The sequence below is a fragment of the Furfurilactobacillus milii genome (assembly GCF_021654115.1).
GTDB classification, from domain to species: domain Bacteria; phylum Bacillota; class Bacilli; order Lactobacillales; family Lactobacillaceae; genus Furfurilactobacillus; species Furfurilactobacillus milii.
In genome coordinates this window covers 230,686-288,356 of record NZ_JAIWJF010000003.1, presented here as the reverse complement: position 1 = coordinate 288,356, position 57,671 = coordinate 230,686, and the positions used below count along the sequence as shown (strand labels likewise).

Here is a 57,671-nt window from a genome sequence, read left to right as displayed (position 1 = left end):
CTGATATTGTTAGCCGTTGCTTTTGTGACTTGGTTAAAGCCGGTGATATAAGTATTTAGTTGATCCACGTTGGCAAAATAAACGTAAACCGGGTTGTAAATACTGAATAAAAAGATTGGCGCGTTTGTATTTAAGTTACGAACTGCCGTCAGAAGACTCAATAGCTTTGTGGCATATTTCTGTTGAGTTGCTGCGACAACGGCATCCATCTGGGTCACCGTGGATTTGCCAGACAGAGTAGCCGTTTGTAATCCTTGCATCAGGTCGTTACCACCGACTGTCATCGTAATGGCATCTGCATTAGCAACCTGTTTCTGCATCGCTGGCGACTGATTTAGTCGCTTTAAAATTTGATCAGAACGATCACCGGCTTTTCCGTAGTTATGGGTCGTTACGTTTAACTGATCTTTATCAGTTAATTTCGTTTTAATTTGACCAACATAGCCGCCATCCTTAGCTTGATCACCGACACCCTGCGTCAAAGAATCCCCGAGGGCCACAACGGTTACCTTTTTACGCTTGGCAGACGTCTTACTTTTTGATTTGTTAGTCGTTTGTTTATGTGAGTTAGCGGAACCCTTGCTACTCGAACTGTCTTTTGAAGATGCTTTTCTGGTAACGTTAGGCGCTAACTGACTTGGTTGTGTATGACGTTGCGGTTGCATTTCATGGCTGCTTTGATAAAGCCACCAGGTTGCCCCAAGTGCCACCACAATGGCAACAACTAGCAAAGCTCTAATCCACCATTTAAAAAATTTCATTGACCGCTCCTTTCTATCAGTCAATCTTATGATCAATTGATTTTTTTGACGTTTGCAAACTAATAAAAAAGTTGAGGGCTAATTTCCGAAACCACCGGGAATCAGGCTCAACCAACTCGTTTTACTGACAATTAGTTGACCAGAAGAAATAACTGGCCTGGATAAACAGTACTAATAATTTCGATGATGCTGTTTAATCTGTGTAATACATTAATGCAAAGGCACCTTGACCTGCATGCGTTGCAATGATCGGCACCGTTTGTCGAACAACGACTGGTACGTTAGGAAACAGCTCATGAACGTGACTAGCAATTTTTTCAGCTGTTTCTGGCGCACCCGCATGAGAAACACCGATACTAGCAATATGACCAGCCTTCTGCATCTCTCCATAGGCCATGTCCAAAAACTTGGTAATGGTCTTCATGCCGCGACCTTTTGTGGTAACTTCAATCTTGCCATCAATCACTTCTAAACCAATTTTGATGTTCAACAAATTAGATACCAACCCAGCAGCACGGCTAATACGACCACCTGCAACTAGATTATCCAGTTTAATCACACCCATGAACAGACGTGAGTGGTCACGAACTTCAATCGTTTTAGCCACAATTTCATCAGGGGTAGCTCCGTTTTCTGCAGCCTCAGCAGCAGCCAACACTTGGAAGGCCAAGCCACGGTCAGTCGTTTGCGAATCTACAACCTTAACGTGTGTCGACGTTAGTTGTGCCGCCTGACGCGCAGCATCAACAGTTCCCGAAATTGATTCCATCATCGTAATGCAAACAACTTCTGAGCCATCCTTACCTAGTTCGTCAAACAAGTCGACAAATTTTCCCAAAGGCGGTTGACTCGTCTTAGGCAACGTATCTGCATCAATCATTTTTTCCATAAATTGTTCATTGGTGATGGTTTCCCGTTCCACGTACACGGTACCATCAATCATAACTGACAGTGGGACGATGTTAATGTGATGCTCTTTAATTTCATCCTCGGTTAAACCAGCTGATGAGTCAGTTACAATTTTTACATTAGCCATAGCTCGAAATCCCACGCTTTCTAAAATCTACTCTGCACTGTTTTGAATGAGCATGCTACAATGTAGAGCATGAATGAATAAGTGTTACAAGTATAACAAACTTTGCCACTAATTTCATAAAACAGCGGGTTTCTTTGCCGATTTTATACTTTCGCAAACAACTACGGAAACCCACCGAACTGTTAGGAGTTTTAACATGCAACAACAGCATTCACGTACGTATACCATCGTCAACGAAGTTTTTAATGCGATCACTCACGGAATTGGCTTTGGACTGGCCATTGCCGGTCTGGTGATCTTAATTATTCGCGCCGTCCACACTGGTTCTTCTTTGCGAGTCGTGACGTTTTCGATCTATGGCAGTATTTTAATCTTATTCTATCTATCGTCGACCTTGTTTCACGCCCTCGTGTTTACAAAGGCGAAACACGTCTTTCAGGTGTTTGACCACAGTGCCATTTACTTGCTAATTGCAGGCACTTATACGCCGTATAGCCTGTTGGTTATTCAAGGCGTTCGCGGATGGGTCATTCTCAGCGTTATCTGGGTCATGGCGATTGCCGGCATCGTCTATAAATCTATTTGGTTAGGCCGGTTCAACATTGTCTCTACAGTTATTTACGTCGTCATGGGTTGGATGTGTCTATTCGCCTTTCCCCAGTTGTATCACGGCCTTGGGCTTACTGGGTTTTGGTTGCTCGTTGGCGGTGGTGTGGCATTCACAGTTGGTGCGATCATTTACAGTTTCAAACAAATTCCGTTTGGTCACGTCATTTGGCACCTATTTGTTATGTTTGGTTCAGCCCTCATGTATTTCTCAGTCTTGTTTTACGCTTAAGTACGCCGACAAAAAATGCTATGTAAGATTCACCATCAATTAGATGTGTGACGCTTACATAGCATTTTTATTTAGTTACGCATGTGGACGACGAACATACGTTAAAAACGCGTACGGCCACCGATTCTTATCGTCAGCTGCATGCTTCTCAGCGGATTGTAGTGTCCAATCATCTAAGTTGACCGCTGGCATATAAGTATCACCGTCAAACGTCGCGTCAATTTTTGTAACTAGCAACCGATCGGCCATTGGCATCAGCTCTTTATATAAACGAACACCGCCAATCACAAACAGCTGATCATCTGGATGATGCGTGATCCAATTAGCCAATTCAGCCAAAATGGGAAACAACAAAATTCCCGGCTGCTCAGATAAAGTTGACGACAACACAAGGTTCTTTCGGTTTGGCAACGGCTTGCTTAACGACTCAAACGTCCGTTTGCCCATAATTACCGCGTTGCCCGTCGTCTGTTGACGAAAGTAACGGACATCGGCCGGTAAATGCCACGGTAACTGGCCGTTTCGACCAATTAGATGATGCTGATCTTCAGCCCAAATTAATGTAAGCAAAACACAGTCACTTCCTGTCAAAAGTTAGTCATGCATCTAAACGGCAACGGGGGCCTTAATTGCTGGCAATGGATCGTAATCCTTAACCTTAATGTCATGCATGTCGTAATCAAAGATACTGTCTTTTTCATCATTGAGCCATAATGTTGGGGCTTTTCGCGGTGTCCGGGACAGCTGTTCCTTAACCTGGTCCAAATGATTGAGATAAATGTGCGCATCCCCAAGCGTATGAACGAACTCACCCACTTGTAAGTGACATTCTTTCGCGATCATCGAGGTTAACAAAGCGTAACTGGCAATGTTAAACGGCACGCCTAAAAAGATATCACCGGAACGTTGATACAACTGACAGGACAACTTGCCATCTGCAACATAGAATTGAAACAGTGTATGACACGGTGGTAAGGCCATGGTAGGCACATCTTCTGGATTCCATGCCGACACAATCAACCGCCGTGAATCTGGATGCTGTTTGATCATATTGATGACATTTCCTAGTTGGTCAATTGTTTCACCCGTGGATGTCTTCCACTTGCGCCATTGTGCACCGTACACCAGACCGAGCTCACCATATTGTTCAGCAAACGTATCATCATGCAAGATCTGATCGTCAAAATGCTTTTTTTCTGTTTGATAACGTTCATTAAATTCTGGATCGACTAAGCTGCGGCGACCAAAATCGGTCATGTCAGGTCCCTTGTAATCCGCACTGTCAATATAGCGTTGAAAGGCCCATTCGTCCCAAATATGATTCTTGTGTTCGAGCAAGAACCGAATGTTAGTATCGCCATGCAAGAACCAGAGTAGCTCACTTTTTATGAGTCCAAACGGCACCTTTTTAGTGGTCAATAACGGAAAACCCTCGCTTAAATCAAACCGCATTTGGTAACCGAACGTTGACTTGGTCCCAGTACCGGTCCGATCTGACTTAACGGTGCCGTGTTCATAAACGTATCGTTCCAACTGTAAATACGCGTCTTCCAGCATATCTTTGCTTCCTTTCACCTGATGCCTAAGCGTTAACGTCATGATAGTTCAAATAAAGCATTTTTATTCAGAAACAAACTGACTTAAATAATCCCAGCGTTCCATGGCTTTGGTCAGTTCCGAATCAGTCTCTTCAAACTGTTTTTGCAAATCGGCCAATTTACCATAGTCGGCGCCGTTCTCATTCATCTGAGTACTAATTGCTGATTTTTGTTGTTCAAGATCATCGATTTTACCTTCGATGCCATCCCATTCTTTTTGTTCCGCATACGTTAACTTATGTTTAGTCTTCGTTTGGGGTTCATCGGTCACGGCAGTTTCATCTTGTTTAGTAGATGACTCACTTATTGATGTCTTTTCTTCATGTTGACGTGCCTCAGACTGTGCCTGCTGTTGCAGGTAATCACTAAATTGACCAATAAAATGATCAATTTTGCCATGCCCATCAAACACAAGTAACTGGTCAGCAACCTTATCCAAGAAGTAACGATCATGTGAGACCGTGATAACGGTGCCAGCAAATTTGCTGAGGTAATCTTCAAGGACAGTCAACGTTCCAATATCCAGGTCATTGGTCGGTTCATCTAGGAAGAGTACGTTTGGCTGTTCCATTAGTAACTTCAACAGGTACAGTCGACGTTTTTCACCACCGGACAATTTACGGATTAACGTACCATGCATAAACCGTGGAAACAGGAACTGCTCCAACAGGTTAGTCGTGCTAATCTCATTACCATCTTTATCGGTCACAGTCTCCGCTACTTCGTTCAGGTAGCTGATGACTCGTTTATCACCTGGAATTGGCTCAGTTTGCTGTGTGTAGTAGGCAAGTTTGACGGTCTCGCCGATCGTAACCGTGCCACTATCAACCGGCAAACGTTGTGCCAACACGTTTAGCAAACTAGTCTTGCCGGCCCCATTAACCCCGGTAATCCCAATCCGATCACCTGCTTGAATCAATAAGTTGAAGTCATTCAATAGTTTATGATCGCCGAGTTGCAAATTAACGTGTTTGGCAATGATCACTTTCTTACCCAACCGTTGCTGACCTAGGCTAATGTCAACATCCTGGTCAACCTGCAAGGTATTGAGATTATCCTTCAAGTCATTGAAGTGATTCACCCGCGCCTGTTGTTTTGTACTACGGGCTTGCGGGGATGTGCGCATCCATGCGAGCTCTTTTTTATAGAGCTGCGACTGTTTGCGGTCGGCCTCCACTTCATGCTCAACGCGTTCCGCTTTCTGCCCAACAAACGCCTGATAATTACCTTGATATTCGTAAAGCTGTCCAAACGATAGTTCAAAAATCCGCGTTGCCACGGCATCTAAAAAGTAACGGTCATGTGTCACGACAAGAACAGCACCACGATAACTGGCCAAGTACTTTTCCAGCCAGTCAATGGAATCAAAATCCAAGTGGTTCGTAGGTTCATCCAGCAACAACAAATCCGGCGCTTGAATCAGCACCTGCGCTAAACCTACCCGTTTACGCTGACCACCAGACAATGTTTTAACCTGTTGATCCAGGTCGGTAATATGCAATTGCGTCAAAATGGTTTTGACGTTACTTTCGGCCAACCAAGCATCTTCCTGATTCATTTTCGCTTCAGCCCGAGTGTAACGAGCTAACGCCTTTTCATCTTCCGGGTGCAAACTGTATTTGGCCAACGCTTGCTCATATTCACGAATGGTGGCAAATACCGGCTGTGCACCGGCGAACACCGCTTCCATAACGGATAACGAATCATCCAAGTCAGGAATCTGCCGGAGATAACTGATCCGGTAATCATTTGGTGTTTCAATTGTGCCAGAGTCCTGCGGGTCAACACCAGCAATCGTATTTAAAAGAGATGTTTTGCCACTACCATTTGTGCCAATCAGGCCAATCCGGTCATTTTCACCAATCAAAAAGGAAATTTTATCAAAAAGTGTTTTTTCACCGTAGACACTCGTTAATGCCTCTGCTCGTAATGTCTGCATGATTTATTTTTTGTCCGTCCTATCTCTAACAGTTGTCACTGGCCACTTGCGCCAGATGCAATCTCATTTTTTCGTTGAGGTGTCATTTTTTGCCAGGATCTTATCCTGAACATATTTCAACAATTCTGCGGCCTCATTATTAAGTTCACCATCAATAACGGCATTTTGAACTTTTTGCAGCGTTTCACCAACTGCAGGACCAGGCGTTAAACCGGCTTTTTTGATTAAGTCAGCGCCACTCAGCGCAAGGTCATGCGAATCCTTGATTGGTAGCTCATTATAAACGCGCAGCCACTCGTTTGGATCATCTGGACCATAGCCACTCATACGGGCAACATTGGTGCCTGCAGCGATCGTGTCTGGCGTCATCGCAAATAGCAATTGTTTGGTAACACCATGATACTGCTGTGCATATGCCAAATGAAGCGCCTGATTGGCCGCCTTGATGATATGATTGGCTGTCTTCCATGCTTGCAAAAACTCCACCGTGTCTGGATATGACAGCCCTAAATGAAATGCCACCATCGCCCAAACTTCAACTTCATCTTTAGGTGCTAATGCCGGTACCGTCGCAATCGTGGACAAATCGATTGTATGCCCCACCAAACCAGGACAATAGTCTGCCAACGTCGTTTGAATCATCATAGACAGGCCACGATATGCTGCTTTCCCTAGCATCATCCGCACAAACTCATCATGAATCCGTTCAACCGCAATTTGACTCAATAAATGTGCGTGCGTGTGAATAGCTGCCAACGTTTTATCTTCAATCTTAAAGTTCAATTGACTAGCAAAACGAACGGCGCGCATCATGCGTAGTGCATCTTCACCAAAACGTGCTTCCGGATCACCAACAGCACGGATAATGCCAGCTTTCAGGTCACTTAATCCGTCGAACAAATCAATAACTTCACCATCTTGACGCAGAGCCAGCGCATTAATCGTGAAATCGCGGCGTTTAAGGTCATCTTCCAAGTGGCGAACAAATGTCACTTTATCTGGCCGACGATAATCTTGGTAACCAGATTCTGTCCGGAAGGTTGTTGTTTCATAGCCAGTCCCATGATCTAGAATCATGACGGTGCCGTGTTCGATACCGGTATCTACCGTCCGTTTGAATAACGCCTTTACTTCTTCTGGGTACGCACTAGTGGCAATGTCCACATCGTGAATTGGTTTGCCTAAAATTGTGTCTCTCACTGAGCCACCCACAAAGTAGGCTTCATAACCAGCGGCTTCGAGCGTTGTCAAAATGGGTTGTGCACCCACAAATTCTCGCGGCAATTGTGCTAAACGCATGTTAAGCCATCCCCTCATTAACTATTTATCACCCATTCTAGCAGAAATATGGCGTTGATACACTATGGCTAAACTTCAATTGGTCTGCTATCTTTAGTGATAGTAAAATATTCACGGATCATTGGGGGCCATAATGAGACAAGATGAAACGATGCGGTTACGCGACTTCATATTTATTGCACTGGGCGCAGCACTATACGCTTTTGGGTTAGTTTACGTTAACATTGTGAATAGGCTAGCTGACGGTGGTGTTGCCGGAATTTCATTAATATTACGGGCATTATTTAATTTGAATCCTGCTTACACTACGTTTGCCATCAACGTGCCATTGTTATTGATTGGCTGGCGTTTATTGGGTCGACGTTCGTTTGTATACACCGTTTTCGGCATTTCCATGCTATCTGTATGGCTGTGGGTGTGGCAACGAATGCCCATTGCCATCAATATTCACCATGACCTGTTCATAGCCGGTGCCTTGGCCGGTATTATGGGCGGCTTCGGCTGTGGTCTAGTTTATCGTTCCGGTGGCACACTGGGTGGTACCGACATCATTGCCCGCATTTTTGAAAAACAAAGTGGCGTGCCGATGGGACGCAGCCTTCTGATTCAGGATGTCGTGGTGTTATCAGCGTCATTGGTCTACATTGACGTTGTGCACATGATGTACACGTTATTGTGCTCGTTTGTGTTCACCCAAATTGTTAATTTCACCCAATCTGGCGCCTATGCAGCTCGCGCCATTATGATTATGAGCGACAAAAATGAGGAAATTGCAGCAGCCATCATCGCTGAACTCCAACGTGGTGTGACTTATCTGGATGCCGAGGGTGGCTTTACGAATACGCCACGAAAGATGCTCTATTGTGTCATCAGTCCGCGAGAGGTCCAGACAATGCGACGAATTGTAGAACGGATTGACGATCATGCCTTTATGTCAATCTTACCTGTGCAACAAAACATCGGTGAAGGCTTCTCATATAAAGTGGTCAAACGCCGTTCACTTTTCTAAATTTCAATTCTCATGTATTTAAAGGACATTTATGACTAATCAAGTGTATCCGTACCAAACAGAATTTGAAGCTCATTTAAAGCAAAGTGGTTTAGCATTAGCAACTATCAATCAGTATCACGGGGATTTACGAGCCCTTTTTGATTACTTGATGCAAAATAATCCTGGCTTTGCGACAGCACCGAAATTAACCAATATCTTCGAACACGATGTTCAAGATTATTTGAGCTATCGCCTAGCACACCACACCATTAATCCCAACACCTACAACAAGTTGCTGTCTCACCTAAATAATTACTTTAAATGGGCTTTTGGACATCACCTCATGCAAGAATTGCCAACTTTAACGATGCACGGCAAAACATTGGCAAAGCCTACCAAGGTGACGGTCAAGTGGCTGGATGAACTTGGCGAAATCGTCGAAGACGGTCAATTGAGCTTTTACACACGACTCAGTTTGTTACTCATTAATCAGGGATTTACAGCTGCTGAATTTTTACAACCAGGTTTTTACAAAACATTCGCCACATTACAATGGAAACCGTTTGAGCGGCAATTTATTCGTGCCTACCAGCGCTTTATTGCGCCATTGCAAACAAGGCAGCAATCACAGGATCTATTTTTAAAACAACGCCTCGACCTAGAACACCCCCAGCTGACTTTACCCGCGCTACATAAGTACTTGGACGCTGATGAAGAACGCCTGGGATTCTCACTTTCGCCGCGTGCGTTACACCAAGCCTTTATTATTGTATATCTGCAACGCCACCGTCATGACGACAATCAAACGCTCGCACAGGCGTTACGATTGACGCCACAAAGTTTGCGGTATTATCAAGAACTACAGCAACAGATTCAGGCATAAGAAAAGCGATTCATCAACATGAGGCCACCTATTGAGGTGTCATCATTCGATGAGTCGCTTTTTAAATTATTTTTTAGTAGCCTTGGTCTTCGTAATCTTCTAAGGCTGCAACCATTTCTTCATCCTCCGGCTGCAACTTCAGATAGTTCCGCAGCAAATTAACCGCAACTTCGGGTTGCCCCTGCTCACGGTAGAAGAAGAATGCCGGCTTTAAAAAATCAGGATTGTCTTCAAAGTAAGGCCGTGCTGCATCATAGTAAGTTTGCGCCTCTTCATTCTTTTCCAAACGAACGTAAGAAACCGCCAAATTCCAGTACACTTGTGGGTCAACTTGGTCACGCTGAACGTACTGAGTTGCCAAGTCCACATTTGCTACATCGTGATGCGCCTGAACATACAAGTTGCTCAACTGGATCATGAGCGTCTGATTATCAGGATCCAGCGCTAACCCACGTTTGAGGTAATCCTCTGCAGCTCCGTTCTCCTGCAATTTAAGCGCCAAATTCGCCGCTAATCCAAAGAGGTCCTGGTTATACTCATCAACACCTAAACCCTCTTGAGCGACCTTATAGGCTGCCTCAACCTGATTATCATCAGACAGTGCGCGGGCAAGATACGGATACAGTGACGAATACGAAGGATCCTCGTCATGCAACTGCTCAAATGTGTGAATCGCCTTTTGATTATCCTTGAGTTGCGTGTACACAAAGCCAAGTTGAAAACGGACGTCCGGTGTCATATCGGCTGTATGAATCTGCTCAAGGTAACCAACCGCCTGTTCAAATTTACCCGAATTAGCATAAGCAACCCCGATGCGGGAAACTAAATCTACGTCTTCCATCTTTGGAATGCCACGTTTGATCAAATCCAAATAGTAGTTAATTGATTTTTGATATTCACGCATCATGAAATAAAATTCACCAAGTGCAAACAACACCACCGGTTCATCTGGAGCAATTTTTTCTGCCGTTAACAATTTTTGTTCGCTAACTTCAAATAATTCCTCTGATTGATATAGGTCAGCCGCCACTAACAGGCTTTGTAGATACGCGTCAGAATCTGGCGAGACGGCGTCCAAATAATTAGTTGCAGCGTCCGTGTCACCCTCGTCAATCGCAATGTCGGCCAAACTCGTTCTCAGTTCGTCCTCATCCGGATACTCTTTTAATAATTTTTCATAGATTCGTTGCGCCTTTTTATTGAAACCTAGGCCATATAATTGTTCAGCCAAATTATACAAAGTGTCGTCATCATCTTTACGCAATGCCCACGCAAATAATTTATTTGATTTATCTACCTGACCGCTTTGCAAAGCATCGAGCATTTGAACCGAATAACTATTCGTCTCACTCATGTTTCGGCCTCCTCATAATTCTTAATATCGACATATTATTGTACCCTTATCCGGCATTTAACACCAGCAAACGCACTGATAGTGTTGCGTTAATCGTTGCGTCGACCAGAAACGCCGTTCCCTGGGACCGGTCTCAGGGCAGCATTCGATTTTGACAACCGCAAGCGCCGAAATAACCACTATCTCAAACAAACTATAACAATTAGTTTGGGAAAAAGAAAAAGGACCCAGATTTCTCCGAGTCCTTATCCATCAAGTAATAAATTACTTAACGGCATCCTTTAAAGCTTTACCTGGCTTGAATGCAGGTACCTTGCTTGCTGGGATTTCGATTTCTTGCCCAGTTTGTGGGTTACGGCCCTTACGAGCAGCGCGTGAACGTACTTCGAAGTTACCAAAGCCGATCAATTGCACCTTGTCGCCCTTAGCTAAGCTCTTTTGAACTGAGTCAAAAACTGCATCAACAGCCTCGGTTGCTGATTTCTTGGTTAAACCAGTTGCTGCTGCAACATCGTTAACTAATTGTGCCTTGTTTGCCATGTGAGATTTCACCTCCGGATTTGGGCTTAGACGTTTAATTATGTAAACATCTAGTAGCCATCTCTGAGTGGTCCAGAAACGGCGAAACAATAACGGTCAACCGCATCATTTCAACATTCAATTTACCACACAGACATCGTTTGAACAAGCAAAAAAGTGCATTTTTCCTTGTTAAATCAATGTTTCTAGCCATTTTTATAATGAAAGTGATTGAATCGTTCTAATTTGACTGATGCAACTACTTTCTTTGACGCGGAATTAGGTGAATTGGCGTCCCCGTAAAGTCGAACGCCTTACGAATTTGATTCTCCAAAAAACGCTGATATGAGAAATGCATCAGTTCCGGATCATTAACAAAGAAGACAAATGTCGGTGGCTGAATTGCAACTTGGGTGACGTAATAAACTCGTAATCGACGCCCATTTTGTGTCGGTGTTGGTGTTGTTGCAATTGCGTCAGTAATCACATCGTTTAATGTTGAAGACTTAATCCGTTTGCGATGGTTCTCGTTAACCTGCTTAATTAAGGCTGGCAACTTGTCCAAACGTTGATGCGTCTTTGCAGAAACGTACACGATCGGTGCATAGTCCAAATACTGGAACTGGTCACGAATCTCTGCTTCAAAGTTAGCCATTGTGTAATCATCTTTGGTTAACGTATCCCACTTGTTAACAACGATGATAATCGCCCGGCCAGCTTCGTGTGCGTACCCAGCAACGTGTTTATCCTGCTCGCGAATGCCTTCTTCGGCGTTCAAAACAACCAGCACAACATCACTCTTGTCGATGGCACTCATCGCGCGCATGACCGAATACCGTTCTGTGTTTTCATAAACCTTACCACGTTTACGAAGCCCAGCGGTATCAACCATGGTGAACTCATCGCCATCGGGATCTGTAAACTTCGTGTTAACGGCATCACGAGTAGTACCGGAAACATCCGAAACGATGACACGATCTTCACCCAGTAAAGCATTCACAATGGATGATTTGCCGACGTTAGGCCGACCAATCAAACTGAAACGGATGCTGTCATCCTCATCGTTAGCTGCATCGGTTGGAAATTCTTTAACCACTGCATCCAATAAATCGCCTAAACCGGTCCCATGAGCACCGGAAATTGGGTATGGATCGCCAAATCCAAGTGTATAAAAATCATAAATTTGTTGACGTTGTTCTGGATTATCGGCCTTGTTAACGGCTAATAAGACCGGCTTATCAGCTCTGTATAAAATCTTTGCGACCTGTTCGTCTTCGTCGGTGACACCTTCTACCGCACTCGCCAAAAAGACGATTACGTCAGCTTCATCAATCGCAATTTCTGCCTGTTCGGTGATTTGCACACTAAACGGTTGATCTGACAGATCAATCCCACCAGTATCAATCAAATTAAAGTGACGACCGAGCCACTCTGCAGATGAATAAATACGATCACGGGTAACTCCCGGCGTATCTTCCACAATGGAAATTCGGTCACCAACTAAACGGTTAAAAATAGTGGATTTCCCGACGTTTGGTCGGCCAACAATGGCCACTGTTGGATTAGCCATAGCTTTCCTCCTGTTCTTGTTCAATATCGTGTCCCAGTGTACGCAATTGTCACGTATTTCGCAACAATCCGCCCGCTGGGAGACATCGCATTACCATAAAAAAAGATTCCCCCAAAACGGAGGAATCCATGGTAGCTTAATTCAACCTACTTGTTTAAATCGTTACCAGTCAAATCACCAATTGTGAAACCACCATCGTCATCACTTGAGTAATTTTGAACATCATTACGAGAAGCGCCACGATCTTCGTGTTCTTCATGGTTATTTTCACTGGCTGGTTTTTCTTCCAGAGCCTTGATGGATAAACCAAGACGTTGTTGTTCAGGATCAACATTCAGAACCTTAACCTTAACATCTTGTCCAACCTTCAAAACATCATTTGGTGTAGCAATGTGTTCGTGAGAGATTTGTGAAATGTGAACTAAGCCTTCAACACCTGAGAACACTTCAACAAATGCACCAAAGTCAGTCAAACGACGAACAGTTCCGTCAAGAACGGCACCAACTGGAGCCTTTTCTTCGATGTCATCCCAAGGACCAGGTTGTGTCTGCTTCAAGGATAATGAAATTCGTTGACGATCTGGGTCAACATTCAATACCTTAACCTTGATTTGTTGACCAACCTTTAAGACATCACTTGGCTTGTTAACATGCTCGTATGAGATTTCGGAAACATGGACTAAACCATCCACACCACCAAGATCAACGAATGCACCAAAGTCAGTCATGCGTGCAACTGTACCTTCGACAACATCACCAGCAACAAGTGTTGCAAACAACTCTTCACGTTTAGCCTTGTTTTCTGCTTCAACAATGGCACGGTGGGACAAAATCAAACGGTTTTCGCTTGGTTCGATTTCCACAATCTTAAACGTCAATTTTTGACCCTTGAATTGGTTTAAATCTTCAACGTAGTGGTCAGAAACCATTGATGCAGGAACAAATCCACGCACACCAGCATCAACCACTAAGCCACCTTTAACAACTTGTGTAACAGTAGCATCCAAGTTGTCGCCGCTTTGGTATTCCTTTTCAATGTTGTCCCAAGCCTTGCGGGCTTCCAAACGACGTTGTGATAACAGGTAACTGCCGCCTTCTTTATCGTTGCCAATTCGTGAAATGACAACTAAATCCAGGACGTTACCGACTTTTAATGAATCTGAATCAGAAGTTAATTCCTTTACTGGTACGACACCTTCAACCCCAGTGTCGCCGATACCAACAATTGCTTGTCGGTCTTCGTCAATGGCCAATACTTCACCCTTAACGACATCGCCAATGTTTACTTGGCCCGCGTTGTTTAACGCATCTAATAATTCTTTGTTGTCTTCGCTTTCGCTCATCAAAAAATCCTCCTAGTGACAATATCTATTTAACATAATAATCGAATTACCGATGAAATACCAGTAATAAGCCTAACCTTGATGATTTAAATATTGATCGATGGTCTTTGAAATTTGTTCGACCACTTGCTTAACCGATAATGAAGTCGTATCTAAACGCTGGGCATCCTTGGCCTGAACCAATGGTGACGTCTCCCGGTGAGAATCTTTGTAATCGCGAGCTTGAATTTCATCTTCCAATGTCTCAAGTGAAACCTCAATGCCCTTACTCTGATTTTCCAAATAACGACGCTGGGCGCGTTCCTTAACACTGGCAACCAAGAAAATCTTGACCTGTGCATGCGGCAAGACCGTTGTACCAATATCACGACCGTCCATCACAATGCCACCTGCCGCAGCAATCTTTTGCATTTGCGCAGTTAAGGCAGCCCGCACTTGCGGTAAGGCAGCGACTGTTGAAACGTTATTAGTAACGTCCTCACTACGAATCGCCTTTGTAACATCCTGATCACCTGCAAAAACGAGTTGATCTGGTGAACCAGCTGCAAAATGAATCGGTGTCTGATCGACGACAGCCATCACTGCGGATTCATCGTCTAGTTGAACATTCTGTTGCAGTGCAACCCATGTAATCGCCCGATACATTGCACCCGTATCCAAGTAAACGTATCCATATTTGGCGGCCACGAGTTTAGCAACCGTACTTTTCCCAGCTGAAGCCGGGCCATCAATGGCAATTTGAATGCCATTTACAGCAGAATCATTCATGCTTGTCCTCTCCTATACACATTCTCGAACCTTATCATTATACCGAATGTTGAAACACAAAAAAATGTCTCAGTTTAGGTTATTACCAAAATGAGACATTTCTTAGCTTAATTTCATTGTTATTTAACGCGGAGCTTTTGCCCAGGTGCAACTTGGGATGAACTTGAGAGTCCGTTTAGTGTTAACAGTTGTTGCAAGGACAACCCATTATTAACAGCAACGCGGTACAAGCCTTGCCCGGCTTCAACCGTGACATATTTATTACCACTATCGGAGCTGCTAGAACTGCTTTGGCTTGAAGATGAACTAGTGTCATCTGAACTAACCGTATTGTCGCTGGACTGTGTCGTTGCTACAGAACTACTGTCATCTGTGACACTACTGACCGATGTTGTATCAGTCGAACTTGCACTGTCACTAACTGAGCTCACAGAAGATGACTTGCCGGAAGCTGTCTTTTTTTTTACAGACGAACTACTCGTTTTTTTCTTAGATGAGGAGACCGACACGGCCGCGCTCTGAGGATGATTAAACGTATTCATGTGAGCCAAGTAATACCAGGTTGGCACTGCGGCTAACGCAATGATAACTAGGACAAGCAATGCTGTAATTAATGAATTATGGCTATTACGCTTGCGGTTAGCAGTACGAGATACTTCACCATTATCCTCCGAAAACTTTTTGTCCCAAGGCTTTTGTCCTTGAGGATCGTTATTTTGACTCATGACGTTTCCTCCCTGTTTCCTATCACTGTCTAACATACTAGCATATTCAAACATTGGAATTAGTAAAGTTTTCGCTAAAAAGTGCCTTAAACTGCTGACGCCAGCCTGGAATTTGCATTGTCTTTTGCAGTTCATGCTGATCCTGTGCCAATCCCAATTCTGACAATGAGAATTCCGTTCCGATAGGCGCACAGCAGCTGTGGTCATGTGGCACCGAAGTTTCATTGAAACCATTCAGTAGCGTTTTTCGCAAGCAGTCAGGTGATCGCGTAAAGTTAATGAATTTGCGCAATGCAAGTTGTCGTTCTTGACGCAGTTCGCCAAATCGATCTATCAGTTGTTGTTCGCTAAAATGATGCTTTTTGTAATAGTCAAGCAACTGGTCCATATCAGTTTGTAACGCTGGTTGTTTGGTTTCATAAAATGTTTTGACTTGGCGATCATTCGGTAGTGGGAGCGTCGCCAAATCAGCCGGCAATTGTTCATCGCCTGGTGCAATGAGACAGATGGCAATACTTTGTTGCCCATCACGGCCTGCCCGTCCTATTTCTTGCACGTAATCATTTAAGTTGCCTGGTAAATGATAGTGAATGACAAAGCGAATGTTATCTTTATCAATGCCCATCCCAAACGCACTCGTTGCACAAACAACTTGCAATTGGTCGGCCATAAATTGTTGTTGGACCGTATATCGCGTTTGAGCATCTAAACCAGCATGGTAGCTGGCCGCGGGATACCCAGCGTCGCTTAGCCGTTGCGCCCATTCATCGGCTTGTGCCTTACTTGAAAAATAAATAATTCCAGGCTTAACAATCTTTGCCATCAGGCCCATAAGTTCGTTAGCCTTCTCCTTTCGCGAAGTAACGGAACGCATCGCCAGGAAAATATTGGGACGATTTACTGACTGCCTGATGACTTGAACGTTTTGTTGATCATCAGTAGCCATAGCCATCGACGCTTTTCTTGCAGCAGTTGGCCTTAAACGTAGCTGTGTCAAAATGTCGGTTTGAACATGTTCATCAGCGGTAGCGGTCAACACACAGGTTAATGGATTGCCCAATTGACTCCGAACGTCACCTAAGCTCAAATAGGCGGGTCGAAAATCTGGTCCCCACGTTGAGATACAGTGAGCCTCATCAATAACCAGCAGCCCAATATTACAATGCTGAATTGACGTCATCACACCCTCATTTTGAAGCATCTCCGGTGAGATAAAAATAAATCGATATTGTTGTAGTCTACTTAAGATACTGTCTTTTTCCGGTTTAGTCAGCAATGAGTTCAGTGCCACTGCCCGCCGTTCACCGCGCTGATTCAATCGTCCCACTTGATCCTGCATTAATGATAACAACGGCGACACAATTAAACACGGACGGTTTATCAAATAAGTTGTCAGTTCATAAATTAATGTTTTGCCACTCCCAGTCGGTAGAATGGCCAGGCCATTTCGTCCTTGTTGTAAACTGTCAATTGCTTCTGCCTGTCCAGGTCGAAACTTCTTGAGACCAAAATGAGTACGCAATGCCGCTTGCCGATCACGTGCTAAATCAACAGCAGTCTCTGATAATTTTAAACGTGGATCATTTGGCTTAACATGCCGTGGCAATTGGATGTCATTGTCAATTTTATGTGGTTCACGACTCATTTTTGCTTTGTCTCCCAAATTTGTGTCATTCGATATTGAAAAAACTGATCTGGCGTCGCACCCAATGAACCCTGCCAATTGTCAATATTGACAGGTTGATGTTTTTTGATGCTTTCACGAGTAGCCTCATCAACACATTTTTCATACGGAAACTGATCCAGCGGTAATAAAATCGCGGCAGTTAATAAATGTTCATTAATTGTGCTGGGCCTCAATCCCCGTTGTTGTGAAATCGCTGTTCTTGTTGTCCCTTGCTGAACAGCACTAAGTGTCTGCTTCACCGGTCGTGGTAATGCCTGATCCATAAACGGACTTAATAAATTACGCCACCCATGCGTGTCGGCTTGGCAAAACTGCGCAAATGCCGCCAAGTTGGCCGCCTGAATTAAATCAATTTGCCATGTCGGCAGGTTCAAAGCTTGTGAAAGCTGTTGAACAGTGTAGCCTGGATGCATTTCCCCAGCCAGTTGACTCAAAAAGACGTCTGCCTTTCGCGCCGGCATTGTCGCTAACCAGCGGTTTAAGGCCAGCGTTAAGTCACGTATATGGTTCTCATCAAATGAACTACTTCTGAACCAGCGCCGTACCTGTACTCTGGCACGTTCACTAACACTGACGGGAAAATACCCCATATCGTGATAAATGGTATGTGAAAGAGCCTGAATGCCTAATAAAGTAGTTTCAGCCACGATTTTAACGTGCATAATTCGATACACTTGCCGCTGTTCTGCCGGAAAGAGTTCTGACAGTTCATCATTTTCCAATGCCTCATTGCTCAATAACTGGCCGTCCGACTGAACTGTCACGCGTTTATCCTGCACTAACTTATTTACTGCTCCGTTAAACGTGTCCCACTGTAACGATGGGAATACATTCAGCCAGGATAGCAGTTTATAACGAAGCGCCCAATAGAGCACTGACACCGTTCGTTTGCCGGTCAAACAGTTAAAAATAACTTTGGGTCGGCGTGGTTGTGAAGCCGATAATAAACGGATTAAAAATTCTGGATTCACGCCAACCCCTCCTACAATGTTGTGATGTCAGTTTAACACAAGACCGCTGACTACTAGCGACAGAAAAAAGCAACCAAGCTAAAATGGCTGCTTTTACATTTACTCATTTCACTATTTAGTATTAATGGCACGACGTTGTCTGCTCAACCATGGCGCCATTCGCCAATAAACAATCCAAAAGGCGATGCCAATAATAACACCTTTAATTAGATTGAACGGCACCACTACAGTCCAAATCAACGCTGGAATGTTTGTTGATTGCGGTAAGCCACCGACTTTCATGTATAACGGAAACATTAAAAATGCATTGAGCAATGCCATAATAATTGTCAACAACACTGTACTCAGTGAAATTCCAACTGACAATTTAAAGCTGGTCTTCCGGCTCGATCGCGTTAACAGCCAGTAAATCGGAATTACGTACGCCATATTGGCTACAAAGGCGATCGTGTCACCAATTAAGCTAAAAGGATTGATGCCCTTTAGCAATAAATGCAAGACCACCGCGATTAGCGCAATCAATGCACCATCGCCCAACCCATAAATCACTGTCCCCAGTAAAATAATTAATAAGCTGAAATCCAGCTTCATAAACGTAGCTCCCGGCAGAATCGGAAACTCTAAAAACATGATGACCGCTGCAACCGCGCCTAACACGGCGACGCTGATCATCCGTCGTAATGCTGTACTGCCCATCTGAGACTCCTCCTTAAGTGCCATCGATGGAACTATCACAGTTTTCATCTTGAGCACCATTTTAGATGGGTCATCTTCTTTGGCATGGCAATAAAAAAGCCTCATCACATTCCTTCAAGGGAACACGATCAGACATGTTGAATCCATCAAAATAAGACTCTTAATTGCCGATCTTCTTTATACCAGACTTTACTGTCGGCCTTGGAATTTCACCAAGATCAATCTCCATCAGATGGAGAGTCGCGGGCTATCACCGCCGGTCGGGAATTTCACCCTGCCCTGAAGACGAACCAAGTATTAAATTTGTAATTACTTACAAGTGAAGTTTAACACATAACCAAAAATGGTCAACATAATCTTCCCCACCACGTGTAATTACGTGACTAAGCGTTAGCGGCGAAAACCCTTCTTGTTTGAAATCGATTCACGTAATGCTTCCAGTTCAACAGATTTCAATTCACGGTAATCACCAGACGTCAGACCATCAAGGGTCAAAGGACCATAACTGTCGCGTCGCAACTTTTCAACTGGAAAGCCAACGGCCGTCAACATGTTTTTAACTTGGTGATTATGTCCTTCATGAATTGTTAATTGAACGATGGCCGTGTTTTTACGATGATCAACACTAATCAGCTTACTTTTAGCTGGCGAGGTCTTATGACCATCAACAACGAGGCCATGACGCAGTTTTTCTAAGGCATCGTTTGTCGGCACACCTTTTACTTTAGCGACATACGTTTTATCAACTTTAAACTTAGGGTGCATTAACTGATTGGCTAGTTCACCATCATTAGTCATTAACAACAATCCAGATGTATCGTAATCCAACCGGCCAACTGGATAAATTCGCTCATCAATATCGTCTAGTAAATCGACTACCGTCCGACGCCCTTTATCATCGTGGGCAGTGGATACAACACTACGCGGTTTGTACAACAAATAGTACACAAACTGCTCTTGCTGAATTGCAACACCATCTACTTGTATTGCATCATCTGCGGTCACTTTTGTGCCTAGTTCCCGAATGACCGTTCCATTAACCTGAACATGTCCTGTCGAAATCAATGTTTCAGACTTACGCCGCGATGCGACACCGGCCCGAGCCATAACTTTTTGTAATCTTTCTGCCATTATTAATCCTCGTGTTCTTCTTTGTCTTCTGTTGTACCAGCCAATTGATCTTGAAAAGCCGCTAGGAACAGATCACCTGTTTCTGCTTGAGCTTCATCTAACGTTTCTGCTTGCGGTAACGGCGGCAATTGACTAATGTCATTTAGGCCAAAATAGTCTAAAAAATAATTTGTTGTTCTATATAAAATGGGGCGACCTGGCTCATCTTTTCGCCCGTGGGCCTCCACAAGATTGCGAAGCACCAATTTTTGCAATGTTGCTGTGCTGGACACCCCACGAATCTCATCAATATCAATTCGTGTTACTGGCTGACGATAAGCGGTGATGGCCAGAACTTCCAATGAAGCTTGCGATAAATTAGTTGCTAAGGGTGCCTCAAAATAACGTTTGATCACACCTGCTAATTCTTTTTTTGTCGCCAGTCGGTAGATACCATCGTTGTCTAGCAAACAGAGTGGATCATCCACACTCTCTTCATGACGTTTGGCAATCTGATCCAACATCGTGTTGATTGCCGCACGCATAAAACCTGTTGCATGGGACATTTCCGCAACTGAAATGCCTTCGTTACCTGCAATAAACAGAAGTCCTTCAATTTGTTCGATATTTGTCATGACTCTTTTTCATCCTCAAATGGCGTTAATACTTCTTTATCTAGATCATCCTTGCTCCGTTCACCGGCAAAGACCTGAATTGGCCCGTTAACAACACTTTGGTCGAACCGGACGGCATTCATTTTTGCTAGTTCCAACATGGCCAAAAATGTTGTCACGAGTTCATCCGTTTGTGGTTGCTCAGAAAACAAGTCCTCAAAAGCCGTTGGTCGCTTACGATCTAATTTATTTAACATGACCCGCATTTGCTCGCGAATAGTAAATTGATCACCCGACACGGTTCGAGAAACGGGTTTGGCAATTTGTCGCTGTGCCAACATGTGCTTAAACGCAGCTTGCAGATCCGCCACCGTAATACCTGGGACTAAAGAACCCAATTGAACATCTGCCGGCACACCACTCGCAGCGCGAGTAAATTGCTGTTTACGATCTTGCTCTTTATCGCGTAATTCATCAGCCGCCTGCTGATAACGACGATACTCCAGTAATTGAGTTACTAATTCCGACCGCGGATCTGAATCGTCAGTAGTATCCTCATCCTCGTCAGCCGCCCGAGGCAATAACATTCTACTTTTAATCGTCATGAGCGTCGCCGCCATGACAAAGTATTCGCCTGCGACATCCAGCTTCATGTTTTGCATTTGATGTAAATATTTTAAATATTGCGAGGTGATTGCAGAGATTTGAATGTCATAAATATCCATTTCTGAACTGCGAATCAGATGCAATAATAAATCTAACGGCCCCTCGAAGTCAGCAATTTTAATCGTTGGCTGGTTTGCTAACGCTAAATTGACTTCTGCCTCCCGATCGTGAGCACGTTGCCCAGGCCATGATTTACGAGTGTCTGTCGCATTAGCGCCCATCAATATTCCTCCACCGCATAATCATTGGCGTAGTAGCAATGGTGCCCATGATCCGTTTTTCAGGAAATAATTCTGCAACGGCGTCTAAAATGGCCTTTCTAGTACTATCATTACGTTCTTGAGGTGACAGAACAAGTAATCGAATGAGCACAAACTGATCTTCCAATTCAAACCCCACGACGCCAGTAAACTGGTTGTGGTCGTTTCGCCATAGATACATTTGCCGACCACTGCCGTCAGTATACCAAGCCATTTCTGCTTTTAGATGCTTCATGTTGTGAAAGTCCGGCAAGAAAGACAGCAATCCCATGGTTGTTTTTTCATAATCATCACGGTATTTAACTAGCATGACTTCGTCCCCTTTCCAACATTTCTTTATTCCGCTATCAATTGAGTTATGCTCGCGGATGAGCCTTTTTATAAACCTCTGTTAACCGTTGCTTAGAAATATGAGTATAAATCTGTGTCGTTGAAATATCCGCATGGCCCAGTAGTTCCTGAACCACCCTTAAATCAGCGCCATTTTCCAAGATGTGTGTGGCAAACGAATGGCGTAACGTATGCGGTGTCACATCTTTCTTAATTCCAGCGCTTTTAACCATCGCTTTTAGGTTTTTCCAAACACCTTGACGCGTAAGTTGACGGCCGTGAGCATTAACAAAAATCGCCGTTGTTGGCTGTCCATGAACTAGTTTCGGACGCACAGTGTTCATGTACGATGTTAGCCACTCTGTCGCAAGATCACCAATTGGAATGATACGTTCCTTGTCACCCTTACCAACAGTTTGAATAAACCCGAGATCTAAATGTAAATTATTCCCAGTCAGATTAACCACTTCACTGACTCGCATGCCAGTTGCGTACATGACTTCGAGTAAGGTACGATCACGAATTCCCAGTGGTTTGCTGACATCTGGAACAGCTAATAACCGGTCAACTTCTTCAACCGTCAAAACTTGTGGCAAATGCCGAGCACGTTTTGGTGAATCAATTTTCAACATCGGATTTTCATCAACATACCTGTCCCGCGTCAAAAACAAAAAGTATTTCCGCAGACTTGAAACACTGTGAATAACCGTGTTACGCGCTTTATGAGCTTGATCTTCAATTTGCAGATAATTCAGGATCACGTAACGATCCACCTGCTTAAGACTAGTGAGCCCTTGCTCCACAATAAACTGGCTAAATGCCTGAATATCCTGTTTGTAACTAATAATGCTATTCTTGGACAAACCACGTTCAACTTTAATATAGGTCAAATAGTCGTCCATCGGGTCCAAAATCGCGGTTGGAATTTCTTTTTCATTGCTCATTTGCTACTTTAACACCGGTCTCCGTTAACGTAATGCCATCTGCGCTCTGTTCAATGTAACGAGCTTTGAGTAAATGACCCACGGCTCGTTTGAACTGTCCCTTACTAATCCCAAAATACGCCTTGATGGCATCAGGGTTACTTTTATCTGTAAAGGGTAACGTATGACTTGCTTCATGACCAAGTGTTGCCAATAGTTGCGCAGCATCCTCACTAATTGCCTGATAAGCTCGCGGCTTCAGTGAGATGTTCAGCCCACCATCAGGGCGCACACCAATAACACGGCCATGTACTTGTTCCCCTAGTCGTGGTTCGTGATCACGCTCTGAAGGATGAACGAACCCGAGATAATAATCGTCAGTTATAACTAAAGTACCAGCTAGTTTTAATCGGTATACCGTTGCTGTTAAGTCATGATTTCTGTCTGCAGTTGTCGCCCGGCGACTGATAGCAGTAAAAATCTCAGAATCAGCTAGGTGTGCCCACAAACGATTTTTAGCATCGACGACAAGGCTAACCATCAAACGATCGCCCTTTTGAGGCATCAACCCGTCAATCGTCGGTAATTCGTCCACCGAAACGACAAAATCTTTGTTAGGCAAACCAACGTCCACAAACACGCCCAGGCCGTGTGCGGACCGAACAACTGTCCCAAACGCATAGTGACCAACCTGTGACTTTGGAATCGTTGTTGAAATCTGGTAATCATGATCCTCATTTTCGTAAGCAAAGCCAGTAACCTGAGCACCTATCCCCAGCTTATGATCTGCTTCTTTTTTATCAAATTGAAACGAAAATCCCTCACATTGAACGATGTAATAATCTTCGTTTTGATCAGTGACCTTTGTTTCAATCACACGGCCTAATAAATCGTGCATAACTGCCTCCAAATCGGTAATTTCATTTTGTCCATTATAGCAGAAAGCTTAATCGCAAGCGACATCCGCCCAGAAAGACCTGCAATTTAAGAAAGAAAAAGGCCGCCGACAAACGTCAGCAGCCTTAAACGAATTCTTTTTAAAATTAGTCGATCCGCATAACACGCATGATGTTAGTTGTACCCTTTGTACCAACTGGTACGCCGGCAGTAACTAAGATCGTGTCACCCTTTTCAGCTAGGCCTTCTTCAACAACACGTTTCTTAGCTAATGCGAACATGTCATCAGTGCTTGCTGGGGCAGTGTCGATAACTGGGTAAACACCCCAGTTGATCATCAAACCGCGTTGAGTGCGTTCGTCAAACGTAACGGCAAGGATGTCGGCGTTTGGACGGTACTTGCTGATCATCCGTGCAGTGTGACCCGAAGCAGTAGCAGCAACGATTGTCTTAACGTGCAAGTTACTTGCAGTACGGGCAACAGCAGCAGCAACAGCTTCTGTAACATCTGAAGTATCGAAGTTGTGAACAGCATGACCATCAACACTCAAGTCATTTTCAGCCTTGATGTCGATCCGGTTCATCGTTGCAACAGATTCTACTGGGTAATCACCGTTAGCAGATTCACCAGATAACATGGTTGCGTCAGTACCATCAAATACGGCATTAGCAACATCAGATGCTTCGGCACGTGTAGGACGTGGGTTTTCTTGCATTGAATCCAACATTTGGGTAGCAGTGATAACTGGCTTGCCCAATTCGTTACAACGACGGATCAATTCCTTCTGTACCAATGGCACATTTTCGGCAGGAATTTCAACACCCATGTCACCACGGGCAACCATCAAACCATCTGAGACTTCAAGAATTTCGTCGAAGTTGTCGATACCTTCTTGAGATTCAATCTTAGGGAAGATTTGAACATGTTGCATGTTCTTTTCTTCAAGCAGAGCACGAATGTCCAGAACATCTTGCGCTTTACGTACGAATGAAGCGGCGATGAAGTTGATTTCATGATCCAAACCAAAACGAATGTCTGAGGAATCCTTTTCAGTGATCCCAGGCAAGTTGATGGAAACACCAGGTGCGTTAACACCCTTACGAGAACCGAGCATCCCATTGTTTTGAACAGTGGTTACTAATTCTTTGTTAGCATCGTCTTTTTCGTCAATCTTCATGTCGATCAAACCATCATCAAACAGTACGTGACCACCAACATGAACATCATCGTATAAGCCAGGGTAGGTAACGGCAATCTTGTCGTGTGTACCTTCAATGGAGTCGTCCATTGAGATACGAACCTTGTCACCAGTCTTGTATTCGATCTTGCCATCTTTTTGAACCGTTGTCCGGATTTCAGCACCCTTAGTATCAAGCATGATACCAACAGTCTTGCCAGTAATCTTTTCAGCTTCATGGACGTTGTTTAAACGGCCAAGGTGTTCTTCATGATCTCCGTGAGAAAAGTTAAAACGGAAAACGTTGGCGCCTGCTTCAATCAGCTTAACGATCGTATCAACGTCTGAGCTGGCTGGTCCAAGCGTGCTAACGATTTTAGTTTTTTTCATAACAAAAATCTCTCCCTTTGAGTTTGTGCCACAGAGTGGCTTTTTTGAGAACGTTATTGTTCCCTTAAATACGATATTAGTTTAACACTTTTAAAATGTCGTTGTCGCCCTTTTCATGAGTTTTCATAAATATTCATGAAAACCCACACCGGTTTTTCATTTTGTTGAAGACAGTTTAAACATTTATGTCTGATTTCGCCGAAAAACGACATTGCCGTCACCAAAAATCCCGATCAATTGATTTCGAGCTTGTGCCGTAGCCGCTAAATTAAATGCTGAAGCCAGTTTAACTGTCCGATTATCAACTTGATTATGCAAAATTACCGGATTATTTCCGCGTAAGCTGACCATTTGCTGACGAAAGTCGTTCTCTGCACCAGCAGCAATGTTTGCCTCGGTCAGTTGTAAATACCAAGTGCCAATTGGCGCAGCTTGCGCCTGTGGCTTCGTTGCTGCTTGAGTAGGATTATTCGACCGCGTATTGGATTCACCATTCACTTGCGCGTTTTGCCGGGATTGCTGATGTGCACCTTGCTCCTGAACTGTTTTGGCCAATTGAAGCCGATCCGCTACGATTTCCAGTTGGCGACCCGTATCAATTTTACCGGTCACAACAACGACCTGCTCAGGCGCCAGCCATTCGCTAACTTCTTTATAAAGTCGTGGGAAGACGGTAATCGACAATTCTCCAGACGGATCGTTCCCGCTGACAAACGCCATTCGGTCACCTTTTTTAGTTCTTATTTCACGAATCCGACTCGTGTACAGAATAACGGTTGTCACCTGGCCAACCGCAACATCGACAATTGGTGTTGCATTCAGTTGTTGGCTGAGCCCTGTGTACTGTTCTACCGGGTGACCAGATACATAAGCGCCAAGTACTTCGGCCTCGTGACTTAATTTTTCTTTCAAAGACAAATCATGGCGGTGCTCAACCTTAGGTTTAAGCCCCAGGTTGGATTCGAACAGATCGATACTAACCTGAGCACCAGAAATCACACGTGGCAACAGGTCCAACAGCTCAGCTCTGTTTAAGCCAAAACTGTCAAAGCTACCAGCATAGATCATGGCAGTTAAGACGTCCGTTTTCCGAAACTGTGGGTCAATAGCGTTGACAAATGTTTCTAAGTCTTTAAATGCACCGTTTTTTTGCCGCAATGCCAAGATATTGGCAACAAAATCTCGACGCACACCTTTAATGTCACTAAGTCCAAACACGATTTGCCCGTTTACCAGTGAGAATCCCGTCTGACTGACGTTAACGTTGGGCGCTGCTACATTGACGCCATGTTGTTTTGCCTCTAACAAATATAATTTCGTTTTTGTTGGATTACCCAGCACAGAATTAAGTAGTGCTGTAAAAAAGGCACCCGGATGATGCACTTTTAGATAAGCGAGTTCAAACGCCATTTTGCTGTAGGCAACGGCATGTGATCGGTTAAAACCATAAGATGCAAAATTTTCAATATAGTCATAGACCTGAACGGCAACGGCTTGCGTAAATTTGTTAGCCACCGCACCCTCAATAAACTCGGTACGAAGTGCATCAATCTTATGATGATCTTTTTTACTCATGGCACGGCGAAGAATATCGGCCTTACCTAATGAGAAACCGCCCATAACTGAGGCGACTCGCATAACCTGTTCTTGATAAACAATGATGCCAAATGTTGGTCCTAAAATTGGTTCCAACGCCTGGGCCGGATACGTGACTGGTTCCTTGCCCTTTTTACGGGCAATAAAGTGATCGATGTTTTCCATCGGTCCAGGTCGATAAAGTGCGTTAACCGCGACCACTAATTCAAAGGTTTCCGGATGCAATTGACGTAAGACATTTTTAATGCCGCTTGACTCAAACTGAAAGACACCATTTGTATCACCTTTTTGAAACAAGGACAGTGTGGCACTATCGTTTAACGGTATATCGTTAACTTGAAGCTTTTTGCCCGTCGTTGTCTCAATCTCTACTAATGTATTCGCTAAAATAGTTAAATTGCGGAGTCCAAGAAAATCCATCTTAAGCAGCCCTAGCGCTTCAACGGTATTTTTAGGAAATTGGGCTACGAGCAGGCCTTCAGAACCTGATTGAACCGGGACAATATCCGTTAATGGCTGATCACTTAAGACAACACCGGCAGCATGTGTGGACGTGTGCCGTGGCAAGCCTTCCAACGCCATGGCTGTTTCAAACAGTAACGAGTTGACACCACTGTCCGCGATTAGATTACGTAATGGCTGTGAATCACGTTGTGCGCTGGCCAACGTCACACCTAAACCACCGGGAATCGTCCGGCTCCATTCCGCCATTTGGAAAGTGGACAAACCAAATACACGGCCAACGTCACGAATGACCTGCTTAGCACCAAGGGTACCAAATGTAATGATCTGACCAACTTTATCGGCGCCATATCGATCACGCACATACAGCAACAGTTCATCACGTTTGTCGTCCGGAATATCCAAATCAATATCGGGCATCTGAGCTCGCTGATCATTCAAAAACCGTTCAAACAGTAAATCATATGTTAATGGATCAACTTCTGTAATGGCTAGTACATAAGCAACCAAGGACCCAGCCGCCGAGCCACGACCAGGACCGGTAGTAATGTGATGTTCATGAGCATAGTTCATCACGTCCCAGACAATTAGAAAATAATCGTCAAAGCCTAACTGATGGATAACGGTCAGCTCGTGGGTCAACCTTTGTTGATACCGATCCGCTAGTGGATTATCTTCGCCTAAACGTTTGGTCAAGCCAGCAGCACACAATTGTCTCAAATAATCCGCTGCTGGTTCATGATTGGGCGTCTTGAAATGTGGTAATTGTGGGGCTTGAAACGTGAAATCAACCGTTGCGATGTTAGCAATTTGACTCGTTTCCCGAACGGCCTCATCCAGTCCCAATTCATGATAGTGATTGGCTAACGGCACAGCCTCACGAAGATACCAAGGACCTGTCTGCTGACTTACAGCGCCTAAATTAGTGATCTGTTCTCCACTACTAATCGACGTCATCACACTAGTCTTAAAACTATCATCGGGATTCAAATAGCGAACATCATTGACAGCCACTAATCGACAATGATTCTGATCCGCAAATTGTTGAAGCGTGTCGATTGTCGCTCTTGATTGTTGATCACTCACGCCAAGATATACCGTGTCATTGGCAGTCTTTTGCAGTCGTGTCATGAGTTGCGCCGCCGCGTTTTGTTGTCCCGTACTGGCTAGTCGGCCAATTTCGCTTTGTAATCCATTAATAATGACCAAATCGGACAACCAATCACTGATGTCGTCAATTTTTAAAGGATCACGTTCTTCGCGGGTCATCTTTGCTGACGAAATTTGAATTAGATTTTGATAGCCATGTTCATTTTTAGCAATCAAAGTTAATGGGAATGTTGGCAGTGCATTCTGCTTTGTGGATGGCATCGTCTGGTCATTGGTTGCTGGCTCAGTGACTTCGCTGGTTAGTTCGATTGTCAGCCCAATTAATGGTTTGATGCCAGCTTTTCGCGCAGCATTAAAAAAATCAACAACGCCATACAACACATTAATGTCAGTCAGTGCAACTGCCTGATACCCTCGCTGTTTTGCCGTTTGCACGAGTTCTGTAACTCTTGTTGGGCTTTGCAATAGACTATAACTACTGATAACGGATAATGGCACGAGACCATTTATTTCGCGAGATAACGGTACCGTTGCTGCCTCAATTTCAGTCTCCGAAGACACAAGCATCCCCCTTTCATTGAATAATCGATTAAGTTTCATATTCAAACGTTTGTTCGTCTTTCATATTATAACAAAACCCGCCAAAATTATCCGTATTCGCGAATGAAAGTTTATTGAAATCAGTAGTCAGAGTGTTAAACTACTAGTGATATGAAAGGTGGTCACAATATGCGTTACTTAACTGTAATCTTTTGGGGCTTCATCTGGGGCGAGGTCATTGGTTATATTGGTGGGCAACTAGAATTGCTGCAATATAACAGTTTTGAAATTGGCATCGTTGCCGCCATCGTCTGCCTTGTGACTTCAGTCGCAACACACATGATGGCCGACAAACCAGCGGCTAATGCTGATGAAGCAAGTCAATCATAATCGTTGTCGCAGGTTGCTAACCAGCATCGCACACGATAGATAATAAAAACGATCCTAACAGATGTATCTGTTGGGGTCGTTTTATTTTGTGCGACAAATAATGGTTACCGCTTCTTAAGCCTGCCGATTGAGTTCAGTAATTTTCAAGATCACATCAACAGCACGTTCCATAGTTTGCAGAGAAACATATTCATAACGGCTGTGCATGTTCTCACCACCAGCAAACAAGTTCGGCGTTGGCACACCCATGAATGAAATTTTGGAGCCATCTGTTCCACCACGAACCGGGTAAATAACAGGTTCGATATCTAAATCAGTCATGGCCTTTTTAGCCAGTTCAACCGGTGTCATGTCTTTTTCAAGCACTTCACGCATATTGTAATACTGGTCCGTCAGCACCAATTTAACCCGCGGTTCATCTAGGGTAGCATTGAGCTTATCAGCAATATCGCGCATTTGTTGTTTACGGTCTTCAAACTTCTGACGATCGTGATCACGAATAATGTACGTTAATTGAGCTTGATCAACGGTCCCTGTCATTTTGTACAAGTGGAAGAAGCCTTCCCGACCCTCAGTGTTTTCTGGACGGTCACTTGCAGGTAATTGATTATGGAAATCAATACCAATTTGAAGTGCGTTTTGCATAACGCCTTTAGCAGTAGCCGTGTGAACATCTTTCCCTTGAATAGTTACAACTGCCTGTGCAGCATTAAACGTCTCGTATTCCAATTCACCTAATGGACCGCCATCAACCGTGTAGGCATACTTAACGCCGAAGCCCTTAGCATCAAAGTGATCCGCACCAGTACCGATTTCTTCATCTGGACCAAAGCCAACATGAATCTCACCATGCTTAACGTCTGGATGATTAAGCAAGTACTCCATGGCCGTCATAATTTCTGCCACACCAGCTTTATCGTCGGCACCCAAAAGTGTTGTACCGTCAGTTGTAATTAATGTGTCATCGGTGTAATTGTGCAATGCTGGAAATTCGCTAGGCTTTAATGTCCACTGACCATCATCACTAAGTTTAATGTCTGATTGACCATCATAGTTCTTAACAATGTTGGGTGTGATGTTTTCTGCATTAAAATCCGCAGTATCAATGTGTGCTAAAAAGCCAATTGGTGCTGTGTTGCCGCCGTCGTTAGCTGGTAGAACAGCAGTTACATAACCACTGTTAGGATCCGTTTTGATATCCGATAGTCCGAGTTCAGTTAGTTCCTCAGCAATCGACTTTAAAAAGTTTACTTCCCTAGGCGAAGAAGGAATGGTTGTTGAATCTGGATCCGATCTCGTATTGACCTTTACATAACCGATAAACCGCGAAAGCAAGGTTTCATATTGTGCCACAACTGTCACGCTCCTATTTTCTAAAATAAAGTTCAAACATCCTCAAAACAAGTCTACCTGATTCGGCACGCTTACACAAAAGTAAAGGGATCCGTATTAGGTTTTGATTCTAAAACATCGAGATGCCATTGATATTGTGTAGACCACTGACGGAACATGGATGCCAACTTGGGGATGCAAACAGCTTCAATGTGATGTCCTGGGTCCACCACAGACAAACCGGATGCCAGCATGTCATGTCCAGTATGATAGTAAACGTCGCCCGTAACATAGACATCGGCACCCGTTGCCTGTGCTTCACGGAAGAATTTGCCACCGTCACCACCTAAAATGGCAACTTTGCTAACTTGTTTGGTTTGTTCATGTGAAAGCAACCGCAAACCGCCGATTTTAAATTGCGTTTTGCAATACTCAGCGAATGCTTGCATTGACATCGGCTCTGCTAGCTCACCGACCCGACCCATTGATACCTCAGGCGCGTCAGGATTAGGTAGCCATGACTGAACGTGCTCCAGTTGCAATTGCTCAGCAAGCCAGTCATTCATACCACCTGGAGCGTTATCCAAATTAGTGTGAGCAGCGTACACAGTAATGTGATTAGCAATGATTTTGCCGTACATCGCTAGCTGTGGATCGGCATCAAAATCAAGATTTTTAGCAGGTCGAAACATAACTGGATGATGGGCAAAAATAAAATCAGCGTGTTCGGCAATCGCTTCATCAACAACCTCGGGCCGAACGTCTAAAGTCACCAAAACTTTATGAATTTCTGCCTGTCGACTACCGATTTGAAAACCAGTTGGATCACCGGCTTCGCGATAACGAAGTGGTGCAAACTTTTCGAATTGCTCAATTAAGGTTTGTGCTTGCATCTTGTAGGACCTCCTCAATTAGTTGCTGTTCATGTTGCAATTCCTGCTGTTTAGCAACGGGTACGTTTGCTGCATGATTTAGTGACGCTAATACGTGTGCGTTCCGCTGCTGCTCATGCTGCCATTTTTCGACAAACGCAGCATTGGGCTTGGCGAGTAAAAAGTGCCCAAAACGTGCATCCAGTTCATTTAGTGAAAACGGCTCCTTGACCTTGTGGGCCACCATAATTTCATAAATGTGCCCATCATCCTTTAAAATTTGCTCAGCCGTAATTTGATAGGCATGGGCGGCCAGCCATTTACGTAAGTGATATTCACCGACGTTTGGCTGTAACACGAGTAATTCGTTGCCAGTCAGTTGTTGCCAACCGCGCTCCAGAATGTCACTGATTAGTGTGCCACCCATCCCCGCAATGACAATCGTGTCAATGTTATCGTCGGGTTTAAGCACCGTTACCCCGTCTCCCAGACGAGCATCAATCCGCTCGGTCAAATTCTGGTTGGCAATCTCCGTTTTGGCATTTTCAAACGGTCCGTCAACAACCTCTCCTGCCACCGCATACGAAATTTGTTGGCGTTTGGCCAGATAAACTGGTAAGTAAGCATGATCTGAGCCAATATCAGCCATGCGTGAATTGACAGGCACGTAGGCCGCCACAGCAGCCAGTCGTTTTGATAAATGATCCGCGTCCATGTATCCTCCTCTTGTGCACCGATTATTAGAACTAAAAGCGATTCATGACGTAACAATCGTCGCCGGTGCATCCGCTGTCTTTACTACCAGTATACCAATCACTTCACGCCAGTTGCAGAATTTTTGCAGAACTTTATCGTCAGATAGCCTACTGACTATTTTTCAAACTAAAAAAAGCATCCATAGTCAATTTTAAAAATTGATCATGAATGCATTACAAATCTAATTATATTTAAACTTTTCGAAATAGGCTCATTACAATTGACTTGCCTATACTACTAATCTTAGTGACGCCTTGACTATTCCAAAAAATCCTTCAATTGCTTAGAACGACTTGGGTGGCGTAACTTACGTAAAGCCTTCGCTTCAATCTGACGAATTCGTTCACGCGTAACACCAAATACCTTACCAACTTCTTCCAAAGTCCGGGTCCGGCCATCGTCCAACCCAAAACGCAAACGAAGCACATTTTCCTCACGGTCAGTTAACGTATCCAAAACGCTTTCCAACTGTTCCTTCAGCAGTTCATAGGCTGCGTGGTCAGCTGGTGAAGTTGCATCCTGGTCTTCAATGAAATCACCTAAGTGAGAGTCATCCTCTTCACCAATTGGTGTTTCCAAAGAAACAGGTTCTTGCGCAATCTTCAAGATTTCACGAACTTTTTCCGTTGGCATATCCATTTCAGCACCAATTTCTTCAGGAATTGGTTCACGACCTAAGTCTTGAAGTAATTGACGTTGAATCCGAATCAATTTGTTGATTGTTTCAACCATGTGAACGGGAATCCGAATTGTCCGTGCCTGGTCAGCAATCGCACGGGTAATGGCCTGACGAATCCACCAAGTGGCATACGTTGAAAATTTAAATCCTTTGCGGTAATCAAACTTTTCAACGGCCTTCATCAGTCCCATATTACCTTCTTGAATTAAATCAAGGAACTGCATACCCCGGCCAACGTATCGCTTAGCAATTGAGACGACCAGCCGTAAGTTAGCTTCAGCCAATTCTTGCTTAGCTGATTCGTCACCTTGCTCAATTCGCAGAGCCAAGGCAACTTCTTCATCGGCAGATAACAGAGAAACACGACCAATTTCCTTCAGGTACATCCGTACCGGATCATTGATTTTAACTCCGGATGGTGCTGCATCACTAGCCTTTAATTCCTTAGTCGTAACACTACTCTTTTTGTTCTTTAAGGCATGTTCAGAGGGGTCACCATTTTCATCAACGATGCTGATACCAGCATCCTCAACTTTTTGCATTAAATCATCAATTTTGTCGGCGTCCAACGCAAATGGCTTAACCAGTTCCGTTTGTAATTCATCATAACGGACTTCTTTAGCCTTCTTACGGTTCTTAATTAATGCGTTAACTGCTGTTTTGTACTTCTTTTCATCAAAATCTTTTGTAGATGTTGTTTTCTTTTCAGACATGCAAGGTCCCCCTTAGTATTCACAATCCGACAAATAAATAAGTTTACACCGATTAATAGAATTATCAAGCATTTTTCATCGCCTGCTTTTGCTTGTACAAATTAACTAATTCCAAGGTTAGCTGATTTTGGAGGTCATGATTATTCAATCGCTTGGCCTCAATCATGGCAATGTTCTTCTGCCGAATCTGCTCCTCAATAGGCGCTTGATTCATGATGATGTGCATACAATCATTCACATCGGTCATATCATCCCGGTCAACATTGGGCTGCTCTGTGATATCAATCAATGTATGTTGTAACTCATCATCGTTGACGTAATCCAAGAATGCCGCAATTTGAACATCAGCGTGCGTTTGTTTGAATCCCTGAGCCATTAAAAACAATGTTTGATACTGGTCATGGACGAAATGAAAATCCTGATTAGCCGTGACGTGTAGCCAAACGCTCTGATCAATTAACATGCGATGCAACAATAATCGTTCTGCACGTTCAATGCGATCTAAGTGCGCCGGCTCACGCACTAGCTGCTTCACTGGTGTCGGCGTACTCGGCAACGGTGTGGCCGGCTGTTCGCCAGGAACAACGGTTGACGTCTGTGTTTGACGAATGTCAGCCAGTTGCTCTTTTAAACTAGCCTTATCAACACCAAAGCGATCCACCAGTTGATTCAGATATAAATCCTGCTCAACTGGCGAGTGGACACCAGCGACAATCTTTAACACTTCATTCAGGTAAGTCAACTGATCACTTTGATTATCAAGATTACGTCCACGCGCTAAATAGCGTAACGCAAACCCAACGGGCGTTTCCTTGGCACCTTCGTAAACCGCCCGGAAGTGTTCAGCGTCATACTTTCGCAAGTATTCATCTGGATCCAGGCCTTCAGGCATTTGCACAACACCTAAATCCATATTGCTTTGACCACTAATTAGCGACAGCGCCCGGTGAGTTGCGTTTTGACCTGCATCATCACCGTCATACGAAACATACAAGGTGTTAGTCACACGCTGCAAAATGCCAATCTGATCGGTGGTTAAGCTAGTTCCCATGGAAGCAATGCCGTTCTTTACCCCAGCAGAATAGGCTGCAATAACGTCCATAAACCCTTCAAACAAAATGACAGCGTCCGCCTTACGAATCTCACGGCGAGCTAGGTCAAAATTAAATAACGTATCACTCTTATGAAAAATCTTCGTTTCTGGACTATTCAAATATTTTGGCGCATCTGGATCCTTATGCAACAAGCGACCTGAAAAAGCGATCACCTTGCCACTAGCGTTACGAATCGTAAACATCACTCGGTTACTAAAACGATCACGCAATTGCCCATCCTGGTTCTCAATGAACAATCCAGAACTACGCAATGTTTGATAATCAACGTGACGCTCTTCAAAGAAGGGTTTCAATAGCCCTTCGGCAGGTGCAAAGCCAATGTCAAACGTGTTGATCGTATCATCGTCCAGTCCACGTTTATGCAAATAATCCAGTGCTTCTTCACCAACCTGCGTGTTCATTAACACATGATGATAAAGTTTAGCAGCATCCTCGTATAAGCCAATTAACTGTCCAAACTCAGAATTAACCGGGCTACTTTCAGTCTGCTTATACTCGTCAGCAATGGTGATGTTGGCATCATCAGCTACTTGAAGGACTGCTTCGGGAAAACTGATGTTATTCAGTTCCATTAAGAACTTAAACACGTTACCGCCACGACCACAACTAAAGCAGTGGAAAATTTGTTTTTCTTCGTTAACCGAAAATGACGGTGTCTTTTCTTCATGAAATGGACACAAGCCAAACAAATTTTTACCGGATTTTTTTAACTGTACATACTGACCTACTACGTCCGCAATATTCACTGAACTGCGAACGTTTTCGATGACATCCTCTGGAATTCTCATTGCCACAACATCACCTCCAGTGCTGAAGCCTGGCCTATTGAGCGTAAAAAGACGCACCTTCCGACATCGTGAACGTTAAGTTTCGCGAGACAAAAAATGCGACTAAAATTGAGCCCAATTACACACAATGAGTATTATACACGCTTTGACAGCAATGTACAGTATTTGAATTCGTGTATTTTAGTGCCCAGTTATTAAATTATTTTGTCAAGCGCGCTTCAATGAATTCCTTGAGCACGACTGCATTATTATGCTCCTCATCCTTAGCACCAAACAACAGCGTCACGTTACCCGCTGCTAATCCTGCCCGAATCTTTTCAATAAAGGCATTCGTCATCTCATTAGTTGCAAGTTCCCGTTCATATTCACGTTTAAAAGCCGGAAACTTTTCAGGATCATGACCAAACTGTTTTCGCAATTCTGCGGATGGCGCAATCTCCTTGTCCCAGTCGGTTAATGCCGCCCGTTCCTTACTGATGCCACGTGCCCACAACCGATCGACAAAGATTCGTTGCCCATCGCTGGCAGCTGGTGCTTCGTAAATTCGTTTCAGCTGTAATGCCATTGCTTACCACTCCCAAACCGCAATCTAACGGTTTCAAATTAAATATTTCTCACGTTTAGTATAGTACTAAATAAAAATAGCAGCTGATTGACAGGACAATTTTTTCTTCCCGGTTCAATCAACTACTATTCAAATTATCAACAACAGTTAACTCTATTTCATCACCATAAGTCAATGTGCTGAATGTCGTTACGTCGACCAGAGACGTCGTTTCCGTGGGACCGGTCTCAACCCGCACAAAACACGGTTTTCAACCTTGATTATGAGCCGAAGCCCACGTCTCATAAGTCATCCTGCAACACTAAATGGGTAAACCCACCCCATTTAGTGTTGCCGACACGGAAACTCTGTCTCTGCTCGCCTTCACTCTTTCCATTCAAGTGGTTAAAGCTATCCATGAGTGCCACAGGTGTGCTTTGCCAGCATCCTGTCGCTCATTATGTGAGCTTGAGGGCGTCAACATTGATACCGAGCCGTGAAAGTGATGTTAATTCGAATGGTTCTCTCGAATTTACATCACGGACGGTCGCCGAGACTCGGGGTTTCACGAGGCTTGGCGGCGAGGTGAAAGACTCCGGTTTTCAGGAGACTCGAACCGGTCCCACGGCGAGCGTATCAATGTGGACAACCGGAAGCGTAAGGTGCCAACCAACTATTTAACGATCAATTGCTTAAGATCACCAAGGTGAATGGTAAGTTTCGTGAGTTGCGCGAGTTGATTCAAACGGTTACGCCGAATGGCTTCGTTATCATCCATAACCATATTGGCTTCAAAGTAAGCATCGATAACTGGTTGCAAATCAGCCAATGCCTGGTAGTTTTGCTCTGGCGTCCGGTCATCGAAATGAGCCTTAACATCATTAACACCGTCATACAGTTTTTGTTCTGCATCGTTTTCAAACAATTTAGGATCAACTGGCAGCGATGGTGCGTCCAACAGATCTTGTTTCGTTAATCGGGCAACCCGCGTTAATGCTTCAATGGCATCCTTGAAATTGCTATCATCCACATGGGCCACTAATGCGGCCGCATCATCCAACATGTTCACAACATCTGTGGTGTCAGCGCTCGTGACAGCATCCACAATATCATGACGAACATGCTGGCCAGCAAACCATTGACGGACCCGGTCGTTCATGAATTCTTGAATCCGTTTGCGGCTAGAAGCTAAGTTAGCGGTTAGCTCTGGATTGAATTCAACGTGCTTATTGGACAGCGCAATTTCAAAGTCTTGCCCCATCTTCAACAACGGCAAGTGCCATTTCCGATCGCGCAGGATCCGTACAATACCAAACGCCTGACGCCGTAAAGCATACGGGTCGTTAGAACCATTAGGGATCATGTCGGCTACAAAGAACGCAGTGATACTATCGTACTTGTCTGCAATCGCCAAAGCTGCGCCAACGTTAGATTGTGGCAAACTACCATCAGCTGAAACAGGCATGTAGTGTTCACGAATAGCTTGTGCAACTGCCGGTTTCTCGCCAAACAGTAAGGCATACTTTTCGCCCATAACGCCCTGCAACTCGGCAAATTCGCCTACCATGCCAGTTACCAAGTCAAACTTGTAAATCTCACTTGCTCGCTGTAGATCTGCTAACTCGGTTTCACTAAGGCCAACACGTTGGCCAATCAAATTAGCAATAATGCCAGTCCGCTTCATGTGTTCAGTCATGGAACCAATCTTGTCGTGGAAACTAACCGACTTCAGCTTATTCACATAAAAGTCGATGTCATGCTTTTGATCTTCCTCATAGAAGAACATCGCATCTTCCAAACGGGCAGTTAGCACTTTTTCATTCCCAGCAATCACGTTGTCCAAGTGCTGATCATTCCCGTTACGCACCGAAACAAAGTTTGGCAACAACTTGCCATTCTCGTCACGCACGTAGAAGAAACGTTGATGATCCTTCATTGAAGTAATCAAAACCTCATCCGGGATTGTGAGGTATTTAGCATCAAAGTGACCAGCAAACGCCGTTGGCCATTCAACTAGGTTGTTAACTTCTTCCAGTAAGTCCTCATCAATATCAATCGTCCAGTTGTGTTCCGTCGCAAGTGCTTGAATTTGTTGACGAATTTTAGTCTTACGTTTGGCGGCGTCTGCGATAACAAACTGACTTGTCAGGGCTTCTTCATAATCTGCCGGCCGTGCAATTTCCACTTCGTGTCCAAGGAAACGATGACCTTGACTAGTTCGACCTGTGCTGATGTCGAGAATACTGAATGGCAAAACCTCATCGTCCAGCAATGCAATCAACCAACGAATTGGGCGAATGTATTGAAACTTGTAGCTGCCCCACTTCATCATGGTTGGGAACGTCATCGCCATGGTGACATCCTTCATGCCAGTCAAAACCTCACTCACAGTTTGCCCAGTTTCGTGCTTTTGCACATAAACGTACTGTTCACCCTTTAATTCTTTAAAGATAATGTCATCAACACTAGCACCTTGCCCGCGAGCAAAACCTTGAGCCGCTTTTGTCCAGTTGCCATCTTTATCCTGCGCAATCCGTTTAGCCGGGCCCTTAACTTCTTCTTCAACATCTGGTTGCTTATCAGCTAGACCAGAAATCAGTAACGCTAACCGCCGTGGTGTGGAAAATGGTTTGATGCTGTCAAACGTTATCCGTTGTTCGGCCAAATAGTTTTTTGTGCGTTCAACCAATTGATCAATACTTGGTGTCACCACGTGAGCAGGAATTTCCTCCAACCCAATTTCAAGTAAAAATTGATGTGCCATTATTTGGCCTCCTTTGCGTTCTTCTTAGCCGCCCGAGCAGCTTTCTTTTCTTCCTTTTTCCGCCAATCAGCAAGGACCGCCTCGCGCTCTTTGTCGTCTTTAATCAATGGAAAACCACGTTTGGCACGTGCATTGATAAAGGCTACGGCAACGCTGTGAGCCATCTTCCGAATACGACTTAGATAGCCGGCCCGTTCAGTTACGGAAACTGCGCCGCGGGCATCTAGTAGATTGAAGGTGTGTGAACATTTCAAAATATAATCGTACGCTGGGTGAACAAGGCCCTTACTCAGGTTAGCTTTTGCTTCACGTTCGAAATCGTCAAACATGTGTAAGAGCATGTCTTGGTTGCTTTCTTCAAAGGAATACTTACTGTGCTCGTACTCTGGTTCTTTAAAAATGTCACCATACAGTACGCCATCGCTCCACTCCAAATCGAACACGGAGTTGACATCTTGAATATACGAGGAAAGTCGTTCCAAACCATACGTTACTTCAGCGGCTACCGGATTCATTTCCTGACCACCGACGATTTGAAAATACGTAAACTGGGTGATTTCCATACCATCAAGCCAAACTTCCCAACCAACACCGGCACAACCCATGGACGGGTTCTCCCAGTTATCTTCAACAAAGCGAATATCATGTTCAAGGGGATCAATGCCAAGTTCACGCAAACTGTTCAAATACAGTTCTTGCATGTTCTCGGGAGCTGGTTTCATCAATACTTGAAATTGATGATGTTGGTACAAACGGTTAGGGTTTTCACCATACCGACCATCTGCTGGTCGGCGACTTGGTTCCACATAAGCGGCGTTCCATGGTTCTGGTCCAATCGCCCGCAAAAATGTGTAAGGACTCATCGTACCAGCCCCTTTTTCAGTATCATAGGCTTGCATCAACATGCAGCCTTGCGCAGCCCAATATTGCTGCAGGGTCAAAATAATTTGTTGCACGGAAAGTTTTTCATCTTTTTTAATTTCCATGACGATCTCCCTTCAAAATAAAACGTCCCTACATCAGCACAAAATGTGTCGATGTAGGGACGTGAATTAATTACGCGGTTCCACCCTACTTCCTGAATTAAATCAGGCAGCTTAGTTGGTGTTAACTCCCGAAATGCCAATCTATCGCAACCATGACTGAGCTTTCACTATCCCCAGTTCGCTGACCATGACCACGATAACCCTTTTCGATCGCTGTTAACGTTTATTTACTTGTTCAACCTCATAATCATAGGCATTATGCCAGAAATTGTCAATGCTGTTCAGAATCTGTATGTTGCTCTGGCTCATCAGAGCTCGTTAACATGTCGTCATTTACACCCTGACTCGTACTCAGATCGGACTTTTTGTCATCAGTCTTTAACGCCGCCTGGTGACGCTGTTTCAACTGCTGACCACGAGCTGCTAACTGATCTTCCCACGTCGCCATTTGGTCAATAAATCGTTTGGAACGCAAATGAATCCCAACGCTGTTCTCGTAAATTAAATCCAGTACTCGCCGCAATCCACGCTTCGTTCTTGGTGATACATTAATCGTGGTGATTTTGGCCAAATCGATAACAGAAAATTGGCGTAGATAAAAGATTGTCCGTGCATCCAAATGTAGACGATGACTATCTTGGTCAAAATGATTGGCACAAATTAACCCACCAAACTTTTCAGAGTAGTCAAACGGCAAGTCTGTCCGACCACAAACAGCACATCGTTGCAATTCAGGAGCAACCCCGAAGGCCCGCAACAATTGAATTTCAATAATATTAGTTATGATTTGTTCATCAAGTCCGTCATCAATAAGGGTCAACGCGTTCTTAGTCTTCATAAACCAATCTGGCACTATTTGACCATCCCGAAAGGCTGCATCAACCAGTCCCAAAATATATGTTGCATACGCATTTTTATTGATGTCAGCGCGAATCTGCTGTAATTGCGCAGTTTCTTTAGCCGCATTAATGAAACTAAGTCCTTGATCATTTACATTGCCGACATACGTCCCAACCGTAAAGGGCAAAAGAGCACTATGGAGACGCATGCCACGGCGTTTACCATTTTTAATAAAGAACATTTTCTTACCATACTCACCGGTAAAAATCTTAATCAATTGGTCGCGTTCTCGATAATCGTTTGCATACATCACAATTCCTTGAAATTGCGTGTTCTGATAAGTTGCCACATTGCGCCTCCTAACTCATAAAATAAGTACAGTTGTCGCCAATGTTAGTGCCCCAAATGACTCGAAAGTAAAAGTGAAAAATAACACAGAATGGACCGGCGACAAAGACTCGTTTGAGCAATAATACAAAAGCACCCTATTCCCGAGTCTGGGAATGAGGTGCCTTGTCGTCATTAGCCTTTGGAACAGAACACAGCCTTACTACTCAAACATGCACTAATAGTCTTGTGATTTATAACCGTATTCCCTTAGCGCGGAAGGTTTGTCCCGCCAGTGTTGAACCACCTTGACCCATAATTCCAAATAGACGCGATCGCCAAGCAGTGGCTCGATATCAGCACGCGCACGCGAGCCGATTTCTTTCAACATCTTGCCGCCTTTACCAATAATAATGCCCTTTTGTGAGGTTCGATCAACAATAATCGTTGCTGCAATATGGACCAGTTCATTGGGCTGACCATCGGCCCGTTTTCCCGGACGTGACTCACGTTTCATCGATTCAACTTCTACCGCCACAGAGTGCGGCACTTCATCACGAGTCAATTGCAAAACTTTCTCACGAACAAGTTCTGCTACAACAAATCGTTCCGGATGGTCCGTTATTTGGTCCTCAGGATAGTATTGCGGTCCTTCTGGTAAGTCTTTGGAAAGCTGACCCAAGAATTCATCCACGTTATTGCCTTGCAAAGCAGAAATTGGATAGACCTCTTTCCATGAAAGGGCGTCCTTATACTGCTCTAAAACGCTCAGCAATTTATCCGGATGAATCTGGTCGATTTTGTTAATCACTAAGTAAACAGGCTTATGGATATCCTTTAATCGGTCAATAATGTAATTATCGCCCGCGCCACGTGTTTCTTGTGCATTAACCATGAACAAAACAGCGTCAACCTCGTTCAATGTCGATATGGCCGAATTGACCATAAATTCATCTAGCTTACTCGATGGTTTGAAAATGCCCGGCGTATCAATAAAGACAATCTGTTCACTATTCGTCGTGTATATGCCCTGTATCTTGTTTCGGGTGGTCTGAGCTACGTTACTCATAATCGCAACTTTTTGACCAATTACACGATTCAAAAAAGTGGATTTGCCGACATTTGGTCGTCCAACAATCGCCACAAAACCGGAATGGAATGCTTGTTGTTCTTGCGTCATTTAGTGCTCTCCTTAACCATGATGATCATTTTAGTGTCGTCATCATGTTTTTTAATTCAAAATCAAACTCCAGATTCGCGGACCAAAAACGAGCAAGCCCGTGATCACTGCAAACAAGGCGGCAACCACCACCGCACCAGCAGCAACGTCCTTAACCTGTTTAGCTAGCGGATCAAACTGACCATGCGTGATTAAATCACTCAGAGATTCAGCGATGGTGTTCGCAAATTCTGCCAGAATAACGGTGAAAATGGCCAATGTAATCCATAGCCAGTCCATTCGAGTGATTTGCAAAATTAAACCACACAATAGCGCCGCCAACGCGAAAATAAGGTGATAGCGCATGTTAGGTTCATTATGGATAGTTCCAATAATCCCATCCATGGCGTGATGAAACGCCTGAATAAAATGATGATTCTTCTCTGTTTGTTGCTTATCTGGTGAGGCCATAATCGTCCAAGATCTTTCGTTGTAAATCAAACATCACTTTTTCATCAGCTGGTTCCATGTGATCGTATCCGTTTAAATGCAGAAACCCATGAACCGCTAAGAAACCTAATTCGCGATCATAAGAGTGCCCAAGGTATTCCGCCTGGTCAGCAACTTTGTCAACGGAGATCATAATGTCCCCAATATTCATCGGAATTTCCTGACGTAGCTCATCGTCCATGACAATCTCATCTTCGTCGTCTGGATCCTCTTCAATGGCAAAACTAATCACGTCCGTTGCTTTATCAACACCACGATAGTCGCGATTCAACTTTCGAATTCCTTCATTGTTCATGAATGTTAAGGACATTTCCGTATTCTCTGGTAATTTAATTGTCTTCCCGGCAAATTCAAGGATTTCGCGAACCATTGTGACGCGTTCTTCAGGCACGCCTTGTTCCGTTTGATCAACTATCTCAAGATCCATGTTTATTCTTCACTCCGTTAATTTGATTATCTGACCGTATCTGTAGATTAACACATTATTAGTTTAGTCCTGTGTGGGTTGGTTTTCATAGGCGTTAATGATGCTGGCAACGACTGGGTGACGAACCACATCATCTGCATTAAACGAAACAAAACCAATGTGGTTAATGTTTTGCAACAAATTCTGAGCGTCAACCAGTCCCGAATGTTTCCCACGTGGTAGGTCAATTTGGGAAATGTCCCCGTTCACAATCATCTTTGAGCCAAACCCTAGACGAGTCAAGAACATCTTCATCTGCGCATTAGTCGTATTTTGAGCCTCATCCAAAATGACAAACGCTGCATCTAAAGTACGACCACGCATATAAGCAAGCGGCGCAATTTCAATCACTTCTCGGTCTAACAAACGTTGTGTATGTTCTGAACCAAGAATTTGATAAAGTGCGTCATAAATTGGGCGCAAATATGGATCAACTTTTTCCTTTAAATCGCCAGGCAAAAAGCCAAGGCTTTCACCGGCTTCAACAGCGGGCCGCGTTAGGATGATTTTTTCAACATCCCCCCGTTTCAGAGCGGCGACGGCCATTACCACTGCCAAGAAAGTTTTCCCCGTCCCAGCTGGGCCAATACCAAACGTAATGTCGTTATGGCTAATCGATTGAACGTACTGCCGTTGACCATAGTTTTTGACCCGAATTGCCCGTCCATGATCATCCTTAATCAAGGTTTGTTTGTACAAGTCCTGAAAATACTCCAATGTACCACGTTCTGCCATTTTCATGGCCGACACGACATCGGTACTGTTTAACGTAATGCCACTTTTAATTAACTGAACCAGGTTATCAATAATTTTAATTGTGCGATCCACGGACTGTTCTTCATCCCCGGATACAGTAATTGTATCGCCAAAGGCGTGAATATTAACATTCAGGCCTTCCTCCAGCAAGCGTAAATTGGCGTCATTAGCGCCAACTAGGCCAGCTTCTAAATCCGGTGTGGACAAACGGAACTGTCGTTCAAATGCAAACTGGTTTTCTGCCAAAGATGTTTCGCTCCTTTGCTGTTCCTTACTTTATTTTTGATTTATGTCTAAAGACTGGCTCACTACGCCATACTGTCAACCATGATCATCGTTTAATTGTTAAATCGCAGATGACCACATTGAAATCTTTAGATCATAATTAGATAACGCTGTACAATGTCTATTTTATCATAATCGACCACCAGCACAAACATTCTGTAATGCTTGTGGCTAGTGTTATTACAACACCCTTTTTGACCAAACAACCAAAAAATCCTCATTCCCAAATATGAGAATAAGGATTCCATTAATTGCTCATTTCAATAAACTTTGTTCAGTAACCTGGGCACAAACGAAATTAACTTAACAGGTTTTTAACTGCCTGGTTAACCAACTTACCGTCTGCCTTACCCTTAACTTTAGGCATCACAGCACCCATCAGCTTACCAAAGTCAGCCTTGCTTGTTGCGCCAACTTGTTGCGCCGTTTCTTTGACAACATTGTTGATTTCATCTTCACTCATTTGAGCGGGCATGTATTTTTCAACAATCGCAATCTCTGCTTTGGTATCGTCTGCCAAGTCTTGACGATCCGCCTTTTCAAATTCGGTCAATGATTCCTTACGCTGCTTTAACCCACGAGAAACCACTGCGACTTCTTCGTCTGGCGTTAAATCGTGACCCAGTTCAATCTTTTCGTTCATAACACCCGTCTTCAATGAACGGATAACGTTTAATTCTAATTTGTTGCGTGCCTTCATGGCCGTCTTCAAATCTTCATTCAATTGAGATAACAAATCCATAATTCCTCATACCTCCAAATTATTCAGTCACTGAGTGTAGTATACCGCTTCTTGGACAGAAAAAAACGCCAGCCTAAGCTGACGTTCACTTTCACAATTAGAAACGACTCTTCTTGTTCTTACGCTTACGCGCAGCCTCTGACTTAAGCTTACGCTTAACACTTGGCTTTTCATAGAATTCCCGTTTGCGGTATTCTTGAAGGGTCCCGTTCTTCGAAACGGTCCGTTTGAAACGCCGGAGAGCATCATCTAAGGATTCGTTCTTGCGAACAACTGTCTTTGCCATTTGAAATCCCCTCCCTTCGAGCGTTTAGTAACGGTTTTGTACGTTCTGCACTTAACTGTCCTTAAAGAAGTATACAGAAACCTTTGACCTTCGTCAATTATTCGAGCCGATTTATTTCAGAAAAATGCGATTAATTTAAAAATTCATCGTAAGGACGGTCATGTGTAATGTCACTAACAAGATGATCATTAAATTTGCCAGCTTTTAATTCGGCAATTTCGTAGCCATATGGTGCCCGTTTATCCTTTGGCTTATTCTCAGGATCCACGGCAACGTATGGCGTCTCCATAATTTTTGGCACGTTAACAAATCGTTCATCGTGGGCAATTTGATTCAAACGATCGAAACCAATCGTACCATATCCTAAGTTGGTATGGCGATCCTTGTGCGCCCCTTGAGGATTTTTCGAGTCATTTAAGTGAATAACTTTTAATCGATCTAAACCAATAATCTGATCAAAGTCGTTCATTACACCATCAAAATCACCCTTAATATCATAGCCCGCATCGCTGGTATGACAAGTGTCAAAGCAGACAGACAGCTTATCATTTAGCGTGACGCCATCAATCATCTCAGCAATTTGATCAAACGTAATGCCAACTTCGGTACCTTTGCCAGCCATGGTTTCAATGGCAATCTGAGCATGCTGATCAGGTGTCAGAATCTCATTTAAGCCTTTAATAATTGATTGAATGGCAGCTTGCGGACCTGCACCTACGTGAGCACCTGGATGCAAGACAATCTGTTCTGCTCCCAGTGCGTCCGCACGTTTGACCTCTTCCCTGAGAAAATCAACGGCAAACGCAAAGCTTTCTGGCTTAAATGTATTCCCAAGATTAACAATATAGGGAGCATGGACAACAATGTGACCCAAATCGTGTGCCGCCATAAACGTGTGGCCAGCTTCAATATTTAATTCCTCAATTGGCTTGCGACGCGTGTTTTGTGGTGCCCCTGTATAAATCATAAATGTGTTGGCACCGTATTTTGCTGCTTCTTCAGCAGAACCCAACAGCATTTTTTTACCGCTCATGCTTACGTGTGATCCGACTAACATCATTTTCTCCCTTCAAACTTGAATATCTAATTTTTACAGCCTTGGCTCATAAAAATTCCCCAGAATCCTGACAATATTACTCAGCGACACAAATGAATTGGGATCCGATTCGTTGATGGCCTCCTGCAGCTCACCAACTTCATAGCCAGAGATAACTGTAAATAAAATCGATTTCTTATTGTGTTTGTAAGCTCCCTCGGCGCCATGCACAATGGTAATGCCACGACGAATGTGATGTTGGACCGAATCCACGACCGTTTTGGGCCGATCCGTAATAATCATCACCTGCATCCGCTGTTGACGGGTATACACCATATCCATAACACGCGCGTTCACGAAGATACCAATTGCTGAATAAAAAGCGTATGGCCAACCAAACACAAAACCGGCAGCAACAATGATGAAGGCATTAAAGGTCATGTTAATGGTCCCCATTTTACGACCTGTTGCCCGACGGATCACAATGCCTAAAATATCCAACCCACCGGTAGAGATTCCGTAACGCAAGGCTAAGCCGGTACCGAAGCCATTAACGGCACCACCAAAAATCGCACAAATAATCGGATCTGTTGTTAAGGTCACGGGGTGCAGCACCCGAATCATCACTGTTGACATCCCGACGGCAATGATTGTAAAAATCGTAAATCGATGACTAATCTTGATCCACGCCAAAATGAACAGTGGAATATTAAGCAAAAACAGTAGCTCGCCAATGCCAAGGTCCACGCCAAGATAACGTGTCGATAACGTGTGAACCAGCTGGGCCGCTCCTGTAATTCCTGAAGAATAGATATGACCGGGATTCCAAAAGAAATTTAGGGCGATTGAGACACAGATCGAATAAATAAATGCCGTGCCAACCCGACCCGTATACTGGTGCCGTTCAATTAATTGCTGCAAATCATTCATAAAATAATGTCCTTTGTCTTAATGTGCCCCAATTATAACAAACCCATCACGCTGGCGCTTTTTTTATCGCCGCTTTTTTTAGCAGAAACCGTTTCCACAAGTGTTTGATGGTATACTTAAACGATTGACTAACCCGGAGGTATTCATGAATACGCAAGCAAATCAATTTTATAAAGAACCGTGGTTTGGGATTGTGCTAACCATTATTTTCTTTCCGGCCGGAATTTACGTGATGTTCCGTTTCGGTCCTTGGCAAAAACGAACTAAAACCATTCTGGCGATTGTTTTAAGCCTTGTTTGCATCGTTGTTTGGACGATTGCTGGTATGGCACCTGCATCTTCAAATCCCGGTGTGGGCGAAACTTGGTTAAGTACAAGCAAGGGCAAACCGGCTATTAATGTTAGTACCAAACTTCACTTTAATGTAGATAACAAGGGTCGCGTACAGCTAAAAGGATCAACTAATTTGCCGGATCAAACAAAGCTACACGTCACCATTAGCCGCGGGGATACAATTGTCGGCGATGATGTAACGGTCAAATCCCAAGCGTGGTCAACAAATGCTTTGACTCATAATAATCAGCCGCTCACCCCAGCTACCTACAAAGTTCATATCACCTCAAAAGGCTGGTCAACACAACCCAAAACCGTAACCGCAAAAGTCGGCACGCAAGGACAACAATTACGTGGCCATGAAGTGACCAAAACTGGCAAGCAACGTTCCGTTGACATCCTTAAAACAGTCAGTTATCAACCTTAATTAATATGTCTCGTCAAAAATACCGCTCATTCGCCTACACATCATCTTTGATCTGTAGCAACGAATGAACGGTATTTTTATTTGTGTTTAATAAAAGCGTTTATCAATGTGTAATGGATTGGAATAGCTTAAATGAAAACAGACTATTCGTCTTCTGAAGCGCCAGTGACATCATCAGGCTCAGAATCAACCGCTGTTTCCGTCGATGCTGATGTTGGTTCAGCACTTGCTACTGACGTTGGTTCTTCCTCATCTTCGGATGCACCAGTGCTGGCATCAGTTTCGGGCGTTGCTGGGGCTGTTGCCGGAGCAACGGCCTGTTCATCCGCTGACGAGGCACCTGTCGAAGCGTCAGCCGCTTCTGCTGATGCACCGGTTACAGCATCTGGATCATCAACTAACTTCTGACCGGTCTTAGCCAAATACCATTTGATCATTGGCATTAAATCTTCAACGTATTCATTAATCCCAAGATATTTATTCTCGCTGTCGCGCATCGCACGATAAGCATGCAAAATGTATTTATCCGGTCCATTACCTGGGACTGGCATCTTAATTTCGTCTCTTTGACCAGTCCGCAACATGTGAATTACTTCTTTAACATGCTTAACAGCACGAGCTGGATGAACCATTGACATTGGATCGCCTGCCTGGGCTGGTGTCCGCGGTGCCAACATTTTATCGGCGGGCAGCATGTGGTTGTAGTAAATGAACTGATTGTTACTGTCTGCGTACGTCAATTCAATCGGCATTGAGTTTAAAAATGCGTTCAGCTGATCAACTGTTAAAAGGCCACGGTCGAGTTTAACGTACGTATCACCGTCGACGGCATTGACCTTTTTGGCTGCCTGTTCCACCCAGTCATCAGCGCCCATATCAACGCCTTCGACAGTCGTATCAATCTTGCTAGAAGCAGTTAAGTCTTCATCTTCAGCGCTAGTTGGCTGAGGTTCGTTTAACATATTAATCACCCTTACAAACTTAACAAACTTATCTAACGTACTGCCAAGAAACTTAACGGTGTTGGCATCCTTCAAATTGTCGTTTTCATCAAAGGCTTGCTTAACATCTGCCAGCAGAAATTCATTACCGGGCATAACAATGGCGTTAACACCAGGTGATTCCAAAATCTGGCGAAGCATCAACTGAGCTCGCGAAGAACCTTGGTCATAGTAAGAAGCACCAACAATCATCACCGGTTTGTCTGAAAATGGGTGAACATTGAATGATAACCATTCAATAACACTCTTTAAACTAGCCGTTAGTGTGTGATTATGCTCTGGTGTCGCAATAATAACTCCGTCCGCCTGACTGATTTTTCGGGTTAGGTAGGCAATTGGTTCACTGTCCGTTTGATCATCGCTTTGATTAAACATTGGCACATCATTAATATCTAAAATTTCTAAATCAACCGTGTCGCTGAAGTGGTTTGCGATAAACTTCAACAACATCCGGTTATAAGAATGGTCCGCTACCGAACCGGCAATTCCTACAAGTTTCATTATTTGTCGTCTCCTAATCACTCGCTTGAGTCACGTTACTGTTTGTCCCAAGAATAGTCGCTTGCTTCTTGGCGATTGATGCTTGTTGCGTGGTTAAGCTGCTTGGCCAAACCAACAAATGTTTGGAAATCGGCAAACAACCCATCAAGTTTGCTCAACTTTTCTTGGTCTAACAAATTTCCGTCGTCATCGAACGCTTGCAAGGAATGATCCAACAAGAATTCTGAACTTGGCATAATGCGTGCCCGCAATTCTGGTGAGTCCAAAATGATGCGCAAGTGTCCTTGGGCTCTTGAAGAACCAAGTGCACCATACGAAGACCCGGTAATCATCACCGGTTTGTCCACAAACGGATGGATTCCGTAAGATAACCATTCAAGTACATTCATTAAAGCTGCTGGAACAGAATGATCGTATTCAGGTGTACTGATAATGACACCATCTGACTGATCAATCTTATCAGCGATGGCTAAGGCTGCATCAGGCACTTTCATGTTGTCTGGTTTATTAAAGACGGGTAAGCCTTTAATTTCTACCACTTCAATGTCGGCCTGATCAGCATAGTGTCGCTTCATAAATTGGAGCAATTCACGGTTTGTTGATTTATCCGAATTGGTTCCAACTAAAGCAATATATTTATTCATGTTGAAGATCCCTTCTATTTCGGTAAACTTAATCGTCATTTGTGCAATATCGTTCATGACGACTGCCATCACTATTGTAAAGAATTTCACACAATCAAGCAACATAATCCGGTATTAATAAATCCGCGAATATTGTTGATATGCCTGTAATTCGCTGAATACGTTGATGTTTAAATAATTAAATTTAAAATAACTGCCGTTCCGCCAGTGAGAGACGCCGTTTCATGAGGACCGGATTCAACCCGCTCAACCCGCGGTTTTCATCCTCGATTCTGAGCTGAAGTTCGCATCTCAGAAGTCGTCCCACAACACTACATGGCCAAAATTCAGGCCATAAGTGTTGTCGACACGAAACTATGTCTCTCACTGGCTCCACTCCTTTTGACATGAAAATCACACACCTGTAGCCCACCACAACAAGATTCAGCATTGTGAAACTGAATGCTTATTAATCAAAGTAATGAAATTCTGTTGTCTTTAACTTTCTCAGCAACTGAACCTTTGTCATGTGTGGTGTTGGATATAAAAAAATTAGTGAAAGCAGTAAACTGCCATCACTAATTTTTTTGAAATATGAACCAAATGTCGAAATACAAACAGCTTTATACGGCCCGTCGTAGTCAAATGTTGAGCAAACTACTACTGCCAGTTGCGATAAATCAAATTAGCTGAAGCGTGTCACTGTTGACAACCGTAAGCGGCATCCGGCAGTATCAAACAGCCAACGATCTCAAAATTGTTTACTCTTTGTCTTTCTCAGTCACATTCAGATACAATTCTTCCAATTGTTTGTCAGCAACTGGACTTGGGGCTTCAGTCATTGGTTCAGTCGCTTTCGAGTTCTTCGGGAAGGCAATGACTTCACGAATGTTGTCTGAGCCTGCCAAAAGTCGTGCAAACCGGTCAAGACCGATAGCCAGACCACCATGCGGTGGAAAACCGTAATCCAATGCGGTTAGTAAGAAACCAAACTGAGCATTGGCACGTTCAGGCGTAAATCCTAGCGCCTTCAACATCTTTTCTTGCAATTCACGTGTGTGGATACGGATTGAACCACCACCAAGTTCCAAACCATTCAAAATAATATCGTAACTTTGGGCATGCGCTTCGTAAGGGTTCTCACCTTCATTTAAGAAGTGCTCGTCACCTTCGTTTGGCATGGTGAATGGGTGATGCGCTGGTACCCAACGTTGATCCCCTTCGTCATATTCAAACAACGGCCAGTCGATGATCCAAAGGAAAGCAAACTTCTTAGGGTCGATCATGTCTAATTCTTTAGCAATCGTTACCCGCAAATATGACAAGCTGTCAGCAACGACCTTACTACGATCAGCGACAAACAGCAATAAGTCGCCTTCATGAGCATCCATCGCAGTCGTGATTTCGTTGTACTGGTCATTAACAAACTTGGCAACGGGACCGCTGAATTCGTCGGCGCCAACTTTGGCCCAAGCCAAGCCTTTGGCACCAAAACGTTTGATGTAATCAGTAAAGGCATCAATTTGCTTACGTGAATAATGATCTGCACCACCAGGTACCGCAATCCCCTTAACCTGGCCGCCATTTTCAACGGCACCACTGAAGACCTTGAAAGAACTGTCCTTCACGATGTCAGAAATGTCCTTTAACTCCATACCAAACCGTAAATCAGGCTGGTCCGTGCCAAACCGGTCCATGGATTCTTGCCACGTAATCCGGTCGAATGGCAACTTAACGTCTAAATTCAACGTGTTCTTCATAACGCGGGCAATTAAGCCTTCGGTCATATCCATGATGTCATGCTGGCTCATGAAGCTTGTTTCCATATCAATCTGAGTAAATTCAGGTTGGCGGTCACCACGTAAGTCTTCATCCCGGAAACAACGGGCTAATTGATAATAACGGTCAAAACCGGCACCCATCAACAGCTGTTTGAACAACTGTGGTGACTGTGGCAATGCGTAAAAGTGACCAGGGTAAATCCGGCTTGGCACAAGATAGTCACGTGCACCTTCTGGCGTTGACTTTGTTAAGTCTGGCGTTTCAATGTCAATGAAACCATTTTCATCAAAGTAACTGTGAACTGCTTGCGTGATCTTACTCCGCAAAATTAAACCACGTTGCATTTCTGGCCGACGTAAATCTAGGTAACGATACTTCAGCTTTAAATCTTCGGAAGCTTCAACACCATCCGCAATATCAAATGGTGGCACCTTGGATTTGTTCAAGATAGTTGCATCGCTAACTTCGATTTCAACTTTCCCAGTCTTCATGTCTGGGTTAACTTCTTTGGCACTGCGAGCCTTAACAACCCCGCTGACCTTAATGACATATTCACTACGCATCTGTTCCGCTAAATTCAAAGCGGATTCACTGTTTGCGGCACTGAATACTAACTGAACTAGTCCTTCGCGGTCACGTAAGTCGATAAAAATCAGCTTACCTAAATCACGTCGTTTTTGAACCCAGCCAAACAGGGTAACCTGCTGGCCTTCATAACTTTCGTCAATTAAACCTGCGTATTGCGTTCGTTCCATATTCTCTCGCTCTCCTTCTGATTGTTCGAACCTTACCGGACTTCGGCACCACTCTATTCTTCCGAATACTTATCGTATACGCTGGCGAAGTCTTGATAAATGGCATCCATCGGTAATGTTGTTTCTTCACCCGTTCTCATACTCTTGAAATGAACCGTTTGGTTTTCAAGTTCCTGGGCACCAACCGTAATGGTGAATTCTGCTTGACGGCGATCGGCGGTTTTAAACTGCGCCTTTGGTTTGCGATTCAAGTAATCACGATCCGCGCTGAAGCCTGCCTGCCGAATTGCTTGAACCAACTTTAACGTTTCAACATTAGTTTCCTCACCAATGCCAACAACGTAAGCATTTAGCGGATTGCTGATCGGCGCCGTAACATCTAAATTGTCCAATAAGAGCAACAACCGTTCCATCCCGATGCCGAAACCAAATCCGGGTGTTTCTGGTCCGCCGAGTTCCTCGACTAACCCGTTATAACGACCACCACCACAAATGGTCATCCAACCATGACCGAGCGCAGGCGAATTCGTTTCAATTTCAAAGATAGTGTGGTTGTAATAATCAAGTCCGCGAACCATCGTTGGGTCAATTTCAAACGGAATTTTTAATGCTTCTAGCATTTCCTTAACTGTATCCAAATGCTTTTGTGCATCCGGTGTCATGAAATCGAGAATCGACGGTGCATTAGCAACGATTTCCTGATCTTTTTTATCTTTACTATCAAGCACTCGCAACGGATTCTTGTGCAAACGTGACTGAGAATCTTCACTGAGGTCGTTGAAATGAGGCTCAAGGTAATCAACTAGTGCCTGATGATACGCTTCGCGAGTTTCTTTATCGCCCAAGGAGTTCACGGCCAGTTTTAGATTCGTCAAACCGAGATGATTAAAGAAATCCATTGCCATTGCCATGATTTCAACATCAACTGCCGGTGAATCGCTACCAAATGATTCAACCCCAATTTGATGGAACTCCCGACTACGGCCAGTTTGGGGACGTTCATAACGGAACATTGGTCCCATGTAGAAAACTTTGTATGGCTTTTCTTGTTCGGGTGCGTAAAGTTTATTTTCAACGTAGGCCCGAACGACGCCGGCCGTTCCCTCTGGCCGCAACGCAATGTGGCGATCACCCTTATCATGGAAGTCATACATTTCCTTTGTGACAACATCACTGGTATCGCCAGCTGATCGTGAAAACACCTCAAAGTTTTCAAACATTGGCGTGCGAATTTCATGAAATTGATAATCGTTAAATAATAGTCGTGCTGTATCTTCTACATAACTCCATTTTTCCGACATTCCCGGTAAAATATCGGCCGTGCCTTTTGGTCGTTGATATTTCATGTGTTTGCCTCCAGTGCAATTTAATATAAACCATTTATCAGAGCATAAAAAAACGCCCCTGAATGTTCATCATCAAGGGCGCTTTACGCACGGTACCACCTTTATAAGTTCTCATGGTAACGTCCTGCTGCGACGGGATTTTCATCCACCTAAAAAGTGTCTTCACAACATTGACCGGACAAGTTTTCACCAACCACTTGCTCTCTGAGTGGGTCGCCGTTGCTAGTAATCTTTCATTAACGGTTTTAATATTATTTCTACGTGTTTAAAACTTAGTTTAGTTTTGCCCTTCTGTCAAGTCGAATCACGTTTTTTCCCGCCTTTCTGGCGTGAGTTTGCTATAATTGATGTACTTTATTGTACAAGGATTGAGATAATGAAATTTTTGAAACAACGATGGTTCCAATTACTGCTAACAATTGCTGTAACAGTAACGCTCGGTGTCTTACTCGTATTGCTGACGCATGAAGAAACGGTGACGGTGAGCATTAATCAATTGAATGTGCGCTCTGGACCAAACGTCAATTATAAAACGGTTCATAAGGCCAAACTAAATTCTCGATTGGTCAAGATTGGCGAAAAGAATCTGTGGTACCACGTTCGCTACGATGACCGTCATACAGGCTGGGTGGCAAGTTGGCTCGTTAACCGCAGAACCAATTTGAAAGAGGCCACTAACCTGTCTGAAGCCACCATTGTGATTGATCCCGGCCACGGGGGTAACGATTCTGGCGCACTTCATACATTAGATGCGACGTCGTCAAAGTATATGGAAAAAACGTACACGCTAAAGGTTGCTCAAGAAGTGGCAGCTGATCTACGCCGTCACGGCGCTCATGTCATTATGACACGTAACAGCGACAAGTATGTCGGGTTGGCGCCACGGCCGGCCATTGCTAACGAGGTAAAAGCTGACGCCTTCATCAGCATTCACTTCGATTCATCACCAGAAGAAAACCAATCATCAGGATTAACAACCTATTATTATCACAAAAACATTTCAATGAAACTGGCGAAGGCGTTGAATAGCCAAATGAATCATTACCCAATGTCAAATAAGGGCATTGAATTCGGCAACTTTGAAGTAATTCGTGACAACCAACGACCAGCCGTTTTGCTAGAAATGGGTTACATCAATGACCAGGACGACTTTAAGACAATTTCCGGTGTCACGTATCCGTACCGGGTCGCCCATTCTATCACCAAGGGCCTCACTGATTATTTCAGCGATGCTAATTAATTTTTTTAAATGAATGACACATTTCACTATTTAAGAAAGGATGAGTAAGATGAGAAAAAAGACATGGTTTGAGCAACTACCAGTTCATCAGATCAATCAGGTGACCGCCGTTCATGGTGGTGATGTGAACGAGGCCTATCGTCTTGACACGAGTGATGGCACTCAATTTTTGAAAGTTCAGCCTAACCATCCCCAAGCCTTTTTCCAGCATGAAATTGATGGCTTGACCCTATTAGGCCAAGCTGCGACTGTCCCACAAGTATTGGCGACTGGAGAAATCGACGGTGACGCTTTTCTCCTGCTTAGTTGGATCAACGAAGGCTCCGCAGGCAATCAACGAGCGGTTGGCGAAGCACTGGCCAAAGTTCACCAGCGAGTTAGCCCTAATCGGCAATATGGTTTTGATCATGATTTTCTCATCGGCAAAATTCCTAAGCATAATCAATGGCAAGCAGACTGGGGTACCTTTTTCACGACACAACGTTTGGACGCTGTCGTGGATTTAGCCAAGGTCAATCATTATTGGAATCCAAGTCGGGAAGCCCATTATCAAAAAGCACGCCAAGTCTTTCTGAACTTATATTCTGACTATCAACCACTACCATCTTTATTACACGGAGATTTTTGGTCAGGCAACTTCATGTTTGATGACAACGGTGGTGCCGTCTTAATTGACCCAGATGTTTACTACGGTGACCGCGAATTTGATATTGGTGTCACTACTGTCTTTGGCGGGTTCAACGAAGATTTCTACAATGGCTATCAAAGTGTCTTCCCCTTTGCTAAGGGGTTTGATCAACGGTTGCCATTCTACCGTCTTTACTATCTTTTAGTGCATCTAAACTTATTTGGGCTCACCTATGCAGGTGCGGTCGATCAGATACTCGATAATTATTAATTGTTCAAAATAAATAAATTTATACTAAATCAATTTAGCCGTGAGCAGAAATGTCATCACGGTTTTTGTTTGCCCTGAAATACTCAGGCTTAAACTAAAAAAAACGATTAGCGCAGTAAATCCGCTAATCGTCTCAAACTATTATTGATGATCTCTTTCATACATCAAGGTTACGGGGCCGTCGTTAACCAAACTCACCTGCATATCAGCACCAAATTTACCCGTTTCAACCGGCACTTGCACCGCAAGCTGTTCGTTAAAGTACCGCCATAATGGCTCTGCCATAGATGGTTGACCAGCATTAGAGAATCCTGGTCGATTACCCTTTGCTAAATCAGCATACAACGTAAACTGAGAAACAGACAAAATCTGCCCGGCAACATCCTGAATGTTTAAATTCATCTTGCCATCTTCATCACTGAAAATACGGCAATTTAAAATTTTGTGAGCAAGGTAATCCGCCTCAACCTGTGTATCCGTTGGTGCAATGCCAACCAGTAATAACAATCCTTGGTTTATTTGTCCAACGGTCACCTGATTAATGTCTACCCTAGCCTGACTTACTCGTTGCAACAGAACGCGCATTATCTATATCCTCCAAAAATCGGACTACGAAATAATCAAAATCCGATTAGTGTGTTGCCCGAAGCACTTCGTACACATCTGGAACGTTTTTCACGTTGTCCATAATATGGTTAAGAACCTCCAGATTGCGGACACCAACGGTCGCAGAAATGACGACCATCTTATTATGGTCCACTTTACCGGTCACAGAGGTCAAGAACTTAGTTGTGTTGTTGATCATCCGTAGAACATCGTTCAATAGACCATTCCGGTTATAACCGCGGATTTCAATATCAGCGTTGTAGTTAGTCCGGTTATTTTCCGGATCATCCCATTCAACGTCCACAATTCGCTCGCCGTGTTCTTCTGCCGATTTAACGTTAGGGCAATCAGCTCTATGGACAGAAACGCCACGACCCTTCGTGATGTAACCGACAATCGCGTCACCCGGAATTGGTGAACAACAGTGGCTCAAGCGAACAAGAAGATTGTCAACGCCTTCAATGATGACCCCATCAGAGGACGATTGTTTGGCATCAGCCTTAGCAGTGGTTTCCTGCGTTTCTTCGCTCTTTTCACTGCTATCAGTGAGAATTTCCCGTTCCGTCTCAGCTTGTTTGTCAGCAGCAATTTTAGCCCGCTCGTCCGAAGTCAAACGATTAGCAACGCCGCGCGGTGCAGCATCCCCGAAACCAATGGCAGATAACAGATCATCCGCTGAACGATAATGCATCCGTTCTGCTACATTCTCCAGTTTGACATCCGTCATGATCTCTTTTGGATCAAAATTAAGCTCACGCAATTCGTGTGTAATCATGTCGCGACCAGCGTCAATATTTTCTTCACGATCCATTTTGCGGAAATATTGTTT

At 44.0% G+C, this 57,671-nt stretch carries 51 protein-coding genes, 2 pseudogenes and 1 riboswitch (2 of these 54 only partly in view); of the genes and pseudogenes, 7 read left to right on the top strand and 46 right to left on the bottom strand.

Annotated features, from left to right (window positions below; all coding sequences use genetic code 11):
• On the bottom strand, window positions 1–761 hold the 5' portion of the coding sequence (locus LDK34_RS05800; RefSeq protein ID WP_178942487.1) for an SGNH/GDSL hydrolase family protein. 280 nt of this gene lie to the left of the window's left edge; only the first 761 of its 1,041 coding nucleotides appear in the window; the start codon lies at window positions 759–761; its stop codon lies off the left edge, out of view.
• A gap of 193 nt (window positions 762–954) precedes the next feature.
• Window positions 955–1,797, bottom strand: coding sequence for a DegV family protein (locus LDK34_RS05795; protein ID WP_236941555.1), 843 nt, complete (start codon window positions 1,795–1,797; stop codon window positions 955–957).
• A 196-nt stretch (window positions 1,798–1,993) separates the two neighbouring features.
• Between LDK34_RS05795 and trhA the strand changes: the two genes are divergently transcribed.
• The gene (gene trhA, locus LDK34_RS05790) at window positions 1,994–2,635 is read left to right on the top strand and encodes a PAQR family membrane homeostasis protein TrhA (protein ID WP_178942485.1); all 642 of its coding nucleotides are present in this window, start codon (window positions 1,994–1,996) and stop codon (window positions 2,633–2,635) included.
• Between the two features lie 75 nt (window positions 2,636–2,710).
• Here trhA and LDK34_RS05785 read toward each other — a convergent pair whose 3' ends face one another.
• The 4 genes from LDK34_RS05785 to LDK34_RS05770 all read right to left on the bottom strand — a co-directional run bounded on the left by LDK34_RS05785 (window position 2,711) and on the right by LDK34_RS05770 (window position 7,471).
• A complete protein-coding gene (locus tag LDK34_RS05785; RefSeq protein WP_236941554.1) occupies window positions 2,711–3,205 on the bottom strand; it encodes a dihydrofolate reductase in 495 nt (164 codons plus the stop codon).
• A 36-nt stretch (window positions 3,206–3,241) separates the two neighbouring features.
• The gene (locus tag LDK34_RS05780; protein WP_178942483.1) at window positions 3,242–4,192 is read right to left on the bottom strand and encodes a thymidylate synthase; all 951 of its coding nucleotides are present in this window, start codon (window positions 4,190–4,192) and stop codon (window positions 3,242–3,244) included.
• Between the two features lie 63 nt (window positions 4,193–4,255).
• Window positions 4,256–6,172, bottom strand: coding sequence for an ABC-F family ATP-binding cassette domain-containing protein (locus tag LDK34_RS05775; RefSeq protein ID WP_236941553.1), 1,917 nt, complete (start codon window positions 6,170–6,172; stop codon window positions 4,256–4,258).
• Window positions 6,173–6,235: 63 nt separating this feature from the next.
• Window positions 6,236–7,471: a CCA tRNA nucleotidyltransferase gene (locus LDK34_RS05770; protein WP_178942481.1), complete on the bottom strand. Its 1,236-nt coding sequence runs from the start codon at window positions 7,469–7,471 to the stop codon at window positions 6,236–6,238.
• Window positions 7,472–7,604: 133 nt separating this feature from the next.
• Between LDK34_RS05770 and LDK34_RS05765 the strand changes: the two genes are divergently transcribed.
• A complete protein-coding gene (locus tag LDK34_RS05765; RefSeq protein WP_161003153.1) occupies window positions 7,605–8,480 on the top strand; it encodes a YitT family protein in 876 nt (291 codons plus the stop codon).
• 31 nt (window positions 8,481–8,511) lie between these two features.
• Window positions 8,512–9,345, top strand: a complete 834-nt coding sequence (locus LDK34_RS05760) for a site-specific integrase (RefSeq protein WP_178942480.1) — start codon at window positions 8,512–8,514, stop codon at window positions 9,343–9,345.
• A gap of 73 nt (window positions 9,346–9,418) precedes the next feature.
• Here the strand turns inward: LDK34_RS05760 and LDK34_RS05755 are convergent, their stop codons facing one another.
• The 17 genes and pseudogenes from LDK34_RS05755 to dnaE all read right to left on the bottom strand — a co-directional run bounded on the left by LDK34_RS05755 (window position 9,419) and on the right by dnaE (window position 29,081).
• Window positions 9,419–10,699, bottom strand: coding sequence for a tetratricopeptide repeat protein (locus LDK34_RS05755; RefSeq protein WP_178942479.1), 1,281 nt, complete (start codon window positions 10,697–10,699; stop codon window positions 9,419–9,421).
• 264 nt (window positions 10,700–10,963) lie between these two features.
• A complete protein-coding gene (locus tag LDK34_RS05750; RefSeq protein WP_017261921.1) occupies window positions 10,964–11,239 on the bottom strand; it encodes an HU family DNA-binding protein in 276 nt (91 codons plus the stop codon).
• A gap of 238 nt (window positions 11,240–11,477) precedes the next feature.
• Window positions 11,478–12,788: a ribosome biogenesis GTPase Der gene (gene der, locus LDK34_RS05745; protein WP_017261922.1), complete on the bottom strand. Its 1,311-nt coding sequence runs from the start codon at window positions 12,786–12,788 to the stop codon at window positions 11,478–11,480.
• A 146-nt stretch (window positions 12,789–12,934) separates the two neighbouring features.
• Window positions 12,935–14,131, bottom strand: coding sequence for a 30S ribosomal protein S1 (gene rpsA / locus LDK34_RS05740; RefSeq protein WP_236941552.1), 1,197 nt, complete (start codon window positions 14,129–14,131; stop codon window positions 12,935–12,937).
• A gap of 72 nt (window positions 14,132–14,203) precedes the next feature.
• The gene (cmk, locus tag LDK34_RS05735) at window positions 14,204–14,899 is read right to left on the bottom strand and encodes a (d)CMP kinase (RefSeq protein ID WP_236941551.1); all 696 of its coding nucleotides are present in this window, start codon (window positions 14,897–14,899) and stop codon (window positions 14,204–14,206) included.
• 119 nt (window positions 14,900–15,018) lie between these two features.
• Complete coding sequence (locus tag LDK34_RS05730) at window positions 15,019–15,624, bottom strand: LysM peptidoglycan-binding domain-containing protein (protein WP_178942476.1); 606 nt, start codon at window positions 15,622–15,624, stop codon at window positions 15,019–15,021.
• A gap of 46 nt (window positions 15,625–15,670) precedes the next feature.
• The gene (locus LDK34_RS05725; protein WP_178942475.1) at window positions 15,671–17,269 is read right to left on the bottom strand and encodes a RecQ family ATP-dependent DNA helicase; all 1,599 of its coding nucleotides are present in this window, start codon (window positions 17,267–17,269) and stop codon (window positions 15,671–15,673) included.
• Window positions 17,266–18,282: a helix-turn-helix domain-containing protein gene (locus LDK34_RS12635; RefSeq protein ID WP_178942474.1), complete on the bottom strand. Its 1,017-nt coding sequence runs from the start codon at window positions 18,280–18,282 to the stop codon at window positions 17,266–17,268. Before LDK34_RS12635 ends, LDK34_RS05725 begins: the two co-directional genes overlap by 4 nt.
• A 111-nt stretch (window positions 18,283–18,393) precedes the next feature.
• Window positions 18,394–18,978 (bottom strand): ECF transporter S component, encoded by a 585-nt coding sequence (locus LDK34_RS05715; RefSeq protein WP_178942473.1) that lies wholly within the window; start codon window positions 18,976–18,978, stop codon window positions 18,394–18,396.
• Between the two features lie 166 nt (window positions 18,979–19,144).
• Window positions 19,145–19,269: riboswitch (FMN riboswitch) on the bottom strand.
• Window positions 19,270–19,368: 99 nt separating this feature from the next.
• Window positions 19,369–20,109 (bottom strand): pseudouridine synthase, encoded by a 741-nt coding sequence (locus LDK34_RS05710; RefSeq protein WP_161001260.1) that lies wholly within the window; start codon window positions 20,107–20,109, stop codon window positions 19,369–19,371.
• Between the two features lie 2 nt (window positions 20,110–20,111).
• A complete protein-coding gene (gene scpB, locus LDK34_RS05705) occupies window positions 20,112–20,723 on the bottom strand; it encodes an SMC-Scp complex subunit ScpB (RefSeq protein ID WP_178942472.1) in 612 nt (203 codons plus the stop codon).
• A complete protein-coding gene (locus tag LDK34_RS05700; RefSeq protein ID WP_178942471.1) occupies window positions 20,720–21,589 on the bottom strand; it encodes a segregation and condensation protein A in 870 nt (289 codons plus the stop codon). Before LDK34_RS05700 ends, scpB begins: the two co-directional genes overlap by 4 nt.
• Window positions 21,579–21,938, bottom strand: a complete 360-nt coding sequence (locus LDK34_RS05695; protein WP_236941550.1) for an N-acetyltransferase — start codon at window positions 21,936–21,938, stop codon at window positions 21,579–21,581. Before LDK34_RS05695 ends, LDK34_RS05700 begins: the two co-directional genes overlap by 11 nt.
• Window positions 21,939–21,984: 46 nt before the next feature.
• Window positions 21,985–22,902, bottom strand: a complete 918-nt coding sequence (xerD, locus tag LDK34_RS05690; protein WP_178942469.1) for a site-specific tyrosine recombinase XerD — start codon at window positions 22,900–22,902, stop codon at window positions 21,985–21,987.
• Complete coding sequence (locus tag LDK34_RS05685; protein ID WP_178942468.1) at window positions 22,892–23,779, bottom strand: CvfB family protein; 888 nt, start codon at window positions 23,777–23,779, stop codon at window positions 22,892–22,894. The genes xerD and LDK34_RS05685 overlap by 11 nt, the downstream gene beginning before the upstream one ends.
• Before the next feature lie 151 nt (window positions 23,780–23,930).
• A pseudogene (pyk, locus tag LDK34_RS05680) lies at window positions 23,931–25,346 on the bottom strand (pyruvate kinase); the annotation flags it as partial.
• Window positions 25,347–25,529: 183 nt separating this feature from the next.
• On the bottom strand, window positions 25,530–29,081 hold the full coding sequence (dnaE, locus tag LDK34_RS05675) for a DNA polymerase III subunit alpha (protein WP_225439160.1): 3,552 nt from the start codon (window positions 29,079–29,081) through the stop codon (window positions 25,530–25,532).
• Between the two features lie 162 nt (window positions 29,082–29,243).
• On the opposite strand from dnaE, the gene LDK34_RS05670 reads away from it, so the two are divergent.
• On the top strand, window positions 29,244–29,444 hold the full coding sequence (locus LDK34_RS05670; RefSeq protein WP_178942466.1) for a YjzD family protein: 201 nt from the start codon (window positions 29,244–29,246) through the stop codon (window positions 29,442–29,444).
• Window positions 29,445–29,558: 114 nt separating this feature from the next.
• Here LDK34_RS05670 and pepT read toward each other — a convergent pair whose 3' ends face one another.
• From pepT to LDK34_RS05585, 17 genes and pseudogenes are all read right to left on the bottom strand, one after another.
• Window positions 29,559–30,797 (bottom strand): peptidase T, encoded by a 1,239-nt coding sequence (gene pepT, locus LDK34_RS05665; RefSeq protein WP_178942465.1) that lies wholly within the window; start codon window positions 30,795–30,797, stop codon window positions 29,559–29,561.
• Window positions 30,798–30,868: 71 nt separating this feature from the next.
• Complete coding sequence (locus tag LDK34_RS05660; protein ID WP_178942464.1) at window positions 30,869–31,669, bottom strand: Nif3-like dinuclear metal center hexameric protein; 801 nt, start codon at window positions 31,667–31,669, stop codon at window positions 30,869–30,871.
• The gene (locus tag LDK34_RS05655) at window positions 31,647–32,363 is read right to left on the bottom strand and encodes a tRNA (adenine(22)-N(1))-methyltransferase (RefSeq protein WP_178942463.1); all 717 of its coding nucleotides are present in this window, start codon (window positions 32,361–32,363) and stop codon (window positions 31,647–31,649) included. Before LDK34_RS05655 ends, LDK34_RS05660 begins: the two co-directional genes overlap by 23 nt.
• 299 nt (window positions 32,364–32,662) lie before the next feature.
• On the bottom strand, window positions 32,663–33,796 hold the full coding sequence (gene rpoD / locus LDK34_RS05650) for an RNA polymerase sigma factor RpoD (RefSeq protein ID WP_161003136.1): 1,134 nt from the start codon (window positions 33,794–33,796) through the stop codon (window positions 32,663–32,665).
• A 64-nt stretch (window positions 33,797–33,860) separates the two neighbouring features.
• Complete coding sequence (gene dnaG / locus LDK34_RS05645; RefSeq protein ID WP_178942462.1) at window positions 33,861–35,705, bottom strand: DNA primase; 1,845 nt, start codon at window positions 35,703–35,705, stop codon at window positions 33,861–33,863.
• A 193-nt stretch (window positions 35,706–35,898) separates the two neighbouring features.
• The gene (locus LDK34_RS05640) at window positions 35,899–36,264 is read right to left on the bottom strand and encodes a DUF488 domain-containing protein (RefSeq protein ID WP_178942461.1); all 366 of its coding nucleotides are present in this window, start codon (window positions 36,262–36,264) and stop codon (window positions 35,899–35,901) included.
• 652 nt (window positions 36,265–36,916) lie between these two features.
• Window positions 36,917–39,007 (bottom strand): glycine--tRNA ligase subunit beta, encoded by a 2,091-nt coding sequence (glyS, locus tag LDK34_RS05635; protein ID WP_236941549.1) that lies wholly within the window; start codon window positions 39,005–39,007, stop codon window positions 36,917–36,919.
• Window positions 39,007–39,993, bottom strand: coding sequence for a glycine--tRNA ligase subunit alpha (gene glyQ / locus LDK34_RS05630; protein WP_178942459.1), 987 nt, complete (start codon window positions 39,991–39,993; stop codon window positions 39,007–39,009). The genes glyS and glyQ overlap by 1 nt, the downstream gene beginning before the upstream one ends.
• 424 nt (window positions 39,994–40,417) lie before the next feature.
• Window positions 40,418–41,182, bottom strand: a pseudogene (gene recO / locus LDK34_RS05625) (DNA repair protein RecO); the annotation flags it as partial.
• 216 nt (window positions 41,183–41,398) lie between these two features.
• Window positions 41,399–42,340 (bottom strand): GTPase Era, encoded by a 942-nt coding sequence (era, locus tag LDK34_RS05620; protein WP_161003130.1) that lies wholly within the window; start codon window positions 42,338–42,340, stop codon window positions 41,399–41,401.
• Between the two features lie 51 nt (window positions 42,341–42,391).
• Window positions 42,392–42,790, bottom strand: a complete 399-nt coding sequence (locus LDK34_RS05615) for a diacylglycerol kinase family protein (RefSeq protein ID WP_161001243.1) — start codon at window positions 42,788–42,790, stop codon at window positions 42,392–42,394.
• Window positions 42,774–43,256 (bottom strand): rRNA maturation RNase YbeY, encoded by a 483-nt coding sequence (gene ybeY, locus LDK34_RS05610; protein ID WP_178942457.1) that lies wholly within the window; start codon window positions 43,254–43,256, stop codon window positions 42,774–42,776. The genes LDK34_RS05615 and ybeY overlap by 17 nt, the downstream gene beginning before the upstream one ends.
• A 63-nt stretch (window positions 43,257–43,319) precedes the next feature.
• Window positions 43,320–44,297, bottom strand: coding sequence for a PhoH family protein (locus LDK34_RS05605; RefSeq protein WP_161001241.1), 978 nt, complete (start codon window positions 44,295–44,297; stop codon window positions 43,320–43,322).
• A gap of 337 nt (window positions 44,298–44,634) precedes the next feature.
• Complete coding sequence (locus LDK34_RS05600) at window positions 44,635–45,078, bottom strand: GatB/YqeY domain-containing protein (RefSeq protein ID WP_161003129.1); 444 nt, start codon at window positions 45,076–45,078, stop codon at window positions 44,635–44,637.
• A gap of 97 nt (window positions 45,079–45,175) precedes the next feature.
• Window positions 45,176–45,364 carry a 30S ribosomal protein S21 gene (gene rpsU, locus LDK34_RS05595; RefSeq protein ID WP_017261952.1) on the bottom strand — a complete coding sequence of 63 codons (189 nt, stop codon included), beginning with the start codon at window positions 45,362–45,364 and terminating at the stop codon, window positions 45,176–45,178.
• Window positions 45,365–45,494: 130 nt separating this feature from the next.
• Entirely contained in the window at window positions 45,495–46,421 is a 927-nt protein-coding gene (locus tag LDK34_RS05590; RefSeq protein WP_236941561.1) for a deoxyribonuclease IV, read from the bottom strand.
• Between the two features lie 33 nt (window positions 46,422–46,454).
• The gene (locus LDK34_RS05585) at window positions 46,455–47,330 is read right to left on the bottom strand and encodes a YitT family protein (RefSeq protein ID WP_017261954.1); all 876 of its coding nucleotides are present in this window, start codon (window positions 47,328–47,330) and stop codon (window positions 46,455–46,457) included.
• 145 nt (window positions 47,331–47,475) lie between these two features.
• On the opposite strand from LDK34_RS05585, the gene LDK34_RS05580 reads away from it, so the two are divergent.
• Window positions 47,476–48,090 (top strand): hypothetical protein, encoded by a 615-nt coding sequence (locus LDK34_RS05580; protein ID WP_178942456.1) that lies wholly within the window; start codon window positions 47,476–47,478, stop codon window positions 48,088–48,090.
• A gap of 143 nt (window positions 48,091–48,233) precedes the next feature.
• On the opposite strand, the gene LDK34_RS05575 is transcribed toward LDK34_RS05580, so the two are convergent.
• The 4 genes from LDK34_RS05575 to hisS form a co-directional block, all read right to left on the bottom strand.
• On the bottom strand, window positions 48,234–49,592 hold the full coding sequence (locus tag LDK34_RS05575; protein WP_178942455.1) for an NAD(P)H-dependent oxidoreductase: 1,359 nt from the start codon (window positions 49,590–49,592) through the stop codon (window positions 48,234–48,236).
• 35 nt (window positions 49,593–49,627) lie between these two features.
• The gene (locus LDK34_RS05570; RefSeq protein ID WP_236941560.1) at window positions 49,628–50,236 is read right to left on the bottom strand and encodes an NADPH-dependent FMN reductase; all 609 of its coding nucleotides are present in this window, start codon (window positions 50,234–50,236) and stop codon (window positions 49,628–49,630) included.
• Window positions 50,237–50,976: 740 nt separating this feature from the next.
• Window positions 50,977–52,752 (bottom strand): aspartate--tRNA ligase, encoded by a 1,776-nt coding sequence (aspS, locus tag LDK34_RS05565; RefSeq protein WP_178942454.1) that lies wholly within the window; start codon window positions 52,750–52,752, stop codon window positions 50,977–50,979.
• Between the two features lie 53 nt (window positions 52,753–52,805).
• Window positions 52,806–54,098, bottom strand: coding sequence for a histidine--tRNA ligase (hisS, locus tag LDK34_RS05560; protein ID WP_178942453.1), 1,293 nt, complete (start codon window positions 54,096–54,098; stop codon window positions 52,806–52,808).
• A gap of 376 nt (window positions 54,099–54,474) precedes the next feature.
• Here hisS and LDK34_RS05555 point away from each other — a divergent pair, with 376 nt between their 5' ends.
• The gene (locus LDK34_RS05555; RefSeq protein WP_236941548.1) at window positions 54,475–55,338 is read left to right on the top strand and encodes an N-acetylmuramoyl-L-alanine amidase family protein; all 864 of its coding nucleotides are present in this window, start codon (window positions 54,475–54,477) and stop codon (window positions 55,336–55,338) included.
• A gap of 49 nt (window positions 55,339–55,387) precedes the next feature.
• Window positions 55,388–56,236, top strand: coding sequence for a fructosamine kinase family protein (locus tag LDK34_RS05550; protein ID WP_178942451.1), 849 nt, complete (start codon window positions 55,388–55,390; stop codon window positions 56,234–56,236).
• Window positions 56,237–56,377: 141 nt separating this feature from the next.
• On the opposite strand, the gene dtd is transcribed toward LDK34_RS05550, so the two are convergent.
• Together dtd and LDK34_RS05540 are read right to left on the bottom strand one after the other, a co-directional pair.
• On the bottom strand, window positions 56,378–56,821 hold the full coding sequence (gene dtd / locus LDK34_RS05545; RefSeq protein ID WP_178942450.1) for a D-aminoacyl-tRNA deacylase: 444 nt from the start codon (window positions 56,819–56,821) through the stop codon (window positions 56,378–56,380).
• A 46-nt stretch (window positions 56,822–56,867) separates the two neighbouring features.
• Window positions 56,868–57,671: the final stretch of a RelA/SpoT family protein gene (locus LDK34_RS05540; protein WP_178942449.1), read on the bottom strand. It continues 1,434 nt past the right edge of the window; only the last 804 of its 2,238 coding nucleotides appear in the window; its start codon lies off the right edge, out of view; the stop codon is at window positions 56,868–56,870.

What these genes read in the sequence shown, in the direction of transcription:
- LDK34_RS05795 (WP_236941555.1), bottom strand. Translation starts at nt 1,797, where the DNA reads ATGGCTAATGTAAAAATTGTAACTGACTCATCAGCTGGTTTAACCGAG.
- trhA (WP_178942485.1), top strand. Translation starts at nt 1,994, where the DNA reads ATGCAACAACAGCATTCACGTACGTATACCATCGTCAACGAAGTTTTT.
- LDK34_RS05780 (WP_178942483.1), bottom strand. Translation starts at nt 4,192, where the DNA reads ATGCTGGAAGACGCGTATTTACAGTTGGAACGATACGTTTATGAACAC.
- LDK34_RS05775 (WP_236941553.1), bottom strand. Translation starts at nt 6,172, where the DNA reads ATGCAGACATTACGAGCAGAGGCATTAACGAGTGTCTACGGTGAAAAA.
- LDK34_RS05770 (WP_178942481.1), bottom strand. Translation starts at nt 7,471, where the DNA reads ATGCGTTTAGCACAATTGCCGCGAGAATTTGTGGGTGCACAACCCATT.
- LDK34_RS05765 (WP_161003153.1), top strand. Translation starts at nt 7,605, where the DNA reads ATGAGACAAGATGAAACGATGCGGTTACGCGACTTCATATTTATTGCA.
- LDK34_RS05760 (WP_178942480.1), top strand. Translation starts at nt 8,512, where the DNA reads ATGACTAATCAAGTGTATCCGTACCAAACAGAATTTGAAGCTCATTTA.
- LDK34_RS05755 (WP_178942479.1), bottom strand. Translation starts at nt 10,699, where the DNA reads ATGAGTGAGACGAATAGTTATTCGGTTCAAATGCTCGATGCTTTGCAA.
- LDK34_RS05750 (WP_017261921.1), bottom strand. Translation starts at nt 11,239, where the DNA reads ATGGCAAACAAGGCACAATTAGTTAACGATGTTGCAGCAGCAACTGGT.
- der (WP_017261922.1), bottom strand. Translation starts at nt 12,788, where the DNA reads ATGGCTAATCCAACAGTGGCCATTGTTGGCCGACCAAACGTCGGGAAA.
- rpsA (WP_236941552.1), bottom strand. Translation starts at nt 14,131, where the DNA reads ATGAGCGAAAGCGAAGACAACAAAGAATTATTAGATGCGTTAAACAAC.
- cmk (WP_236941551.1), bottom strand. Translation starts at nt 14,899, where the DNA reads ATGAATGATTCTGCTGTAAATGGCATTCAAATTGCCATTGATGGCCCG.
- LDK34_RS05730 (WP_178942476.1), bottom strand. Translation starts at nt 15,624, where the DNA reads ATGAGTCAAAATAACGATCCTCAAGGACAAAAGCCTTGGGACAAAAAG.
- LDK34_RS05725 (WP_178942475.1), bottom strand. Translation starts at nt 17,269, where the DNA reads ATGAGTCGTGAACCACATAAAATTGACAATGACATCCAATTGCCACGG.
- LDK34_RS05715 (WP_178942473.1), bottom strand. Translation starts at nt 18,978, where the DNA reads ATGGGCAGTACAGCATTACGACGGATGATCAGCGTCGCCGTGTTAGGC.
- LDK34_RS05710 (WP_161001260.1), bottom strand. Translation starts at nt 20,109, where the DNA reads ATGGCAGAAAGATTACAAAAAGTTATGGCTCGGGCCGGTGTCGCATCG.
- scpB (WP_178942472.1), bottom strand. Translation starts at nt 20,723, where the DNA reads ATGACAAATATCGAACAAATTGAAGGACTTCTGTTTATTGCAGGTAAC.
- LDK34_RS05700 (WP_178942471.1), bottom strand. Translation starts at nt 21,589, where the DNA reads ATGGGCGCTAATGCGACAGACACTCGTAAATCATGGCCTGGGCAACGT.
- LDK34_RS05695 (WP_236941550.1), bottom strand. Translation starts at nt 21,938, where the DNA reads ATGCTAGTTAAATACCGTGATGATTATGAAAAAACAACCATGGGATTG.
- xerD (WP_178942469.1), bottom strand. Translation starts at nt 22,902, where the DNA reads ATGAGCAATGAAAAAGAAATTCCAACCGCGATTTTGGACCCGATGGAC.
- LDK34_RS05685 (WP_178942468.1), bottom strand. Translation starts at nt 23,779, where the DNA reads ATGCACGATTTATTAGGCCGTGTGATTGAAACAAAGGTCACTGATCAA.
- dnaE (WP_225439160.1), bottom strand. Translation starts at nt 29,081, where the DNA reads ATGCTTGTGTCTTCGGAGACTGAAATTGAGGCAGCAACGGTACCGTTA.
- LDK34_RS05670 (WP_178942466.1), top strand. Translation starts at nt 29,244, where the DNA reads ATGCGTTACTTAACTGTAATCTTTTGGGGCTTCATCTGGGGCGAGGTC.
- LDK34_RS05660 (WP_178942464.1), bottom strand. Translation starts at nt 31,669, where the DNA reads ATGCAAGCACAAACCTTAATTGAGCAATTCGAAAAGTTTGCACCACTT.
- LDK34_RS05655 (WP_178942463.1), bottom strand. Translation starts at nt 32,363, where the DNA reads ATGGACGCGGATCATTTATCAAAACGACTGGCTGCTGTGGCGGCCTAC.
- rpoD (WP_161003136.1), bottom strand. Translation starts at nt 33,796, where the DNA reads ATGTCTGAAAAGAAAACAACATCTACAAAAGATTTTGATGAAAAGAAG.
- LDK34_RS05640 (WP_178942461.1), bottom strand. Translation starts at nt 36,264, where the DNA reads ATGGCATTACAGCTGAAACGAATTTACGAAGCACCAGCTGCCAGCGAT.
- glyS (WP_236941549.1), bottom strand. Translation starts at nt 39,007, where the DNA reads ATGGCACATCAATTTTTACTTGAAATTGGGTTGGAGGAAATTCCTGCT.
- glyQ (WP_178942459.1), bottom strand. Translation starts at nt 39,993, where the DNA reads ATGGAAATTAAAAAAGATGAAAAACTTTCCGTGCAACAAATTATTTTG.
- era (WP_161003130.1), bottom strand. Translation starts at nt 42,340, where the DNA reads ATGACGCAAGAACAACAAGCATTCCATTCCGGTTTTGTGGCGATTGTT.
- LDK34_RS05615 (WP_161001243.1), bottom strand. Translation starts at nt 42,790, where the DNA reads ATGGCCTCACCAGATAAGCAACAAACAGAGAAGAATCATCATTTTATT.
- ybeY (WP_178942457.1), bottom strand. Translation starts at nt 43,256, where the DNA reads ATGGATCTTGAGATAGTTGATCAAACGGAACAAGGCGTGCCTGAAGAA.
- LDK34_RS05600 (WP_161003129.1), bottom strand. Translation starts at nt 45,078, where the DNA reads ATGGATTTGTTATCTCAATTGAATGAAGATTTGAAGACGGCCATGAAG.
- rpsU (WP_017261952.1), bottom strand. Translation starts at nt 45,364, where the DNA reads ATGGCAAAGACAGTTGTTCGCAAGAACGAATCCTTAGATGATGCTCTC.
- LDK34_RS05590 (WP_236941561.1), bottom strand. Translation starts at nt 46,421, where the DNA reads ATGTTAGTCGGATCACACGTAAGCATGAGCGGTAAAAAAATGCTGTTG.
- LDK34_RS05585 (WP_017261954.1), bottom strand. Translation starts at nt 47,330, where the DNA reads ATGAATGATTTGCAGCAATTAATTGAACGGCACCAGTATACGGGTCGG.
- LDK34_RS05580 (WP_178942456.1), top strand. Translation starts at nt 47,476, where the DNA reads ATGAATACGCAAGCAAATCAATTTTATAAAGAACCGTGGTTTGGGATT.
- LDK34_RS05575 (WP_178942455.1), bottom strand. Translation starts at nt 49,592, where the DNA reads ATGAAACTTGTAGGAATTGCCGGTTCGGTAGCGGACCATTCTTATAAC.
- LDK34_RS05570 (WP_236941560.1), bottom strand. Translation starts at nt 50,236, where the DNA reads ATGAATAAATATATTGCTTTAGTTGGAACCAATTCGGATAAATCAACA.
- aspS (WP_178942454.1), bottom strand. Translation starts at nt 52,752, where the DNA reads ATGGAACGAACGCAATACGCAGGTTTAATTGACGAAAGTTATGAAGGC.
- hisS (WP_178942453.1), bottom strand. Translation starts at nt 54,098, where the DNA reads ATGAAATATCAACGACCAAAAGGCACGGCCGATATTTTACCGGGAATG.
- LDK34_RS05555 (WP_236941548.1), top strand. Translation starts at nt 54,475, where the DNA reads ATGAAATTTTTGAAACAACGATGGTTCCAATTACTGCTAACAATTGCT.
- LDK34_RS05550 (WP_178942451.1), top strand. Translation starts at nt 55,388, where the DNA reads ATGAGAAAAAAGACATGGTTTGAGCAACTACCAGTTCATCAGATCAAT.
- dtd (WP_178942450.1), bottom strand. Translation starts at nt 56,821, where the DNA reads ATGCGCGTTCTGTTGCAACGAGTAAGTCAGGCTAGGGTAGACATTAAT.